The 57406-nt window shown below is 65.3% G+C and carries 53 protein-coding genes and 1 tRNA gene (1 of these 54 cut by a window edge); 34 read left to right on the plus strand and 20 right to left on the minus strand.

Features of this window, described 5'->3' with window-relative positions:
* Positions 1-38: 38 nt before the first annotated feature.
* Positions 39-1517, minus strand: coding sequence for a leucyl aminopeptidase (locus AX672_RS09785; protein WP_066650963.1), 1479 nt, complete (start codon positions 1515-1517; stop codon positions 39-41).
* A 165-nt stretch (positions 1518-1682) separates the two neighbouring features.
* Here AX672_RS09785 and AX672_RS09790 point away from each other — a divergent pair, with 165 nt between their 5' ends.
* The 4 genes from AX672_RS09790 to rsmA all read left to right on the plus strand — a co-directional run bounded on the left by AX672_RS09790 (position 1683) and on the right by rsmA (position 7207).
* A complete protein-coding gene (locus AX672_RS09790; protein WP_066650964.1) occupies positions 1683-3932 on the plus strand; it encodes an LPS-assembly protein LptD in 2250 nt (749 codons plus the stop codon).
* A 72-nt stretch (positions 3933-4004) separates the two neighbouring features.
* The gene (locus AX672_RS09795; RefSeq protein WP_066650965.1) at positions 4005-5360 is read left to right on the plus strand and encodes a peptidylprolyl isomerase; all 1356 of its coding nucleotides are present in this window, start codon (positions 4005-4007) and stop codon (positions 5358-5360) included.
* 39 nt (positions 5361-5399) lie between these two features.
* Positions 5400-6395 carry a 4-hydroxythreonine-4-phosphate dehydrogenase PdxA gene (gene pdxA / locus AX672_RS09800; RefSeq protein ID WP_082730484.1) on the plus strand — a complete coding sequence of 332 codons (996 nt, stop codon included), beginning with the start codon at positions 5400-5402 and terminating at the stop codon, positions 6393-6395.
* Entirely contained in the window at positions 6392-7207 is an 816-nt protein-coding gene (gene rsmA / locus AX672_RS09805) for a 16S rRNA (adenine(1518)-N(6)/adenine(1519)-N(6))-dimethyltransferase RsmA (protein ID WP_066650966.1), read from the plus strand. Before pdxA ends, rsmA begins: the two co-directional genes overlap by 4 nt.
* Here the strand turns inward: rsmA and AX672_RS09810 are convergent, their stop codons facing one another.
* The 4 genes from AX672_RS09810 to guaB form a co-directional block, all read right to left on the minus strand.
* Positions 7208-7705, minus strand: a complete 498-nt coding sequence (locus tag AX672_RS09810) for a tetratricopeptide repeat protein (RefSeq protein ID WP_066651106.1) — start codon at positions 7703-7705, stop codon at positions 7208-7210.
* Positions 7706-7734: 29 nt separating this feature from the next.
* Positions 7735-8910 (minus strand): RsmB/NOP family class I SAM-dependent RNA methyltransferase, encoded by a 1176-nt coding sequence (locus AX672_RS09815; RefSeq protein ID WP_066650967.1) that lies wholly within the window; start codon positions 8908-8910, stop codon positions 7735-7737.
* 64 nt (positions 8911-8974) lie between these two features.
* Complete coding sequence (locus AX672_RS09820) at positions 8975-9391, minus strand: hypothetical protein (protein WP_066650968.1); 417 nt, start codon at positions 9389-9391, stop codon at positions 8975-8977.
* 56 nt (positions 9392-9447) lie between these two features.
* The gene (gene guaB / locus AX672_RS09825) at positions 9448-10905 is read right to left on the minus strand and encodes an IMP dehydrogenase (RefSeq protein ID WP_066650969.1); all 1458 of its coding nucleotides are present in this window, start codon (positions 10903-10905) and stop codon (positions 9448-9450) included.
* 164 nt (positions 10906-11069) lie between these two features.
* On the opposite strand from guaB, the gene AX672_RS09830 reads away from it, so the two are divergent.
* The 3 genes from AX672_RS09830 to AX672_RS09840 all read left to right on the plus strand — a co-directional run bounded on the left by AX672_RS09830 (position 11070) and on the right by AX672_RS09840 (position 13040).
* Positions 11070-12059 (plus strand): SPFH domain-containing protein, encoded by a 990-nt coding sequence (locus AX672_RS09830; RefSeq protein ID WP_066651112.1) that lies wholly within the window; start codon positions 11070-11072, stop codon positions 12057-12059.
* A 25-nt stretch (positions 12060-12084) separates the two neighbouring features.
* Positions 12085-12537, plus strand: a complete 453-nt coding sequence (locus AX672_RS09835; protein WP_231731264.1) for an NfeD family protein — start codon at positions 12085-12087, stop codon at positions 12535-12537.
* A gap of 104 nt (positions 12538-12641) precedes the next feature.
* Positions 12642-13040 (plus strand): DUF3597 domain-containing protein, encoded by a 399-nt coding sequence (locus AX672_RS09840; protein WP_066650971.1) that lies wholly within the window; start codon positions 12642-12644, stop codon positions 13038-13040.
* 61 nt (positions 13041-13101) lie between these two features.
* Here AX672_RS09840 and AX672_RS09845 read toward each other — a convergent pair whose 3' ends face one another.
* The gene (locus AX672_RS09845) at positions 13102-13506 is read right to left on the minus strand and encodes a hypothetical protein (RefSeq protein WP_082730496.1); all 405 of its coding nucleotides are present in this window, start codon (positions 13504-13506) and stop codon (positions 13102-13104) included.
* 138 nt (positions 13507-13644) lie between these two features.
* Between AX672_RS09845 and AX672_RS09850 the strand changes: the two genes are divergently transcribed.
* Complete coding sequence (locus AX672_RS09850) at positions 13645-14073, plus strand: hypothetical protein (RefSeq protein ID WP_066650972.1); 429 nt, start codon at positions 13645-13647, stop codon at positions 14071-14073.
* Here the strand turns inward: AX672_RS09850 and AX672_RS09855 are convergent.
* On the minus strand, positions 14011-14526 hold the full coding sequence (locus AX672_RS09855) for a hypothetical protein (RefSeq protein WP_231731265.1): 516 nt from the start codon (positions 14524-14526) through the stop codon (positions 14011-14013). The two genes, AX672_RS09850 and AX672_RS09855, sit on opposite strands and share 63 nt — an antisense overlap.
* 42 nt (positions 14527-14568) lie before the next feature.
* Complete coding sequence (locus AX672_RS09860) at positions 14569-16176, minus strand: phosphoenolpyruvate carboxykinase (protein WP_066650973.1); 1608 nt, start codon at positions 16174-16176, stop codon at positions 14569-14571.
* Positions 16177-16352: 176 nt separating this feature from the next.
* Here AX672_RS09860 and AX672_RS09865 point away from each other — a divergent pair, with 176 nt between their 5' ends.
* From AX672_RS09865 to AX672_RS09895, 7 genes are read left to right on the plus strand one after another with little or no spacing between them, the layout of a single operon-like run.
* The gene (locus AX672_RS09865) at positions 16353-17063 is read left to right on the plus strand and encodes a response regulator transcription factor (protein ID WP_066651117.1); all 711 of its coding nucleotides are present in this window, start codon (positions 16353-16355) and stop codon (positions 17061-17063) included.
* Positions 17050-18603 carry a sensor histidine kinase gene (locus AX672_RS09870; protein ID WP_269454047.1) on the plus strand — a complete coding sequence of 518 codons (1554 nt, stop codon included), beginning with the start codon at positions 17050-17052 and terminating at the stop codon, positions 18601-18603. The genes AX672_RS09865 and AX672_RS09870 overlap by 14 nt, the downstream gene beginning before the upstream one ends.
* A 16-nt stretch (positions 18604-18619) precedes the next feature.
* Positions 18620-19063, plus strand: coding sequence for an HPr kinase/phosphorylase (locus AX672_RS09875; RefSeq protein ID WP_066650974.1), 444 nt, complete (start codon positions 18620-18622; stop codon positions 19061-19063).
* Positions 19060-20019, plus strand: coding sequence for an RNase adapter RapZ (gene rapZ / locus AX672_RS09880; protein ID WP_066650975.1), 960 nt, complete (start codon positions 19060-19062; stop codon positions 20017-20019). Before AX672_RS09875 ends, rapZ begins: the two co-directional genes overlap by 4 nt.
* A gap of 10 nt (positions 20020-20029) precedes the next feature.
* On the plus strand, positions 20030-20437 hold the full coding sequence (locus tag AX672_RS09885) for a PTS sugar transporter subunit IIA (RefSeq protein WP_066650976.1): 408 nt from the start codon (positions 20030-20032) through the stop codon (positions 20435-20437).
* The gene (locus tag AX672_RS09890) at positions 20434-20706 is read left to right on the plus strand and encodes an HPr family phosphocarrier protein (RefSeq protein ID WP_066650977.1); all 273 of its coding nucleotides are present in this window, start codon (positions 20434-20436) and stop codon (positions 20704-20706) included. The genes AX672_RS09885 and AX672_RS09890 overlap by 4 nt, the downstream gene beginning before the upstream one ends.
* Before the next feature lie 20 nt (positions 20707-20726).
* Complete coding sequence (locus AX672_RS09895) at positions 20727-21524, plus strand: TrmH family RNA methyltransferase (protein ID WP_066650978.1); 798 nt, start codon at positions 20727-20729, stop codon at positions 21522-21524.
* A 12-nt stretch (positions 21525-21536) separates the two neighbouring features.
* Here AX672_RS09895 and AX672_RS09900 read toward each other — a convergent pair whose 3' ends face one another.
* The 4 genes from AX672_RS09900 to AX672_RS09915 all read right to left on the minus strand — a co-directional run bounded on the left by AX672_RS09900 (position 21537) and on the right by AX672_RS09915 (position 26110).
* Positions 21537-22484, minus strand: a complete 948-nt coding sequence (locus AX672_RS09900; RefSeq protein WP_066650979.1) for a hypothetical protein — start codon at positions 22482-22484, stop codon at positions 21537-21539.
* Between the two features lie 57 nt (positions 22485-22541).
* The gene (locus AX672_RS09905) at positions 22542-23792 is read right to left on the minus strand and encodes a tetratricopeptide repeat protein (RefSeq protein WP_066650980.1); all 1251 of its coding nucleotides are present in this window, start codon (positions 23790-23792) and stop codon (positions 22542-22544) included.
* A 52-nt stretch (positions 23793-23844) separates the two neighbouring features.
* Entirely contained in the window at positions 23845-25227 is a 1383-nt protein-coding gene (gene rmuC, locus AX672_RS09910; RefSeq protein WP_066650981.1) for a DNA recombination protein RmuC, read from the minus strand.
* 94 nt (positions 25228-25321) lie between these two features.
* Positions 25322-26110, minus strand: coding sequence for a hypothetical protein (locus AX672_RS09915; RefSeq protein ID WP_168727421.1), 789 nt, complete (start codon positions 26108-26110; stop codon positions 25322-25324).
* 158 nt (positions 26111-26268) lie between these two features.
* Here AX672_RS09915 and AX672_RS09920 point away from each other — a divergent pair, with 158 nt between their 5' ends.
* The 8 genes from AX672_RS09920 to AX672_RS09955 all read left to right on the plus strand — a co-directional run bounded on the left by AX672_RS09920 (position 26269) and on the right by AX672_RS09955 (position 35880).
* Positions 26269-26940 (plus strand): hypothetical protein, encoded by a 672-nt coding sequence (locus AX672_RS09920; protein WP_066650983.1) that lies wholly within the window; start codon positions 26269-26271, stop codon positions 26938-26940.
* A complete protein-coding gene (locus AX672_RS09925) occupies positions 26937-28121 on the plus strand; it encodes a hypothetical protein (RefSeq protein WP_066650984.1) in 1185 nt (394 codons plus the stop codon). The genes AX672_RS09920 and AX672_RS09925 overlap by 4 nt, the downstream gene beginning before the upstream one ends.
* Positions 28111-29064 (plus strand): AAA family ATPase, encoded by a 954-nt coding sequence (locus tag AX672_RS09930; protein WP_066650985.1) that lies wholly within the window; start codon positions 28111-28113, stop codon positions 29062-29064. Before AX672_RS09925 ends, AX672_RS09930 begins: the two co-directional genes overlap by 11 nt.
* A complete protein-coding gene (locus AX672_RS09935; RefSeq protein ID WP_066650986.1) occupies positions 29061-30368 on the plus strand; it encodes a DUF58 domain-containing protein in 1308 nt (435 codons plus the stop codon). Before AX672_RS09930 ends, AX672_RS09935 begins: the two co-directional genes overlap by 4 nt.
* Before the next feature lie 2 nt (positions 30369-30370).
* The gene (locus tag AX672_RS09940) at positions 30371-31378 is read left to right on the plus strand and encodes a stage II sporulation protein M (protein ID WP_066650987.1); all 1008 of its coding nucleotides are present in this window, start codon (positions 30371-30373) and stop codon (positions 31376-31378) included.
* A complete protein-coding gene (locus AX672_RS09945) occupies positions 31365-32231 on the plus strand; it encodes an RDD family protein (RefSeq protein WP_066650988.1) in 867 nt (288 codons plus the stop codon). Before AX672_RS09940 ends, AX672_RS09945 begins: the two co-directional genes overlap by 14 nt.
* 214 nt (positions 32232-32445) lie before the next feature.
* Entirely contained in the window at positions 32446-33018 is a 573-nt protein-coding gene (locus AX672_RS09950) for a GNAT family N-acetyltransferase (protein WP_066650989.1), read from the plus strand.
* Positions 33019-33108: 90 nt separating this feature from the next.
* Positions 33109-35880 (plus strand): TonB-dependent receptor plug domain-containing protein, encoded by a 2772-nt coding sequence (locus tag AX672_RS09955; RefSeq protein ID WP_066650990.1) that lies wholly within the window; start codon positions 33109-33111, stop codon positions 35878-35880.
* A gap of 97 nt (positions 35881-35977) precedes the next feature.
* Here AX672_RS09955 and AX672_RS09960 read toward each other — a convergent pair whose 3' ends face one another.
* The 4 genes from AX672_RS09960 to AX672_RS09975 form a co-directional block, all read right to left on the minus strand.
* On the minus strand, positions 35978-37168 hold the full coding sequence (locus AX672_RS09960; protein ID WP_066650991.1) for a pyridoxal phosphate-dependent aminotransferase: 1191 nt from the start codon (positions 37166-37168) through the stop codon (positions 35978-35980).
* A 53-nt stretch (positions 37169-37221) separates the two neighbouring features.
* Positions 37222-38052 (minus strand): sulfite exporter TauE/SafE family protein, encoded by an 831-nt coding sequence (locus AX672_RS09965; RefSeq protein ID WP_066650992.1) that lies wholly within the window; start codon positions 38050-38052, stop codon positions 37222-37224.
* A 272-nt stretch (positions 38053-38324) separates the two neighbouring features.
* Positions 38325-39008, minus strand: a complete 684-nt coding sequence (locus AX672_RS09970; protein WP_066650993.1) for a glutathione S-transferase family protein — start codon at positions 39006-39008, stop codon at positions 38325-38327.
* Positions 39005-40099 (minus strand): formylglycine-generating enzyme family protein, encoded by a 1095-nt coding sequence (locus AX672_RS09975; RefSeq protein WP_331711193.1) that lies wholly within the window; start codon positions 40097-40099, stop codon positions 39005-39007. The genes AX672_RS09970 and AX672_RS09975 overlap by 4 nt, the downstream gene beginning before the upstream one ends.
* A 468-nt stretch (positions 40100-40567) precedes the next feature.
* Between AX672_RS09975 and AX672_RS09980 the strand changes: the two genes are divergently transcribed.
* On the plus strand, positions 40568-42124 hold the full coding sequence (locus AX672_RS09980) for a caspase family protein (RefSeq protein ID WP_066650994.1): 1557 nt from the start codon (positions 40568-40570) through the stop codon (positions 42122-42124).
* An 8-nt stretch (positions 42125-42132) separates the two neighbouring features.
* Here the strand turns inward: AX672_RS09980 and AX672_RS09985 are convergent, their stop codons facing one another.
* Complete coding sequence (locus AX672_RS09985; protein ID WP_066650995.1) at positions 42133-44136, minus strand: caspase family protein; 2004 nt, start codon at positions 44134-44136, stop codon at positions 42133-42135.
* 209 nt (positions 44137-44345) lie between these two features.
* On the opposite strand from AX672_RS09985, the gene AX672_RS09995 reads away from it, so the two are divergent.
* From AX672_RS09995 to AX672_RS10015, 5 genes are all read left to right on the plus strand, one after another.
* A complete protein-coding gene (locus AX672_RS09995) occupies positions 44346-45206 on the plus strand; it encodes a helix-turn-helix domain-containing protein (protein ID WP_168727423.1) in 861 nt (286 codons plus the stop codon).
* A gap of 82 nt (positions 45207-45288) precedes the next feature.
* Positions 45289-46443, plus strand: coding sequence for a cytochrome P450 (locus tag AX672_RS10000; RefSeq protein WP_066650998.1), 1155 nt, complete (start codon positions 45289-45291; stop codon positions 46441-46443).
* The gene (locus AX672_RS10005) at positions 46440-48005 is read left to right on the plus strand and encodes an alpha-amylase family glycosyl hydrolase (protein ID WP_066650999.1); all 1566 of its coding nucleotides are present in this window, start codon (positions 46440-46442) and stop codon (positions 48003-48005) included. The genes AX672_RS10000 and AX672_RS10005 overlap by 4 nt, the downstream gene beginning before the upstream one ends.
* Positions 48002-50143 (plus strand): GH92 family glycosyl hydrolase, encoded by a 2142-nt coding sequence (locus AX672_RS10010; protein WP_066651000.1) that lies wholly within the window; start codon positions 48002-48004, stop codon positions 50141-50143. Before AX672_RS10005 ends, AX672_RS10010 begins: the two co-directional genes overlap by 4 nt.
* 12 nt (positions 50144-50155) lie before the next feature.
* Positions 50156-50935: a carbon-nitrogen hydrolase family protein gene (locus AX672_RS10015; protein WP_066651001.1), complete on the plus strand. Its 780-nt coding sequence runs from the start codon at positions 50156-50158 to the stop codon at positions 50933-50935.
* A 45-nt stretch (positions 50936-50980) separates the two neighbouring features.
* Here the strand turns inward: AX672_RS10015 and AX672_RS10020 are convergent.
* A tRNA-Ser gene (locus AX672_RS10020) sits at positions 50981-51070 on the minus strand.
* A 157-nt stretch (positions 51071-51227) separates the two neighbouring features.
* Here AX672_RS10020 and hspQ point away from each other — a divergent pair.
* On the plus strand, positions 51228-51605 hold the full coding sequence (hspQ, locus tag AX672_RS10025; protein WP_066651002.1) for a heat shock protein HspQ: 378 nt from the start codon (positions 51228-51230) through the stop codon (positions 51603-51605).
* Positions 51606-51681: 76 nt separating this feature from the next.
* Here the strand turns inward: hspQ and AX672_RS10030 are convergent, their stop codons facing one another.
* Positions 51682-54330 (minus strand): TonB-dependent receptor plug domain-containing protein, encoded by a 2649-nt coding sequence (locus AX672_RS10030; protein ID WP_066651003.1) that lies wholly within the window; start codon positions 54328-54330, stop codon positions 51682-51684.
* Between the two features lie 270 nt (positions 54331-54600).
* Here AX672_RS10030 and rplU point away from each other — a divergent pair, with 270 nt between their 5' ends.
* From rplU to AX672_RS10045, 3 genes are all read left to right on the plus strand, one after another.
* Positions 54601-54984, plus strand: coding sequence for a 50S ribosomal protein L21 (gene rplU / locus AX672_RS10035; protein ID WP_066651143.1), 384 nt, complete (start codon positions 54601-54603; stop codon positions 54982-54984).
* A 25-nt stretch (positions 54985-55009) separates the two neighbouring features.
* The gene (gene rpmA / locus AX672_RS10040; protein ID WP_066651004.1) at positions 55010-55285 is read left to right on the plus strand and encodes a 50S ribosomal protein L27; all 276 of its coding nucleotides are present in this window, start codon (positions 55010-55012) and stop codon (positions 55283-55285) included.
* 176 nt (positions 55286-55461) lie between these two features.
* The gene (locus tag AX672_RS10045) at positions 55462-56010 is read left to right on the plus strand and encodes a GNAT family N-acetyltransferase (protein ID WP_202189299.1); all 549 of its coding nucleotides are present in this window, start codon (positions 55462-55464) and stop codon (positions 56008-56010) included.
* 27 nt (positions 56011-56037) lie between these two features.
* Here the strand turns inward: AX672_RS10045 and AX672_RS10050 are convergent, their stop codons facing one another.
* Positions 56038-56907, minus strand: coding sequence for a metal-dependent hydrolase (locus tag AX672_RS10050; RefSeq protein WP_066651005.1), 870 nt, complete (start codon positions 56905-56907; stop codon positions 56038-56040).
* A 56-nt stretch (positions 56908-56963) separates the two neighbouring features.
* On the opposite strand from AX672_RS10050, the gene AX672_RS10055 reads away from it, so the two are divergent.
* A protein-coding gene (locus AX672_RS10055) for a TetR/AcrR family transcriptional regulator (RefSeq protein WP_066651006.1) crosses the window boundary here: on the plus strand, positions 56964-57406 show its 5' portion. Its footprint extends 151 nt past the window's final position; the window shows 443 of its 594 coding nt (coding positions 1-443); it begins with the start codon at positions 56964-56966; the stop codon falls past the right edge of the window.

Raw genomic sequence — 57406 nt, forward strand, 5'->3', positions numbered from 1 at the left:
CCCGCCCCTAACCCCTCCCGCAAGCGGGAGGGGGACGTTCAGCCCTCGAAATTGTCCGCAACGAACCGGTCGAGCAAACGCACGCCATAGCCCGTCGCGCCCTTGTCGAACGTCGCGCCGGGCTTGTCGGCCCAGACCATGCCGGCAATGTCGAGGTGCGCCCAGCGCACACCCTTGTCGACGAAGCGCTGGATGAACTGCGCCGCCGTGATCGACCCGGCGCCGCGCGGGCCGACATTCTTCATGTCGGCGATCGGGCTGTCGATCAGCTTGTTGTAATTGTCCGACAGCGGGAAGCGCCACAGCAGGTCGCCGGTCGCGCGCCCGGCCGCCAGCAGCTGATCGGCGAGACTGTCGTCATTGGCGAACAGCCCGCCGTGCTCGTTACCGAGCGATATGATCATCGCGCCGGTCAGCGTCGCGAGGTCGACAATCGTTTTCGGCCGGTGATGGCGCTGGACCCAGGTGATTGCATCGCACAGCACCAGCCGACCTTCGGCGTCGGTGTTGAGGATCTCGATGGTCTGCCCAGACATTGACGTCACGACGTCACCCGGCCGCTGGGCATTGCCGTCGGGCATGTTCTCGACCAGCCCGCACACGCCGACGACATTGGCCTTTGCCTTGCGCAGCGCCAGCGCCTTCATTGCACCCGCAACGGCCGCAGCGCCGCCCATGTCCCACTTCATGTCTTCCATGCCGGGACCGGGCTTGAGCGAAATGCCGCCAGTGTCGAACGTCACGCCCTTGCCGACCAGCGCGAGATCGGGATCGCCCGCCCCCTTGCCGCTCCACTTCATCACCAGCAATTGCGCCTCGCGCACCGACCCCTGGCTGACGCCGAGCAGCGCACCCATGCCGAGCGCCGCCATCTCCGCCTCGCCAAGCACCGTAATCTCGATCCCGAGGCCATCGAGGTCGGCCTTCACGCGCTCAACAAAAGTCTCCGGATAGAGCAGGTTCGGCGGCTCGGTCACAAGAGTACGGGCGAGCGCACGCCCGTCGTTGACGGCCGCCTGCGTGGCCCAAGCAGCGTCGCTGCCCGCCGGTGCTCCCGCAATCGTCAGCTGTGCAAGCGTGGCTTTCTGCTTTTCGGGCAACCGCGTGCGATAGGTGTCGAGCCGCCAGCCGCGCGCTACGGCAGCCGCCGCAAAGCGCGCGACCGCCTGCGGCAACGGCGCTGCCCCAAGCGCCGTGAAATCGGTCGTCACGGCCGTCGTGCCCGACGTCAGCAGCTTGGCAGTCAGCGCGCCGCCCGCGCGCTCATAATCCTGATCGTCACCCGCTCCCACGCCCAGCAGCAGCAGCCGAAGCGCGCCATCCCCCGATGGCACGAAAGTCTCGACGATCGCCCCCGCCTCGCCGTCGAAGCGCGCCGCGCGCGCCGCTGCCAGCGCGAGCGTCTGCGCGGCCGCATCCAGATCGCCGAACGCCACGCGGTCAAGCCCTTCCTTTTCAACGGGAAGCGCGACCACGGCGGCATCGGCGGCGCGCGTGGCAGAGAATTCAATCTTCATCTTCTACCTCAAGACAGGTTCAAAATCAGAGTCGGGGGTGGTGTGTCATTTCCTTGGGCCAGCCCGCTTGCCGTGTCAAAGCGCGCGGCGTTGCGGCCACGCCGATCCGGTGCAATAGGGCGGGCAGGCGGCTGCAAAAGCAGCCCGAAAGGGATTCGTGCCGACGTGAGGCAGGGCATTTTACTGACGTCAGCGGCACTTGCGATCGCCTTTGGCGTCGCCGACCCGGTGCAGGCGCAGGATCTGCAGGACCGCGCGACGCCGCTGCCGCCGCCGCTGACGCCCGCCGAACAACCCGCGCCAACCAAGGCCGAGGATCAGATCCAGTTCAGCGCCAATGAACTCGCCTATGACACCGAAGCCGATGTCGTGACCGCGACCGGCGACGTGCGCATGTACCGCGAAGGCGATCGGCTGCGCGCCGACAAGGTTACCTGGAACCGCAAGACCGGCCGGGTGATCGCGACCGGCAACATCGTCGTCACCAATCCGGGCGGCGACCAGGCATATGGCGACTCGATCGAACTCACCGATTCGCTGAAGGACGGCGTCGTCGAAAACATGCTGGTCGTGCTCGATCGCGGCGGGCGGCTGGCGGCGCAGCATGGCGAGCGCGACGTCAACGGCGTGGTCACGCTGACCAACGCTGCCTACACGCCCTGTGCCGTCACCAATGCCGAGAACTGCCCGAAGGAACCGTCGTGGAAGATCACGGCGGTCAGCGTGGTCTACAACCCCGCCAAGCAGCGCATCTATTACAAGGGCGCTCGGATCAGCATTTTCGGTATTGCGACCCTGCCCCTGCCCGCGCTGTCGAACCCGGTCGGCGACAATACGCAAAGCGGCCTGCTCAATCCCGACATTCGCTACACCCGCACCAACGGCTTCGAATATGCCCAGCCCTTCTATATTTCGATCGCGCCCAATCGCGGGATCAAGGTCACGCCGCGGATCTTTTCGCAAGTGCTGCCGCTGCTGTCGGTCGATTACAATGCGCTGACCACCAATGGGGCTTACCGGGTCGCGCTATACGGCACCGTCAGCGACCGCACCGACACCGGCATCGTCAACCCGACCACATCACAGAATGTGTTCCGTGGCTATGCCGAGGGTGCCGGCCGGTTCCAGCTCACGCCCAACTGGAGCGTCAGCGGCGCGTTCCGCGTCGCGACCGACCGCACGTTCCTGCGCCGCTATGATATTTCGCGCGACGACATCCTGCGCAGTACCATCCGCGTCGAACGGATCGATCAGGACAGCTATTTCGCGATCTCAGGCTGGGCAGTGCAGACGTTGCGCGTCGGTGACCGGCAAGGGCTGCAGCCGGTGGCGCTGCCCGAGATCGACTACCGCCGCCGGTTCCGCAACCTGCTCGGCGGCGAACTCGACCTCCAGGTCAACACGCTCGCCATCGGTCGCACCGCGGGGCAGGACACCCAGCGCGCCTTCACCAGCGCGACGTGGAAGCTGCGCCGCATCACCGGCTGGGGCCAGGAAGTGACGCTGACCGGCTATCTGCGCGGCGACCTCTATAACTCGGCGGATCAGATCGCGACCACCGTTGCGAGTTACCGCGGCAACCCCGGCATTCAGACGCGCGGCATTGCCGCCGTCGCGCTCGACGTCAAATGGCCGTTCGTCGGCGCAATTCTGGGCGGCACGCAGCGCCTTACCCCGCGCGTGCAGATCGTCGCATCGCCCAAGATCGCCAATCTGATCGTCCCCAACGAAGATTCGCGCGCAGTCGATCTTGAGGATTCGAACCTGTTCGCGCTCAATCGCTTTCCCGGCTATGACCGTTTCGGCGGCACGACGCGCATCACCTATGGCGTCGAATGGGCGCTCGACCTGCCCGACCTCAGCATCACCGCCAACGTCGGGCAGAGCTATCGCTTCAGCAGCAACCCCGGATTCATTCCGCAAGGCACCGGCTTTGCCGACAGCCTTTCCGACATCGTCGGCCGCACCGAAGTCCGATACCGCGATCTGGTGTCGCTGACGCACCGGTACCGGCTCGACAAGGACGGCCTCGCCATCCGCCGCAACGAACTCGACGCCACCATCGGTACGCGCGGCACCTATCTGCTGCTCGGCTATCTCCGGCTCAACCGCCAGATCGATCCCACGCTCGAGGATCTGCGCGACCGCGAAGAAGTGCGGCTCGGTGGTCGGCTCCAGTTTGCGCGCTTCTGGTCAATGTTCGGCTCGACCGTAATCGATCTGACGACCCAGCGCGCCAATCCGCTGTCGACGACCGACGGCTTTGCCCCGGTCCGCCACCGCATCGGCGTGGGTTATGAGGATGATTGCCTGCGGCTCGGGCTGACGTGGCGGCGCGATTATCAGGACACCGGCGATGCGCGGCGCGGCGACAGTTTCCTGTTGACTCTGGCCTTCAAGAACCTCGGACGTTAAGCAAGCAGTCAACCGAAGTCCGCCAGAGCACTGAGCGGCATCGTTCGAGTCGATGAAAGTTGGAACAATTTGATGAATTCACTTTGTAAATCGCGCCCCTTGCGCACAGCGATCGCGCTGGCGGCGGGTGTCGGGCTTGCGACCGCGACCATCGCGCAGACCGTTGCCGATCAATCGATCCCCGACACCGGGCTCAATATCCCCAAGAATCTCCAGATTTTCGGCAAGCGCGACCCCAATGTCCGCAAGGCGACCGCGATCGTCAACGAAACCGTCATCACCGGGACCGATGTCGATCACCGCGTGAACCTGATCCTTGCTGCCAATACACTCAAGCTCAACGAGCAGGAGCTGGCGACGCTGCGGTTGCAGGTGCTCGGCTCGCTGATCGACGAAACGCTCGAGCTGCAGGAAGCCAAGACTGCCGAAATCAAGGTCGGCGCCGAGGAGATCGACCAGCGAATCGCGCTGATCGCCAAGAATTTCAACAAGACCGTTCCCGAATTCCGGGCGTTCCTGCGCGCCGCCGGGTCGTCGGAGCGCAGCCTGCGTCGCCAGGTCGAAGCCGAACTGGCATGGAACCGCTATCTGCGCCGCAGGATCGGCGCGCTGATCAACGTCGGCGACGCAGAGGTAAAGTCGATCCTCGCGCGGCTTGAGGCGCAGAAGGGCCAGACCGAATTCCACGTCAAGGAAATCTATCTGCGTGCCAGCCCTGAGCAACAGTCGCAGATTTTTGCCGAAACGCGCGCGCTGATGGAGGAAATCCAGAAGGGCAAGCGCAGCTTTGAGGAAGTCGCACGCGATCGTTCTGAGGCGACCACTCGCGTAGTCGGCGGCGATCTCGGCTGGGTAAAGGCCGATCAGCTACCTGAAACGCTCGCTCAGGCGTCGGTGGAAATGAGCGTCAACCAGCTTGCCGGCCCGATCGAAACGCCCGGCGGCTTTTCGATCCTGTATCTGGTCGACAAGCGCAAGGTGCTGACCGCGGACGCGCGTGACGCCGTTCTCAGCCTGCGCCAGGTCAGCATCGCATTCCCCAAGGGCATCACCGAAGCCGAGGCATCGCAGCGGGTCTCGACCTTTGCCAGCGCGATCAAGACGATCCGCGGCTGCGGCGAAGTGCAGAAGGTTGCCGCCAGCTTGCAGGCCGAAGTCGTCGACAATGACGCCGTCAAGATCCGCGATCTGCCGGTGCCGTTGCAGGAAATGATTTCGCGCTTGAGCGTCGGCGAAGCAACGCCGCCATTCGGTTCGCCAACCGATGGCGTGCGGACGCTGGTCGTGTGCGGGCGCACCGATCCGCAGGCGGGCGACTTGCCGGGGATGGAGGCAATGCGCAGCCAGATGGAGCAGCACGCGATCAACCTGCGCGCCGACCACAAGCTGCGCGACCTCCGCCGCGACGCCATCATCGAATATCGCTGAGCAGCTGCTGTCGGTCGACAGCACATCGGGAGAGCCGGGATGATCGCACCAATCGCCGTGTCGATGGGCGATCCCGCCGGGATCGGGCCCGAAGTGATTGCCAAGGCTTGGCAAGCGCGGCACGACCGGCGGCTGCCCGCCTTTTTCGCTGTTGGCGATCCGCGCGCGATCGAGCGGGTTTGGCCCGGCCCGGTCGAGCGGATCGGCGATCCGGGTGAAGCCGCCGGGGTGTTCGACCGGGCGTTGCCAGTCGTCTATATCCAGGACGCAGGCGAAATTACGCCCGGCGTGCCCGACACCGATGGCGCACGCTGTTCGCTCAGCGCGCTCGAACTCGCGGTCGGCCTTGCGCGGTCGGGGGCGGCGGGCGCGCTGGTCACCGGGCCGGTATCGAAGTCGCAGCTTTACGGCATCGGCTTCACCGATCCGGGCCAGACCGAATTCGTCGCCGAACGCTGCGGCATCGCGCGCGAAAACGCAGTGATGATGCTGGCCGGACCAACGCTGCGGGTCGTGCCGATGACCACGCATATCGCACTGTCGGCCGTGCCCGCGGCGCTGACGGTCGATCTCGTCACGGCGCGGGGGCGCGCGACCGCTCGCGGCCTGACCCGCAATTTCGGGATTGAGGCACCGCGCCTCGCTTTCGCAGGGCTCAACCCGCATGCCGGCGAAGGCGGGGCGATCGGTCGCGAGGAAGTCGATGTGCTAATCCCGGCAATCGCCATGCTGCGCGACGAAGGGATCGACTGCATCGGCCCCTTGCCCGCCGACGCGATGTTTCATGAACGTGCGCGCCGTCGTTATGACGCGGCGCTGTGCTGCTATCATGATCAGGCGCTGATTCCCTTGAAGCTGCTGCATTTCGACGATGGCGTGAACATGACGCTGGGGCTGCCGATCGTCCGCACTTCGCCCGACCATGGCACTGCCTTCGACATTGCCGGCAAGGGGCTGGCACAACCCGGCGCGATGATCGCCGCGATCCTGCTCGCGGCCGAAGCGGCCGGGCGGCGACTGGCGGCCCCGGTGTGACGACCCTGCCGCCGCTGCGCGAGGTGATCGCGCGGCACCAGCTGACCGCGAGCAAGGCGCTCGGCCAGAATTTCCTCCTTGATGGGCAATTGCTCGCCCGCATTGCCCGCGTACCCGGCGATCTAAGTGGTGCCGAGGTGTTCGAGGTCGGCCCCGGCCCCGGTGGCCTGACCCGCGCCTTGCTCGAAGCCGGCGCGCGGGTGACCGCCGTCGAACGCGACCGCCGCTGCCTGCCCGCGCTGGCCGAACTGGCCGGGCATTTCCCGGGCAGGCTGACCGTGATCGAAGACGATGCTTTGGCGCTCGATGCGCCTGCCCTGTTCGAAGGCCGACCGCATATCGTCGCCAACCTGCCTTATAACATCGGCACGCCGCTGCTGGTCGGCTGGCTGTCGGCGCCGTGGCGGCCGTGGTGGCAGAGCCTGACGCTGATGTTCCAGCGCGAAGTCGCCGACCGCATCGTCGCCGGCGTGGACAGCGAGCATTACGGGCGCCTGTCAGTGCTCGCGCAGTGGCGGACGACGGCCAGAATCGCGCTGCCCGTCCACCGCTCCGCCTTCACCCCGCCGCCGAAGGTGATGTCAGCAGTCGTCCATCTGACGCCGCTCGACAGCCCCGAGGGTGTCCGGCTCGAAACGCTCGAGCGGCTGACCGGCGCGGCGTTCGGACAACGCCGCAAGATGTTGCGGCAGAGTCTGAAAGGGATCGCAGGCGCCGCCGAGGCAATGGAAACGCTCGGCATCGAACCCACGCGGCGCGCGGAGACCGTCAGCGTTGCCGAATTCGTTGCCCTCGCACGGGCGCTCGGCTGATTATTCCTTGGTCGACTTGGCGTTCTGCGACGCCACCACCGGCACCGGCGCGCCGCGGGCGATGACGGCAGCGAGCTGCGTCGCCTCGGCGCAACCCTTCACGCACAGCCGCTTGATCTTCGCCAGATTCTGGCGAGCGCGTTCGATCGCGCCCTTGCTGACCAGTGCTTCGCCCTGCCCTTTCAGCGCCGTGATGTCATTGGGGTCGAGCTCGAGCGCTTCACGGTAATAGCGGATCGCCTTGCCCGACAGCCCCCGCGCCTGCGACACTTGGCCGAGCGCGACAAAAGCCGCGCGGTTGCGCGGATCGACCGCCAGCGCGGTCTCCAGCGTGTCGGTCGCGCCATCGAGATCGCCTGCGGCCGCTGCCGCCTTGGCGCTCGCAACCAGCTGCATCGATCGCGGATCGATCTGGTCGTCGGGGCGCTGGCCGTGCAGCGACGTCGACACACTGACCAGAACGAGCGCGGCCGCCACGGCCAGCGACGAATAACGCATGAACATCTCCAACATTCGGGGCGCTGACGCTAGCATGGCGCCACCAGTCTCGCGACAAAAAAGCCATCCGTCGAGTCATGGTATGGGGTCAGCCGCACGCCGTCGCCGTGCGCTCGACCCGCGGGCAACGCCAGCGACTCGGTGCGCCAGCCGGGATGCGCGCTCAGGAACGCGGAAATCTGTGACGCGCCTTCCTCGTCGAGCAGCGAGCAGACGATATAGACCAGCGCGCCACCCCGCTTCACCAGTGCTGCGCCGACCGACAGCACATGGCGCTGGGTATCGACCAGCCGCGCGATGCGATCGGGCGTCAGCCGCCATCGCGCTTCGGGATTGCGCCGCCACGTGCCTGTGCCCGAGCAAGGTGCGTCGATCAGCACCGTGTCTGCCACGCCTGCCCAATCGCTCAGCATCGCGCTTTCGCGCCCCGGATTGAGCAGCCGTGTTTCGATGATTGCTGCGCCCGCCCGTGCAGCGCGGGGCGTTAGGCGCGACAAGCGCGCGCGATCGGTATCGGTCGCGAGCACCACGCCCAGCCCCACCATCGCTGCGGCAAGTGCGAGCGACTTGCCCCCCGCTCCGGCGCAGAGATCGACGATCCGCTGGCCGGGCTCGGCCCGCGCGGCCAGCGTGACGATCTGGCTGCCCGCATCCTGAATTTCGAGCCCGCCGTCCAGATAGGCCGGATGCCGCTCGATATTCGTCCCCGACGGAAGGCGCAGCGCATCGGGCAGGCCGGGGATGGGTTCGGCGCCTTCGATCTCCACGACCGCAGCCGAGGCGCGATTGATCCGCACGTCGAGCGGTGCGCGATCGACCAGCGCGGGCAGTTCGTCAGCGCCGATGCCCGAGGCGGCCAGCCGATCGACCAGCCAGTCGGGCGCAACACCCGCCGCTGCCAAGGCCTCGCCCGCACCGATCGGCGCCGGGCCGTGTGGCGACCCGTCGAACGCCGCCGCTACGTCGGCATCGTCGGCGGCAACACCGAGCATCGCCGCGCGACCGTTTGCCGGGCGTTCGCCCGCGCGGCGAATTGCTGCGTAGACCAGCTCGCGCACCGCCCGCCGGTCCTTGGCCCCGGCATAGCGGCGCGTGGCGAAATAGCGCGCGATCAAAGTGTCAGCGGCCGCTCCGCCTTCGCGCGCAGCCTCGATTGCGGCGTCAAGCAATTCGATCGCGGCCTGGACGCGGGCGGCTGGAGTCATGCGCGCTGCTTAGGCGCAATCGCGCGCCGCTGGCAAAATCATTCGCGTCTGCGGCAGCGCCCGATCAGGCGCGCTTGCGGCCAAAGGCCGGGCGTGCGGCCGGAGCTGCGGGAGGGGTATCGTACACCTGCGCCGCGCCCGGATCGCGGTTTGCCAGATAACGCGCCATGATCGCATCGGCATCGAACGGCTGGTCGTCAGGCCCCGCTTCGACCGGGTCGATCACGCGTTCATAGGTCTCGGCTGCAGGTGGCGACGGCGCGTCGGTCCCGCGCCAGATGAAATGATAGAGCGCATAGCCGAAGCAGACGACCGCCGCGATCACCACCAGCAGCGCCGCCACATGGCCGCTAAGCGCCCCGGCAGTATCGCCCATCGCCGAGGCGATGTCGCCGCGCCGCTCGAAGCTGCGCGACACCGACATCAGCCCCCCGCCGATCACGATCGGCAGAATCGTCTTGTGCAGCTTGATCCGCGCCATGTCCCGGCTTTAGCCGCCAAGGCTGAAGCTTGCGTAAATGGCTTGCGATACCGCGATCAGCGCGTCGGATAATTCGGCGCCTCGCGCGTGATCGTCACGTCGTGGACATGGCTTTCCTTCAGCCCCGCGCCCGTGATCCGCACGAACTGCGCGCGCGCCTGAAGCTCCTCAATTGTCCGCGCGCCCGTATAGCCCATTGCCGCGCGCACGCCGCCGACGAGCTGGTGGATGACGTCCTTGGCCGGCCCCTTGAACGGCACCTGGCCCTCAATGCCCTCGGGGACCAGCTTCATCTGGTCCTTGATGTCCTGCTGAAAATAGCGGTCGGCGGAACCCTTCGCCATCGCGCCGACCGATCCCATGCCGCGATAGGATTTATAGGCGCGCCCTTGATAGAGGAAGGTTTCGCCCGGCGCTTCTTCGGTCCCCGCCAGCAGCGAGCCGATCATCACGGCGGAGGCGCCCGCCGCCAGTGCCTTGGCGACGTCGCCCGAGGTGCGGATGCCGCCATCGGCGATCACCGGCACGCCCGATTTGGCGGCTTCCTCGGCGCAGTCCATTACCGCCGTGAGCTGCGGCACGCCGACACCCGCGACCACGCGCGTGGTGCAGATCGACCCCGGCCCGATGCCGACCTTCACGCCGTCGGCGCCCGCATCGACCAGCGACCGCGTTGCAGCGGCGGTGGCGACATTGCCCGCAACGACCTGCACCGAATTGGACAGCGCCTTCACGCGCTCGACCGCGCGCGCGACGTCGCGGTTGTGACCATGCGCGGTGTCGATCACGACCAGATCGACTTCGGCGGCGACCAGCGCCTCGGTGCGCGCAAAGCCGGCATCGCCGACCGTGGTCGCTGCCGCGACGCGCAGCCGCCCCGCCGCGTCCTTGGTGGCATCGGGATAAGTAACGGCCTTCTCGATGTCCTTCACCGTGATCAGCCCGATGCAGTGATAGGCGTCGTCGACCACCAGCAGTTTTTCGATCCGCCGCGCATGGAGCAATCGCCGCGCTTCCTCCTGACTGACGCCAGGACGCACTGTTGCCAGATTTTCGTGCGTCATCAGTTCGGCGACCGGTTGCTGCGGGTTCTCGGCAAAGCGCACGTCGCGGTTGGTAAGGATGCCGACGAGCTTACCGCCCGCCTCCACCACCGGGATGCCGCTGATCCGGTGGCGCGCCATCAGCCCTTGCGCTTCGGCGAGCGTCGCGTCGGGGCCGATCGTGATCGGGTTGACCACCATCCCGCTTTCGAAGCGCTTGACCTGGCGCACCGCTGCGACCTGTTCCTCGATCGTCAGATTGCGGTGCAGCACGCCAATGCCGCCCATCTGCGCCATCACGATCGCCATATCGGCTTCGGTCACCGTATCCATCGCCGCCGACAGCATCGGGATGTTGAGCGCAATCCCCTTGGTCAGCCGCGTGCGCGGATCGGCCATCGACGGCACGATGTCGCTCTCGGCCGGATAAAGCAGCACATCGTCGAAAGTGAGGCCGAGGCGAATGTCCATGGAAATGCCAGTCCCGAGCGCGGTGGAGGAGTCGTGGCGGCCCATGTAACCAAGCGGCCGCAAGAGCGCTAGGCCCGCCGCATTTCGCTATTGGCCCTGCGCAAATATGCTAGAGATGCGCGGAACGGGTACAGGCGACGCAGCAGGAGTTGGCGCAGATGAGCATGATTTTGGCGGTGCTGGTGGCATTGCTGGTGCTGGTGATCATGTTCCTGGTCGCCAGCCTGAAGATGGTCCGCCAAGGCTTTGAATATACAATCGAACATTTCGGGCGTTTCACCACGGTTGCGCGGCCGGGGCTGAATTTCTACCCCGCCTTTTTCTATCAGGTCGGCCGGCGCATCAACATGATGGAGCAAGTGCTCGATGTGCCGCAGCAGGAAATCATCACCAAGGACAATGCGATGGTCGCCGTCGACGGGGTGGTGTTCTTCCAGGTGCTCGACGCTGCCAAGGCCGCTTATGAAGTGTCCGACCTGTTCGTCGCGATCATGCAGCTCGCCACCACCAATCTGCGCACGGTGATGGGGTCGATGGACCTCGACGAGCTACTGTCGAAGCGCGACGACATTAACGCGCGGCTGCTGAGCGTCGTTGATCACGCCACCAATCCCTGGGGCGTCAAGATCACCCGCGTCGAGATCAAGGACATCCGCCCGCCGGTCGACATCGTCAACGCAATGGCGCGGCAGATGAAAGCCGAGCGCGAGAAACGCGCCAACATCCTCGAAGCGGAAGGCGCGCGCGCGTCGGAAATTCTCCGCGCCGAAGGCCAGAAGCAGGCCCGCATTCTCGAAGCCGAAGGCCGCAAGGAATCGGCCTATCGCGATGCCGAAGCGCGCGAGCGTGCCGCCGAGGCCGAAGCCAAGGCGACGCAGCTCGTCTCGGACGCGATCGAACAGGGCAGCGCGCAGGCGATCAACTATTTCATCGCGCAGAAATATGTCGAGGCGGTCGGCAAATTCGCGACGAGCAGCAATGCCAAGACGATCCTGTTCCCGGTCGAGGCGACCAATTTGATCGGCACGCTCGGCGGCATCGGTGCGCTGGCGAAAGAAGCGTTCGGCGAACAGCCGCCCGCGCCGCCGCGCCCCCCGGCACCGCCCAAACAGCCCTGGGCCAAGACTCTGCCCGACGACGCCACCGGCCAGTGACGCGGTAATGGACGCAGGCGCGATCATGGGCAGTGCGGGCCTGATCTGGATCCTGATTGCGGTGGCGCTGGTCGCCGGCGAACTGCTCAGCCCCGGCGTCTTCCTCATTTTTCTCGCGGTCGGAGCGCTCGCGACGGGGCTGACGACACTCGCAATTCCGGTGCCCTTTCTGCTCCAGCTGCTGTCGTTCACCGCGTGGAGCGCGGTTGCAGTTGCGATCGGACGGCGCTGGTACACCCAGTTTCCGGTGCCTTCGGCCGATCCGCTGCTCAACGACCGCGCGGCGCGGATGGTCGGCGAAACGGTGGTGGTAGTCGAAGCGATCAGCGACGGTCGTGGCCGCGTGCGCATCGGCGACAGCGAATGGCTGGCGGCAGGCGCCGATGCCCCCGCCGGTGCGCGCGTCCGGGTGGTCGCGGTGCGCGACAGCACGGTGATCACCGAGCCGCTGCCACCGCTCGCCCCGCCGGTCGGCTGACGCGCTTCATCCTGTCACAGTCGCTTGCTAGCCTGCCCTTTGACCGGGCGGGCGGAACTGCCGATCCGCCTGAAGTCGAACGATAGTTGCAAGGAGCGAATCGTATGAGCATTTTCGGCGCGATCAAGGACGCCATCTGGGGCAAGAAGGCCGAGGCCGCCCCTGCCCCCGCCCCCACGCCTGCCGTTGAAGCGGCACCTGTCGAAGCCGCACCGGCGCCTGCCCCGGCCGAAACGCCGATGACGCGCGCCGAAATCGAATCGCTGCTCGGCCAGATTGCGTCGACCACCGGTTCGGACCTCAACTGGCAGACCTCGATCGTCGATCTGATGAAGCTGATCGGCCTCGACCCCAGCCTCGCCAACCGCAAGGAACTGGCCGAAGAACTCGGCTACACCGGCGAGAAGGATGGCAGCGCGGAAATGAACATCTGGCTGCACGAGCAGGTGATGTCGCGCCTCGCCGCGCACGGCGGCACCACGCCCGAAGAACTGACCCGCTGATACGCAAAGGGCGGGGCCGGCGCGCAGCCGACCCCGCCCCTGTTCGCGCGACGCTCAGCGCTTAGTTCTTGCCGCCGAGCAGCCCGCCCGCCATGCCGGCGATGTCGTCGAGCGGATTGCCGTCGCCGTCGCGGTCGAGCATCCCGGCCACCGTGCCCATGATGCCCCCGGCGCCGCCCTGCGCGCCTGCCGCACCCGCGCCTCCGGTTGCCGCCGCAATGATCGACGCATAATTGGCAAGCGAGCCTTCGCCGCCGATATGGCCGACGATCTGCTGCAGAATGTCGGCTGAAATGCCGGTGCTGCTCGCCGCCGTCGCGACGGTATCACCCGGCTCGGGATGCGCCTTGGCGAGTGCGCTGACCGCCATTTCGGCCATTTCGGGGCTCAGCCCGACCTTGGTCGCCATGTTGGTGAGGTCGAAATTGGGGCCGAGTTGCGCAAGCAGTCCGTCGAGCATTCCCATGGTTGATCCCTCCGCTTCGTTGATCACGCAGAGCTTACCACAATGGCCGCGCCCACGCGACCGCGATGACCGGCGACGCAACGAATTCGCAAGCGACAGCCGCTATGCCGATGGTGCCACTCGCAAGGGATTGCTGCGATGTTCGATTTCGGCCGGATGATCGAATTGGCGAGCGATCGCTTTCCGCCGCACCCGCGCGACGGGGAACTCGTCAACGGCGGCCATGGCTTTGCACTCGCTGAATTTCTCGCCTCGGCGCTCGCGCAGCATGGCCTGACGGTCCGCGCGCTCATCGCCGAGGACTGGGGCTGGTACGCCGAGGTCGACAACCCCGATTTTCCGCTCGCCTTCGGCTGCACCAGCTTCGGCGCGCGCGATTTCCTGATCCAGTTCATGCCCGACAAGCCGGTGATCCGCCGCCTGTTCCGCAAGATCGACACCCGCGCGGTGACGCAGCGCCTTGCAGATGCAGTATTCGACATATTGAGCGCCGACGGCGTCGCCCTACGCGGCCCCGCCTGGGTCGATAAGGTCAGCGCGACGCTCGGTGACGACCCCGTCGATTGACTCGCCCGTCGACGGCAGCGGCGCCAGATCGGGCGGCACAAAGCCCCGCCGCGCCGCCACCGAAAACAACCGCGCGCGACTGTAAAAGCGCAGCGGCCAGTCCCGCCTGCCGATCGGCGACATCAGCAAGGCATTGGCGGACGCGGCCAAATTGCCCGACGCCTCTCCGGCCAGGTGCAGCCGAACACCCTGCACGAACACCCGCGTGATGGTGTCGTGATAGCCCTGACTGTCGTCGTTCACCCCGCCAACCGCGACATTATAGCCCGAGATGATCGCCGCGATCTGCGCATCGACGTCGATGTCGAGCCGCTCGCGCAGCAGATAGAGGCAGGCGGCGAGATGCGCCTCGTGCGTCCACTCGGGGCGCGGCAGGCTGTGGTCGAGCAGGCCTTCGCCGATGCGGATCACATCGGCGTCGGTTGCGAACAGGCGGGGCAGCGGATCGGTCATGTCGGGCTTTCCTCGAAAGGGTGGCCCGGCTTGAACGGGCGTTCAGGCGGGCTGGCTTACCTTGGGCGCTGATTGTCGCACGCCCTCGTCGACATGATCCGCGAATTGCGCGAAATTCTCGACAAACTGGTCGACGAGCTTCGCCGCAGTCGCGTCATAGTCGGCCTTGTCGGCCCAGGTTTCGCGCGGATCGAGAATCGCTGCGTCGACGCCCGGCACCGCCACCGGTACCTTGAAGCCGAAATTGGGATCGGTGCGGAATTCGACATCGTTCAGGCGCCCGTCGAGCGCCGCGTTGAGCAGCGCACGCGTCGCCTTGATCGGCATGCGGTGGCCGACGCCATATTTGCCGCCGGTCCAGCCGGTGTTGACCAGCCAGCAATCGACGCCGCCCTTGGCGATCCGCTCCTTGAGCAGATTACCATAGACGCTTGGATGGCGCGGCATGAACGGCGCGCCGAAACAGGTCGAGAAGGTCGCTTCGGGCTCGGTCACGCCGATCTCGGTGCCCGCGACTCGCGCGGTATAGCCCGACAGGAAGTGATACATCGCCTGTTCGGGCGTCAGCTTGGCGATCGGCGGCAGCACGCCATAAGCGTCGGCGGTCAGCATCACGATGTTGCGCGGCACCGGTCCCATATTGGCGGCGCTCGCATTGGGGATGAAGTCGATCGGATAGGCACCGCGCGTATTTTCCGCGAGCCGCGCATCGTCGAGGTCGAGCAGGCGCGTCTCGGGGTCGATCACGACATTTTCGAGCACAGTGCCGAACCGCTTGGTGGTCGCGTAGATTTCGGGCTCTGCCTCGGCCGACAGGCGGATCATCTTGGCATAGCAGCCGCCTTCGAAATTGAAGACGGCGGTGTCCGACCAGCCATGCTCGTCATCGCCGATCAGCGTGCGGCTGGCATCGGCGCTCAGCGTCGTCTTGCCGGTACCCGACAGGCCAAAGAACACAGCGGTATCGCCATTGGGGCCGATATTGGCCGAACAATGCATCGGCATGATGCCCTGCACCGGCAGCAGATAATTGAGCAGGCCGAATACCGACTTCTTCATTTCACCGGCATATTGCGTGCCACCGATCAGGATCAGCTTTTCGGTGAAATTGACCGCAATCACCGTCTCGCTGCGGCAGCCGTGGCGCGCGGGATCGGCAACGAAGCTCGGCAGGTCGATGATCGTATAGTCGGGCTCGAACCCTGCCAGTTCCTCGGCGCGCGGGCGCACCAGCATCGTGCGGATGAACAGATTGTGCCACGCCAGTTCATTGATCACGCGCACGCGCACGCGGTGTTCGGGCTGCGATCCACCGTAAAGATCCTGCACGAACAGCGTGTCCTTCGCTTCCAGCGCGGCCAGAAAATCGGCCTTCAGCGCGGCGAAATGCTCCGGCGCCATCGGCTTGTTCGATTTGCCCCACCAGATGGTGCTGTCGGTCTCGGCGTCACGAACGGTGAACTTGTCCTGCGCCGACCGACCCGTGCAGCGACCGGTTTCGACCACCAGCGGGCCATCCGCCGCCAACATCCCTTCACCCCGGCGAATCGCCTGTTCGACCAGCGGCGCGGTGATCAGGTTCCAGTGCACCGTCGCCTGCGTGCGAATGCCCTGCGACTCGAGTCCCTTGATGGGGCTTCGTTCGGTCACGTCATCTTCTCCTAAAAACTCCCACGCGCTGCCCCGACCAGGCCAGCGCATACGTATGCTGGGGGGCGCATATCGCCGCGCCGCGTTCGGGTCAAATGGCAGCGACCGCCGCCCGCGCGGCGCTGATCGCCAGCCGGTTGAGCAGGCGCGCGCTTTGTCCTAGGCGTTACAGCGTGATGACCGCTTCGATCGCTCTCGTCGATGACGACCGCAATATCCTGACCTCGGTATCGATCGCGCTGCAGGCCGAAGGCTTTGTGACGCGCGTCTATTCCGAAGGCGAAACCGCACTCAAGGCGCTGATCGACAATCCACCCGATCTCGCGATTTTCGACATCAAGATGCCGCGGATGGACGGGCTCGAACTGCTGCGGCGGCTGCGCGAAAAATCGGCGCTGCCGGTTATCTTCCTGACCAGCAAGGACGACGAGCTCGACGAAGCGCTCGGCCTTGCAATGGGTGCCGACGATTACATCGCCAAGCCCTTTTCGCAGCGGCTGTTGATCGCCCGCATCCGCGCGATCCTGCGCCGCGCCGAACTGGCGCAGCCGCCCGCCCCCGGTGCCGAAGCCGCGCCGCCGACCGAAATCCTCGAACGCGGACGCCTCGCGATGGACCCGGCGCGCCACCGCGTCACTTGGGACGGCAAGCCGGTGACGCTGACCGTAACCGAATTCCTGATTCTGGAAACGCTCGCGCAGCGCCCCGGGATCGTCAAGAATCGCAATCAGCTGATGGATGCCGCCTATCAGGACGACATCTATGTCGACGATCGCACGATCGACAGCCACATCAAGCGCGTGCGCCGCAAATTCCGCCAGGTCGACCCCGATTTCGACGCGATCGAAACGCTCTACGGCGCGGGATATCGTTATTCCGAGGAATGACTTCGAACCCGAGCTGACGCTGCGATGGTCGGGCCGCGTTTCGCTGACGCGGCGGATTCTGGCGGTCAACATCTTTGCGCTCGCGATGCTGGCGGGCGGCTTTTTCTACCTCGATTCGTACCGAAGCCGCATCGTCGACAGCCGCGTGGCGCAAGCCCGACGCGAAGCGATGCTGATTGCCGCCGCCCTCAACGCAGTACCGGAGCGAGAGCGTCGGGCGCTTGCTCTTGAACTCGCGCGCGACTCTGATGTCCGGCTGCGCCTGTTCGCGCGGAGTGGGGTCGAAACTGCCGACACGCGCGCGATGGGTTTGCGCAATTTCGTGCTGATCGATCCCGACAAACAGGGCTTCGGCCCGGTGGCGGGACGGTTTCTCGACGCGATGATCGACACCGTGGTCGGCGCCGAACGTGCGCCGCTTTATCGCGAGCGCGTCTCGGGCAGCGTCTGGCCCGATGTCGCCGCCGCGCTATCGAGCGGCGCGCCCGCCGCCAGCGTTTGGCGCGCGCCCGACCGCACGCCGATCATCACCGCAGCCGCGCCGCTTTCGGGCGGCGGGGTGGTGATGACCGCCAACAATGCACGCGACATCACCGCGACGGTGCGGATCGAACGGTTCCGGCTGTCGATCGTGCTCGCGGTAGTGACGATCGTGTCGATCTACCTGTCGCTGTTCCTTGCCCGCACCATTGTCGGGCCGCTGCGACGGCTGGCGCGGGCAGCAGTGCGGGTCCGGCTGGGGCGCGCGCGCGAAGTCGTGGTGCCGCGCCTGCCCGATCGCCGCGACGAGATCGGCAGCCTCGCCCGCGCCATTTCCGACATGAGCCAGGCCCTGCGCGCGCGCATCGACGCGACCGAGGCGTTCGCGGCCGACGTGACGCACGAGCTCAAGAACCCGCTGGCCTCGCTGCGTTCGGCGGTCGACAGCCTGGCCAATGTCCGCCAGCCGGCGCTGCAGGAGCAATTGCTGGCGGTGATCCGCGACGACATCCACCGCCTAGACCGGCTGATTTCCGACATTTCGGAAGCATCGCGGCTCGACGCGCAGCTCAGTCGAGCGAAATTCGAGCCAATCGATATTGCCGCGATGATCGACGCGCTCGCCGCCTCGCGCGCGGCGCGCGGGATCGAGCGCGGCGTCCGGCTCAAGATCGACCGCGGCGATGGCAACCCGATCTGTGTTGCTGGCGAAGGTGCCCGGCTCGAACGCGTGTTCGAAAATCTGATCGACAATGCGCTGTCCTTTTCGCCCGACGACGGCATGATCACGGTCGCGCTGGCGCGCACTGCCGAAGACGCCGTGATCCGCGTCGAGGACGAAGGGCCCGGCGTGCCGCCTGAATCGCGCGAAGCCATCTTTCGGCGCTTCCACTCGATCCGCCCCGAAAGCGAAGCCTTTGGCAAACATTCGGGGCTCGGGCTGGCAATTGCGCGTACGATCGTCGATGGGCATCAAGGCACGATCACCGTCGAATCGCGCGATGATCGCCTGAGCGGCGCGCGGTTCGTAGTGACCTTGCCGTTGGCCGACCCTCTCTGACGCTGGAGCCGCTTGCGTGACTGTCGTTTCATCCGAAACCCTGCACGTTTCCTGCGTCGCGATCGGCGACCACGCCGTGCTGATCGAGGGGCGTTCGGGCGCGGGCAAATCCGACCTCGCGCTCCGCCTGATCGATCGCGGCGCGCGGCTGGTGAGCGACGACTATACGCTGGTGATCCGCGACCGCGACCGGTTGCTCGCCACCGCGCCCGCCACGATTGCCGGCAAGATCGAAGTGCGCGGCATCGGCATCATCGCCATGCCTGCGGTCGAGCGCGTGCCGGTCGCGCTGCTGGTCGAGTTGAGCGACGATGTCGAGCGGATGCCGCCCGATATGGTTATCCGCACGATTGCCGGGATCAAGGTGCCCGTCATCGCGGTCGAGGGCCATTATGCCTCGGCGCCGATCAAGGTCGAACTCGCGCTCAAAACGCGAACCGCGCCCCGGACATCGGCATGAGTCGCGACCGTCCGCGCGATATCCTGCTCGTTACCGGCATGTCGGGCGCGGGCAAGTCGACCGTGCTCAACGCGCTTGAGGACATGGGCTGGGAAGTGCTCGACAATCTGCCCGTGCGGCTGATCGATCGCTTGCTGGCGCCGATGCCCGGCGCGCGCCCCGACGAGCGCGACCGGCCGCTCGCCATCGGCATCGGCGCGCAGACCCGCGATTTCGATCCCGAACGCATCGTCAAGCTGATCAACCGGCTGCGCAGCGAGGACGGCCACGACATCGGCACGCTCTTCCTCGATTGCGCGGGGTCCGAGCTCGAGCGCCGCTATTCCGAAACGCGGCGGCGCCATCCGCTCGCGCTGGACCGGCCGGCGGCCGATGGCATCGCGCAGGAACGCGGATTGCTCGCCCCCTTGCGCAGCTGGGCGAACCGGCTGATCGACACCACCAATATGAGCGCCAATGCGCTGGCGACCCAGATCCGCACCACGTTCGCGCGGCAGGGGCTCGGCGAGCCGACGCTGTCGGTGATGTCGTTCGGCTTTGCCCGCGGGCTGCCGCGCGATGCCGATCTCGTGCTCGACATGCGGTTCCTGCGCAATCCGCACTGGGACGAGGCGCTGCGTCCCGGCACCGGGCTAGACCCTGCGGTCGCTGCCTATGTCGCGCGCGATCCTGCTTATGACGGGGCGATGGAGGCGATCGACCGGCTGTTGCTGCTGCTGTTGCCGCGCTACCGCGCCGAGGGCAAAAGCTATGTGACGATTGCGTTCGGCTGCACTGGCGGGCGGCATCGGTCGGTGCATGTCGCCGAACGTACCGCTGCACGGTTGCGCGACGCGGGATTTTCGCCCACGGTCGCGCACCGCGATCTTGGCGCGGCGCCTCAGGACTCGCTCGAGGGCTTGCCGACCGCTACCGAACGCGAAGAGGCTCGCGAGCCGGGGACGATTTTGAAGTGATTCGACCATTATGATCGGGCTGGTACTGGTAACCCACGGCCGCCTCGCCGCCGAATTCGTGACGGCGATGGAACATGTCGTCGGTGCGCAGGAGCGAATCGAGTCCATCGCGATCGGCCCGGACGATGACATGGAACTCCGGCGTGCCGACATCGCCGCCGCCATTGCGCGAGTCGACGACGGCAGCGGCGTGATCGTGCTGACCGACCTGTTCGGCGGCACCCCGTCCAACTTGGCGATATCGCTGATGGTGCCGGGCCGGGTCGAAGTGATCGCGGGCATCAACCTGCCGATGCTGATCCGGCTGGAAGGCGCGCGCAAGGCCCTGAAAGTGACCGAGGCAGTCGCCGCCGCGCGCGACGCCGGCCGCAAATACATCTCGGTCGCCTCGCAAGTATTGGGTGAAGCCGCCGCGTGACCGACGTTCGCCGCACCGTCCTGATCGCCAATATCCGCGGGCTCCACGCACGGGCGAGCGCGAAGTTCGTCACGCTCGCCTCTGGCCTGCCGTGCGAAGTGACGGTCGAAAAGGACGGCGCGGCGGTGACCGGCACGTCGATCATGGGGCTGATGATGCTTGGCGCGGCCAAGGGCGATTCGATCACGATCAGCGCGACCGGCGACGGCGCCGAGGAAGCGGTCGCGGCACTGGCGGCGCTGGTCGAGGCCAAGTTTGACGAGGAATAGCGCGGGAAGGCTGCGCTGACATGCCCCGCGAGATAACCGCCTACTCCAACCCGCTGATCAAGCGCGTCCGGTCGTTGCGCGAAAAGCGCCATCGCCGGGCCGAGGGGTTGTTCCTGGCGGAGGGCCTGCGCATCCTGACCGAGGCGCGCGAGACCGGGCGGCTACCGCAATATCTGTTCTTCGCCCGCGACAGCGCCGCGCATCCGCTCGTCCGCGCCCTTGTTGCCGATGTCGAAAAGGCAGGCGGCGAAGCGATCGAGACGACGCCCGATATCCTGTCGAAGCTGTCGGGCAAGGATAATCCGCAGGCCGTGGTCGGCGTGTTCGCCGAATTTGCAGCGACACTTGCCGACATCGACCGCGCCACCGCACCGATCTGGCTGGTTGCCGAGCGGCTGCGCGACCCCGGCAATCTCGGTACGATCTTGCGGACCGGCGACGCCGTCGGTGCGGGCGGGCTGATCCTAATCGGCGACTGTGTCGATCCGTTCAGCGTTGAAGCGGTGCGCGCGAGCATGGGGGCGCTGTTCACCGTGCCTGTCGTGCAGGCCGAATGGGGCGACTTCCTCGGCTGGCTGCGTGCCGGGCCGGGCCAGCTGATCGGCCTCAGCCTCGACACCGACCGCGATTATCGCGCGGCCGGCTATCGCTCGCCCTGTTTCCTGCTCACGGGGAACGAAGCGCAGGGCATGCCCGATGATTATGCCGCCGCCTGCGATCTGCTCGTAAAAATCCCGATGCGCGGCAAGGCCGACAGCCTCAACGCTGCCGTCGCGACGGCGGTGATGGCCTATGAGGTGCTCGCCCAGCTCGGTTGAGCTACGCAGTGCTCAAAAGGCAGGGCGACCGCTTTCCTCAGTAACGAAGGCAAGCAGCGCCTTTTCCAGCTCGTCGAGCGTGCCATCGGCCTCGACCTGCGCCTTCAGCCACGCCGCTTCTTCGGGCGCGATGGCGCGATCGGCGGCGACCGCCGCGTCATGGTCGGGCTTGGGCGCCTTGCTGCCGAACAGTTCGAGGAAGGCGCCGTTCGCGAAAGATTGTCCCACCCGGGCCAGAAATCCGCCGACGCGCACGTGGTTGTCGCTCATGAAAGCATCGAGTTCGGCAGCGCGCTCTCGGCTCAGCGCACGATAATCGTTGTGCGCCATCAGGTGATTGCCCACTGCCTGCACGAACAGCGTCTTCCACTCGGGCGCATTGGGCGCATCCATCGTCGCTGCCTTCAGCCGGAACAGCAATTCCGCCTCGGCGCGGCTGATGCTCGCGGGGCCGTCACCGGCCGCTGCGAACAACATCCGGCGCAGCAGCGCGACTTCCGCCGCGTTGATCGATCCCGGATCGAGCGCACCCGCGCCCCGCGTCGGTCCGCTGCCGGTCGCCACCGCCGCCTCGATCTGCGCAAGTGCATAGGCCTTCAGCGAGTCGGGGACATTGACCGCCGTTTCCAGCACCTTGACCAGCAGTTCGAGCTCGGCGCGCGATTCGACCCGGCCGTCGGCGTCGATCCGCGCGATCAGCCAGCCGGCCTTGGCGGCATCAACATAGCCGGTCGGCTGCTGCTGGCGCACGACATAGGCCGTCATTGCCTCGACGAAGAAATCGACCCATTCGGTCGGCGGCGCGGCAATCGCGTCGTTGAGCGCGAAGATCGCATCGGCCTCGACCGCATCGATGCTGCCGTCGGGCCAGGCGACACGGCGGATCGCCAGCACGTCATCGGCGGTCATCACCGCGCGTGCTTTCAGCGCATCGGCAAGCTCGATCATCGGCACGATCATGGTGCGGGCATCCCGGTTGTTTGGACCCGGGCGTAGCGCCGACTGGTTGATTTGGTGCTAATGCGCAGGCGGCGGCGTCACCGGCGTCGGGTACCAGCGGTTGAGCGCCGGCGTGAACTCGACCGGCAGCGCGCGGAACCGGTCGCGCAACAACTCGGCCAGCGCGGGCTCGTCGCGCACCGCGGCAAAGAAGCGGGCTTCGCGGGCCCGGCGGAACCGCGCCGGCTGCAACAGTTCGAACGCCAGCCCGCCAGCCGGTCGGCTTGCTGCTTCGCTTGCCAGCACACGCGCCGCAAGCCGACGATCATCGACGCACAGCGCATAGCGAACCGCGATCGTCAGCGTCGACTTGATCACGAACTGGTAGTCGGTCGGATTGGTATCAGCGAGCATCTCCGCTGCTTCGGCACTGGCTTCGGCAATGCGCCCCAGCCCGTGCAGCGCGCAGGCGCGGACCCAACTGAATTCGCGTCCCGCTCCCGGCACACGGTCACCGCTGCTGCCTGGGGCCGCGCTCTGTCCGAACGCCGCCCGCGCGGCGTCGATGGCCGTCAATGCTTCGCCATAGCGGCCCGATTCAGCGAGCAGAGCGGCGCGATTGATCATCAGGTTGACCGAATAAAAGCGTTCATTCCCCATCGCCGCCGTCGCCTCGTCGAGCGCGGCGATCGCCCGGCCATAATCGTCGGCTTCCCGATAAATGCCCGACAGCCGAATGGCGAACGCGACCCATTCGAACAGCTCCGAGTCGGTGGTGCCGGGCTTCGCCGGGCGATTGGCCTTCAACAGCGCAATGGCCTCATCGCGTCGGCCCGCCGCCTCCAGCCGGGTTGCCAGCCTGAGCAGCGCCCGGCCCTTTGGCCGCGCCGAGGATTCGGCGGTGCTGAGTGGACTGAGCGAATTGAGCGGCCCCGCGTCGGCAAAGGCACGGCGCGCCACGCCGATCTGGTCGTCGCGCAGCGTTTCGACCCCGGCGCCTGCCCATTTGATCAGCGCCGGCCACAGCGGCATCATGCGGCGATCGGCGAGCATCGCCAGCACCGGCTCGACGGCATCGATCGCGACATAATGATCACCGCGCAAATCATGAAACCGGATGGCCGCGCGGTCGGGCACGACGACCAGTTCGGCAATCGTGCCAGGCATGTCGGGCAACGGCACGCTCGCGAGCACGCGCAAGGGCGGCGGCGCCGCGCTCACTACCGGCAGCGCAGGCGACGTGACAATGTTGGGCGCATTCCGCGTCTGTTTCTTGTCCGCCTGCGCCGACGCGGCCCCGGGCAGGGCCAGCGCCAATCCGGCCAGCATCCACCCGACCCTTATCGTCAATTGCATGTCGACCCCCGCGCCCTTCTGTCGATCACTCGCCGGTGCTTGGCTCGCTCAATAGCGGCACATCATCAACGCGCGCCAGTGCCTCGACATGCGCAACATCCTCGATTTCGCGACTGCCGGTCTCGATGTCGAGATCACGGAATTTCTTGCCGGTTACGACCAGCCGGCCATTGAACGAATTGGCAAAGGCATTGAAATTGCCGACCGCGCTGTTCAGCCCGCGACCGACCTTGTTCATGTCCTCGGCAACCTTGGCGAGCCGCTCGTAAAGCTCCTTGCCCAACCGGCCGATTTCGGCCGCCTGCCGCGCCAGATTTTCCTGCCGCCACACCGCCGCGATCGTCCGCGCGATCGCGACCAGATTGGTCGGCGTCGCGATCAGCACCTTCTTGGCAAAGGCGTCGTCCCACAGCTTAGGGTCGTGTTCGAGCGCCGCCGAGACGAAATGCTCGCCCGGCACGAACATCACGACGAAATCGACGGCTTCCTTGAACTGCGCTTCATAGGATTTGCTGCCCAGCGCCATCGCATGGGCGCGCATCGACGCGGCGTGCGCACCGAGACCCTTGATCCGCTCGCCCTCATCCTCGGCCTCGAACGCGTCCTGATAGGCATTGAGCGAGACCTTGGCATCGACAACCAGCAGCCGCCCGCCGGGAATGCGGATGATGACATCGGGCCGCAGCCGCCCGTCTTCGCCGCTCACGCTCACCTCGGTCTGGAAATCGGCATGTTCGGACAGGCCGCACGTCTCGAGCACATTGCGCAATTGCTGTTCGCCCCAGCGCCCGCGCGCCTTGGGCGCGTTGCGCAGCGCATTGACCAGCCGCGCGGCTTCGCTGCTCACCCGCTCCTGCCCGATCCGCAGCCCGTGGAGCTCACCCTTCAACTGGTCGAACGCGCTCGCCCGCTCGGTCTCGACCTTGCGCACCGTCTCTTCATAGCGCGACAGCCGCTCGCTCACCGGCGCGAGTAGCGAGCGCAGATTCTGGCCGGCGACTTCCTCGGATTGGCGGAACCGCTCATCGGCGCGCTTCAGGAATAGCGCCTGCGCGTCGTTGAGCAGCTTGTTCGACACTTCGGCGAACTGCGCGCTCATGGCATCCTTGGCGTCGCGCAGCTCGGCGATCCGCGCCTCGAAAGCCGCGCTTTCGGCCTTCAGCGTTGCGACTTCGGTCAGTACCGCCTCACGCTCGCCGCGCACCCGGTCGAGCGTCGTCGTCAGCGCGTCCACCGCCTTGGCGCGTTCGCTCGCCGCCGCGAGATCGGTGATCGCGCGGCGGAAATCATCGACTGCCTTGTCGCGCTCGGCGCGGGCCGATCCCGCTTCCCCGCGCCCGACCAGCCAGCCGACCGCAAGCCCTCCAAGCAAAGCGGCAACAATCAGGACAATAGCAAGCAAATCCAAGCGTTTCAGGCTCCAACTTCGGCGGAACGAAGCGCGAACCTACCTGCACTTTTCCAACATTACAACCCGCTCGGCCTGGCCGGCGCGCGACGCGTCAGGCAAAAATCTGCGCGAGGTCTTCGATGCCCGTTCCTTCGCGAACGCGGCGCAACTCGATGTAACTGACCGCAACGATCGTCGTCGAGAACACCGACGACAGCGTGGCGCTGATCGCGGTCGAGATCGCCGGCGCCACGAACGGCGCGCCAAGCGCTCCACCCAGTGCCATGAACATGCCGAGCGGGATCGACAGCACCCAGAGCATCACCAGCATCACCAGAAACATCGCGAACAGCCGCCAGCGGCTGCCCCGCGTCAGTGCGCGGCTGCGCGACAGGCTGCCGAACACGCCTTCGCGTTCCTGCACCAGCACCGGCACTGCCACGACCCAGCCGAGCGCGAGGTAAATGCCGGGCACGATCAGGAACAGCAGCCCGATGCCGATGGCAACGCCCGACACGAGCCCGATCGCGATCAGCGGCAGCAGCACCGCAATCGCGGTGGCGAAGCAATCACCGATTTGCGGCCGCCCGCCATTCAAGTCCTCGATCGTCGCGCGGCACAACATTGCATTGAGCAGCCCACCAAAGATGATCGCGAACAACAGGTAGAGCCCGCTAAAGCCAAAATATGTCGTCATCGCGCTCGCGGTCGGGACAACGCCCGGCTGACCAATCCCCAGGGTCGAGAGCTGGAGATATTGCAGCCCCATCTGCGGGATGCCGTTCACCACGAACGACAGCCCGAAAAACAGCGGTGCGTTGCGGCCGATCACCGAAAAGGTCAGGCTCAGCACCCGACCGATCTCGAAATTTTCCTGAAACGATGGTGCTACGGTCGCCATGTCGCTGTTCCCCCGAACGCGGACGCGAAAGAGAATCCGCTTGGCGAGCGTGCCCGGGCGGCCCGGGCAAGTCCAGTTCATTATCTGCCGAATCGTCCCCGATATGTCCTTGCCAAGCCGTCATCTATTCGACACTGTTCGCATCTGCGGGAGGGTGTGTGACGGCGTCGCAAGCAGCGGTTGATCCGGGAACCGGCCAGGCCGCGATCGCCCCCGAAATCGCCTCGGCGCACGCGCGCCTGCTGACCGATTCGTCGATCCAGTTCAATTTGGCGCCCTATCAGCAACCGCCGCCGCCGCCGTGGCTGCGGCCGCTGATCGCGGCACTCGATGCGATCGGGCCGTATATTGCTTATGTGTTCTGGACGGTCGTCGGATTGGGGGCGCTGTTCATCCTGTTCCTGATCATTCGCGAGGCGACCGGGATGGCTTGGCGATGGCCGTGGCAGCGCACCGCAATCGAGGACAGCGCCGAAGCCGCGCTCGCACCCGATGAAGCGGTCGCGCGGATCCTGCTCGCCGAGGCCGAAGCGCTGGCGGCAAGCGGCGACTATGACGGCGCGGTGCACCTGATCCTGCGCCGCAGCGTCGAGGACATCGGGGATCGGCTGCCCGACTTCGTCCGCCCCTCGCTCACGGCGCGCGACATCGCCGCCTCGCCGACCCTGCCCGATCGCGCGCGAACGGCGTTTGCAACGATCGCGGTCGTCGTCGAATCGGCGCTGTTCGCGCGTGTCCCGGTCGGGATCGAGGGCTGGCGGCGCGCGCGCGATGCCTATGCCGATTTCGCCCTGCGCGGCACCTGGTCGGCGGAACAGGCCCGGGCGTGAGCAACAGCGATGCCTTCAATCCCCGCACGATGTTGTGGGCAGCGCTGGCGAGCGTTATGGCGGCGGCGGCGTTCTTCCTGCTGTCAACCTATGCGCCGGACTTCCGCCTCGCCGGCGACGGCGGGGCAACGCCGCTGTCGAAAAGCGGCGTGGGCTATGCCGGCCTTGCCAAGCTGCTGTCGCTGACCGGCAAGCCGCCGCTGATGGCGCGCAGCAACGATGACCTTGACGACGACCGCCTGCTGATCGTGCCGCTGCGCCCGGAAACGCCGCCCGAGGCGCTTGCCGCGCTGATCGAGCGGCGCGACACGAAAGCCACCTTGTTCGTACTGCCCAAATGGCTGGTAGTGCCGCGCCCCGATCATCCCGGCTGGGATCAGCGGCTTGCGCATTTGAACGAGCGCGCGATCGACAAGGTGCTCCGCCAAGTGGCCGACAGCCATATCCAATGGGGAACCGGCAAGGTCGGCCCGGTCGAGATCGAGGATCTGCGGGTCCGCGCACCCGAAGAGTTGCAATGGATTGCCGATCCCGATCCCGCCGAGGTGCGCGATGCGGCAGGCCATGCGATTGTCGCCAAGATGCGCGGCCAGCCGCACTGGATTCTGACCGATCCCGATTTCCTGAACAATCTCGGCCTCGCCGACCGTGCGCGCGCAGCCGCGGCGCTCCGCCTGATCCAGCGGCTGCAGCGCAATGATGATGCGGTGATGTTCGACCTCACGCTGCTGCGCGCAGGCAATGGCCTCAGCCTGCAGAAGCTGCTGGTCGAGCCGCCGTTTCTGGCACTCACACTGGCGTTGATCGCGGCCGGCGGGCTGGCGCTTGCGCACGGGCTGGCGCGCTTCGGCCCGCCGCGCACCGAAGCGCGCGCGATCGCGTTCGGCAAATATGCGCTCGCCGACACCACTGCGCGGCTGTTCCGGCGCGCGGGTCGGCTCGGCACGCTCGGCGGTCGCTATGCTGCACTGATGCGCACCCGCGCGGCCAAGCTGCTGGGGGCACCGGCGGGGCTTGCGGGCGACGCGCTCGATGCGTGGCTCGACGCGCGCGGTCCGTCGGCGGCGCCGCAATTCAGCGAGCTTGCGACAGCGACCGCCGCAACCACCGACGAAGCGCAAATGCACGCGCGCACCCGCGCGCTCAACGCATGGATACAGGGGATGAAGCGTGACAGTTGATGACGTTAAGGCGCTGGGCGCTGCCATTCGTGGCGAGATCGCCAAGGCGATTACCGGGCAGGACGACACGATCGACCTGATGCTGACCGCGCTGTTCGCGGGTGGCCACATCCTGCTCGAAGGGCCGCCGGGGACCGCAAAAACGCTGACCGCGCGCTGTTTCGCCGCCGCGCTGGGTGTCGATTACGGGCGCATCCAGTTCACGCCCGATCTGATGCCCGGCGATGTCGTCGGCGGCACGATCTTCAATTTCCGCACCGGCGAATTCACGCTCACCAAGGGGCCAGTGTTCTGCGACCTGCTGCTCGCTGACGAAATCAATCGCACCCCGCCCAAGACCCAGGCCGCGCTGCTGGAAGCGATGCAGGAACGCGCGGTCACTTTCGACGGCACCACCCACCCGCTCAGCGCCAATTTCATGGTGGTCGCGACGCAGAATCCGATCGAGCATCAGGGCGTCTATCCCCTCCCCGAAGCACAGCTCGATCGCTTCCTGTTCAAGCACCGCGTCGGCTATCCCGACGAGGCGCAAGAACGCGCGATCATCGCGCGGCACGGCGCCGCCGGGGGCGATGCCTTCGCCCATTTCCCGATCGCCGCGCAGACCGATGCCACCACGCTTGCCGCGGCCAAGGCAGTGATCGACATGGTCCGGCTGGTCGACGAAGTCGTTGATTATGTCGCAGCGCTGATCCGCGCGACCCGCGTCAATACCCAGCTTGAAGTCGGTGCCTCGCCGCGCGCCGGGGCGATGCTCGCGCGTGCCGCCCGGGCGCGCGCGGCGCTCGACGGGCGCGATTATGTCGTTCCCGACGATGTGAAGCTGCTCGCCGTCCCGGCGCTGCGCCACCGCGTGCTGCTGTCGCCGGCCGCGCAGATTGACGGGCGGCAGGTCGAGCAGATCGTCGCCGAGATGGTCGACACGACGGAGGCGCCGCGTTGACCTATCCCAGCGGACGCGCGGTCTGGCTGGCGGCGGCAGGTATCCTGCCGGCGTTCCTGATCGCGCTGACGCTGCCGCCGCTCTGGTATCTGGGCCTTGCCTGGCCCTGCGCCGTCCTGGGCTTCACGCTGATCGATATCGCTGCCGCCGCTCCGCGCCGTGCGATCAGCGCGCAGCTGCACTCATCGGGCCGGGTCGCGATCGGCAGCTCGGTCGATATCCGCATCGCCGTGACGCAGCAGCAGCCCGCGGCGCGCACCATCGAGCTGCGGCTCGGCCATGACGACCGCCTCGAGGCGGTGACGCGCGACACCGCGACGATCGCCCTGCCCGATACCAGCGCAACGCTTTCCTTCCGTGCGCGACGCCGCGGAATTGCGGCGGTCGACCGGCTATGGCTGCGCTGGCACGGGCCTTTCGGCCTTGCTTGGAAGCAGATGGTCGTGCCGGTCGGCCACGGCATTGCCGTGATGCCCGATGTCGACAGCGTCCGCGACCAAGCTATCGCGCTGCTCCAGAGCGACGCGCTGACAGGCGATCTGGCGCGCAAGCGCGGCGGGCGCGGGCGCGAGTTCGATTCGCTCAAGGATTATCAGCCGGGCATGGAGCGCCGCTTCATCGACTGGAAACGCAGCGCCCGCCACGGCCAGCTGCTCGCCAAGGATTTCGAGGTCGAGCAGAACAACAATATCGTCCTCGCGATCGACAGCGGGCGGCTGATGTGCGAGCCGCTGGACGGGATGCCGCGCATCGACCGCGCGGTGACGGCGGCGTTGCTGATGAGCTTCGTCGCATTGCGCGGGGGCGATCTCGTCAGCCTGTTCAGCTTTGATTCGCGTCCCCGGATCAGCAGTGGCGCAACGCGCGGCACCGATCGCTTCCTCCATTTGCAGCGGCTGGCCGCCGAAATCGACTATTCGACCGAGGAAACCAATTTCACGCTCGCGCTGACCACGCTGGCGGGGAAGCTCAACCGCCGGTCGCTGATCGTCATCTTCACCGATTTCGTCGATCCCGTCAGCGCCGAACTGATGCTGCGCATGACGGGCCGCCTGACCGAGCGTCATGTGGTGCTGTTCATGCTGATGCGCGATGCCGAACTCGAAAATCTGGCCGATGCCGTGCCCGAGACGCTGGATGACGTCGCCCGCGCCGTGACGGCAGGCGCGATGCTGCGCGACCGCGATCTCGTGATCGGCCGGCTGAAGCTGCTCGGTGCCGATGTGATCGAAACCGATCATCAGGCGATCGGCGCGGCTCTGATCGCGCGCTATCTGGCGATCAAGCGGATGGACAGGCTCTGACCATGGCAAGCGCGCCCGAATATCAAAGCGTATCGAGCTTCCGCGCCGAGCGCGAGGCCGGCTGGCTGGAGTTTCAGGCGCTGCTCGATCGCGCCGAGCGCCGGTCGCCGCGCGCGCTGAGCGAAGAGGAATTGCTGCTGCTGCCAACGCTTTACCGGTCGACGCTGTCGTCGCTGTCGGTCGCCCGCGCGATTTCGCTCGACGCCGGACTGATCGCCTATCTCGAAGCGCTCACGCTGCGCGGCTATCTGTTCATTTACGGCGTCAAGGAAGGCATCGGCAAGCGCACCGTCCGCTTCTTCGTGGCCGACTGGCCCCGCGCGGTGCTCGATCTGTGGCGCGAGACCTGGGTGTCGTTTGCGCTGATGATCATCGGCGCGGTCGCGGGCTATCGCCTTGTCGCTGCCAATCCGGCCTGGTTCGAGGCAATGGTGCCGGGGCAGCTCGCCGGTGGACGCGGTCCGGGCGCCAGCGCGGAGGCGCTGCGGGCCGTGCTTTATGGCGGCGGCGAGGGCGGCTATCTGTCGGGCTTTGCGGTGATGCTGTTCGTGCATAACACGCAAGTCTCGCTGATGGCCTTTGCGCTCGGGTTCGCGCTCGCGATCCCGACCTCGCTGCTGGTCCTGCTCAACGGCTGCCTGCTCGGTGCCTTCCTGCAAATCTATGTCGCCAAGGGGCTCGGGTTCGAACTGGTCGGCTGGCTGTCGATCCACGGCACGACCGAGCTGTTCGCGATCACGATCGCAGGCGCGGCGGGCATGCGCATCGGCACGCGCGTGGCCTTTCCCGGCGCACAGACGCGGCTCGCCGCCGCCGCCCGCGCCGGACGTGTTTCGGCAACGGCGATGCTGGGTGTCATGGTGATGCTGTTCATTGCCGGGCTGCTCGAAGGAATCGGCCGCCAGCGCATCACCCTCGATGCCGCGCGTTATTCGATCGGGGGCGCGATGCTGCTGCTGTGGCTCGGCTATTTCTATGTCTTGCCCAGGATGACGCATGGCCCGCGCTGACCGCCGCCTGCGCGACATGCGCCGATCGCTGGTAACGCCCGAAGGCGTCGATCTCGGCATTGTCCTCGCCGAAGCCTCCGCGCGCGCCGCCGCTTTCGTCGTCGACGCGATGATCATGCTGGTGACGATGATCATCGTGACGATCGCGCTTGCGTTTGGCGCATTGGCCTATGCCACCAGCGGCGGGGAGCCGATCCTGATCGGCTGGCTGCTGTTCTTCTTCCTGATGCGCAACTTCTACTTCATTCTGTTCGAAGGCGGTCGTCGCGCCGCCACACCCGGCAAAAGGCTCAACAATCTGCGTGTCATCAGCCGCGACGGCAGCGGCTTGTCGATCGACCAGATCATCGCCCGCAATCTGATGCGCGAGATCGAGGTGTTCCTGCCGCTCACCTTGCTTGCGAGCCGCGCCGCGAGTGGCACTGCCGACGCGTTGACCAGCCTGTTCGGGCTCGGCTGGGCGCTGCTGTTCACTTTCTTCCCGCTGTTCAATCGCGACCGGCTACGGATCGGCGATCTGCTCGCGGGCACCGCAGTCATCTACGCCCCGCGCCGCCGCCTGCTCGACGATCTGGTCGCGGCCGCCCCGCCCGAGACGGCGCGCTTCCGCTTCACCGACACGCAGTTCGACGCTTATGGCATTGCCGAGTTGCAGCGGCTCGAACAGGTGCTGCGCGACGGCAATGAGCAGGCGTGGTGGACCGTCGCGCGCGCGATCGAGGGACGGATCGGCTGGACCGGCCGCCTCGACGATCCCCGCGCGTTCCTGACCGCTTATTACGAAGGCCTTCGCGCGCACCTTGAGCGCGAAGTGCTGTTCGGGGTGCGCCGGGCCGACAAGAACGCGCGCTGAACGGGCGCGCGGCGCCTAAGCGCCATTGTTGCGTTTTCGATACAATTTCTGTCGCAGCGCAACAAAGCTGTTGCGGCGCAGCGCGAATCATGGCTGAATGTTACGATTGGTCCTGCAAGGGGCATAGATTAATATTTTCGGTCTTCGGGGGCGATGACTTTGAAAAATTGCAAGGGGCCTGCAATTCAATGATCGCAGCGAGCCTGCCCGCGTGATGTCCTTGGTCGCGCCACATCCTGACGATCTCGCTGGCGCGACTGCCAATGCCCCTGCCCTACGCTTCGCAACGACGGACGACATTCCCGCGATCGCAAACCTGATCGCACGCTCGGCGGAAATCCTCAGCCGGAGTTTCTACACAGCAGACCAGCGCAAGGCGGCGATCGACCACGTATTTGGCGTCGATCGCCAGTTGATTGCCGATCAGAGCTATTTCGTCATGGCAAGCGATCGCGCGATCGTCGGTTGTGGCGGGTGGAGCAAGCGCGAAACCCTGTTCGGCGGCGACCAGGTGGCAATGCGCAGCCCGCGCCTGCTCGATCCCGCAACCGAAGCCGCCCGAATTCGCGCCTTCTTTGTCGATCCCGAGGCCGCGCGAGGCGGCATCGCCTCGGCATTGCTTGCCGCAAGCGAACTCGCCGCGCGAATGCAAGGCTTTCACACATTCGAACTGCTGGCGACGTTGCCGGGCGTCCCGTTCTACGCGGCGCGCGGCTTCACCGTCACTGACAAAATCACAATCGATTTAGGAGGGGTGAGCGTACCGTTTGTCGCGATGCGCAAATAACAACGCAGGTGGCAACGGTATCTCTGTTCTGATCGGCCCACAAAGTGGGGAGGATGACTGACGGCGCTCTTTATCAACAAGGGGGTCATCATGAAGTCCACTATGGTATCGCTCATTGCGCTCGCGGCGGGCAGCCTGTTCGCCACGCCCGCTTTTGCAACGGAAAATCCGGCCGAGCCCGTCGCCGCACCAGCCCAGGTCAAGCCTGAAGACGACGCGCAGGCAAAGGACAGCGAAGTCATCGTCACCGGCACCCGGCGGACAGACCGTACTGTGCTCGAAAGCCCGGTCCCGGTCGATGTGTTTACGCCCAGTGATTTCAAGGCGCAGCCGTCGCCACAGCTTCAGACGATTCTCAAGACGCTCGTCCCGTCATTCAACCAGCAGCGCAACTTGCTCGGCGATGCATCGGCGTTCGTGCGCCCACCGACCCTGCGCGGGCTTGCCGCGGACCAGATCCTCGTCCTCCTCAACGGCAAGCGCGTGCATCGCACCGCGCTGGTCGGCGTTGCCGCCGGTGGCCTGAACGCAGGATCGCAAGGGGCCGATCTGTCGCAAATCTCTGCGCCCGCCGTTGGCCGGATCGAAGTGCTGCGCGACGGTGCAGCGGCTCAATATGGCTCGGACGCCATTGCCGGCGTGATCAACATCGGGCTGCGCAAGGACTCAGAAGGGCTCGAATTCACGGCGCGCTATGGCCAGTCCTATCGCGGCGACGGCGGAGACACGCAGTTGACCGCCTTTTGGGCGACCAAGCTCGGCAATGATGGCGGCTTCTTCAACATCACAGGCGAGTTCATCGACCAGCAAGTTTGGGATCGATCGGTCGAACGTCCCGAAATCGCGCCGCTGCGCGCAGCCGGTATTACGCCCCCCTACCCGACCGGCAACCGCCTCGGCGGGCCAGAAAACCGCGCCTATCGCGCCGTGTACAACGCGGAAATTCCGCTGGGCGACACCAACTTCTATCTGTTCGGCAATTACGGCTGGCAAAAGCAGGGCAATGATTTCAACTATCGTCGCCCGATCACCGTCACGACCACGCAGCCGATCGATGGTCGACCGGGCACGGCAACGCTCGGGCGTTCAGTCAATCCGGTGTTCCTCGATCGCATCGGCTTTCTGCCGAATGGGACGCCGCTATGGGATTCGAATGGCCGCCAGTACAACGTCAACACCCAGTTGCCGGGCTTCAGCAATGGCTTCATCCCCTTCTTCATGGCCACCAACGAGGATTTCAGCCTCGTCGCCGGATTGAAAGGCGCCAAATGGGGTGTGAATTACGACATCTCGGGCGCGATCGGTACCAACCAGATTCGCTATACGATGACCAACACGATCAACGCATCGCTTGGGCCGACGACACCGACCAGCTTTTACATGGGCAAGCTCGTCCAGCGCGAAGTCAACTTCAACGCCGATTTCAACACCGAAGGCGACATCGGGCTGGCCAAGCCGGTGTTCATTGCCTGGGGCTTCGAGTTCCGCCGCGAAGCCTATGAAGTCGGCCTCGGTGACCGGCCTTCGTATGAGGTCGGCCCCTATGCCTCGCAATTCCTGGCCGAATATCGCCTGAACGGCGTGGTGGTACCAGCCGGCACGCCGGGCGCCGTCGTGGTCCAGCGTTTCAACGCCAATGGGACGCCCGTCGTTGCCACCTCGCTGCCGGGTTCGAACGGTTTTCAGGGTTTCGGCCCTGATTCGGTCGTCGAAGGGGGGCGCAACAGCGTGTCGGTCTATCTTGACGTCGATACCCAGATCACCAAGAATCTCGATATCGGCGTTGCTGCTCGCTACGATTACTTCAACGACTTCGGCAGCACCTTCAACGGCAAGATCAGCGCTCGCTGGGAGATCAACGACATCATTGCGCTGCGCGGTGCCACTTCCACCGGGTTCCGCGCGCCCACGCCGGGGCAGCAATTTACGCAGAACCTGACGACGGGCTTCCCCTTCGGCTCGGTGGTTCCGCTCGGCATCCAGACGGTGCGCCCCGATAGTGTGCTCGGGCGTTATTATCTCGCGCAGCCGCTGACACCCGAAAAGTCGTTCAGCTTCTCCGCCGGGGCAGTGTTGACTCCGGGCGGCGGCTTTACCGCGACCATCGACTTCTATCAGATCTCGGTGCGCGACCGCATTGGCATCACCGGCAATATCGATCCGTCAGCCGACCGCGCCGATTTGATTGCACGCGGCGTCCCGGGAGCAGGCGAGCTCGGCGCAATCCGATACTTCACCAATGCTTTCGACACCCGCACGACAGGTGTCGATCTGGTGCTGACGCATCGCGCCAGCACCGGCATCGGCAGCTTCAACACGAGCCTTGCCGTCAACTATAACGAGACGGTCGTGACCAATCGCCGGACAATCACCGGCGCGGTGGGGTCGGGCCGAGTGATCACGCTGTCGCCGGTCGATGATGTCCGCAAGGGCACGATCGAGCAGTCGGTGCCGAAATGGCGCGCGGTGCTGTCTGAGAATTTCACCAGCGGCATCTTCGACGCAACCGCCCGCCTGAACTATTTCGGCGAGTATACGACCTTCTTCGATCCGATCACCTCGGGCTTCGGGGTTACGCCCAATGTGCCGACCGTGGCGGCGGCGCAGGCGCTTTATCCCAACCCCTGGCCCAAGACGTTCGGCGCGCAGGTGAGCGTTGATCTGGAAGTTGGGGTCACTTTCCAGAAGCGGTTCCGGCTGGCGGTGGGTGCCGAGAATCTGTTCGGCACATTCCCCGAACGTGAAACGCGCAACGTGTTTCCGGGAACCGGCGGTCAGGCCAATGGCTCGGTCTATTCGGACTTTGCACCGATCGGCCAGCTTGGCGGCTTCTGGTACGTGCGGGGTTCGGCCAAGTTCTGAACATAAGCAAAAACGAAGGGGCGCCGCCACTATGCTGGCGGCGCCCCCTTTTTTCGTTCGACGCGCCCCACGCAAGCGGGGCATCGTCAGGGCGTGATCAGGCCGTCCAGACCTTGTCGAGCGCGGTGCAGAATGCCTTCATGTCGGCAGTCGATCCGACCGTGACGCGCGACACCGTCGGCCAGATCGGCCACGACCGCCCGATCTCAACGCTTTGCGTGCGAAACGCGGCCTGCATTTCCTTGGCGGGCTTGGCCTTCCAGTCGATCATGATCATGTTCGCTGCCGTCGGTACGACCTTCAGCCCGCGCGCCTTGAGGTGATCAAGCGTCATCCCGCGCGCGCTTTCCATCTCCGCCTTGCGCGCGGCGATCAGGGACTTGGCGGTCAGGCTCGCGGTCGCGCAGGCCAGCGACGGCAGCGGCAGCGCACCCGATTGCATGCCGCCGTCATAGCGCATCATCTTGGCGATGTTGGCGGGGTTGGTCATCACGAAGCCCATGCGCATGCCCGCCATCCCGAATATCTTCGAGAAAGTGCGCAGCACCACGACATCCTTGTGCTTGACCGCGAGCGACGACGCGACGGGCGCCCCGGCAAAGTGAATATAGGCTTCGTCGACCAGCACCATCGACCCTTCGGGCTTGTTCGCGATCAGCCATTCGATGTCGGCGAGTGGCGTGATCGTCCCCGTCGGATTGTTGGGCGTGCAGATGTAATAGAGCCCGGCGTTGGGATTGGCCGCCAGCATCGCCTTCACGTCGTGCCGGAAATCAGGGGTCAGCGGCACGCGCTTCACCGGGGCGCCGAGCCATTCGGCAGTGCGCCCGGCAAGCTCGAAGGTCGGATCGGCCGTCACCAGCCCCTTGGTCGGCGAGCAAAAGCTGATCACCGCGCGCGACAGCGGATCGCTCGATCCCGGCCAGGGCGCGACATGGTCGAACGGCACGCCTTCGACCGCCATCACCGCCTTGATGAAATCGCTGCGCTCATCGTGCGGCGAATAGCGGTTGCTGTGCGCGATCATCTTCGACGCGGCGAGCTGGCCCGGCATCAGCGGTCCGGTCCAGCATTCATTGGCGCCAATCCGGGTCTTGGCGCTCGGCGCCGGATCGGGCACGCCGCCCGATGCCCAGGCCGGCGCGCCGCGCATGGCCGCCAGGCTGCCGATGCCGAACACCGCCGCCAATCGGGCAAGATCGCGGCGCTGATAGCCGCGCGTCAGCAGATCGTCCTTCGCTTCTTCCGGCAAGGCCGTGGTCGTCGCTTCCAATACTCGTTCGGTCATCGCAGTTGCTCCATCATCTGGGCCTGGACTGGTGGTCCGGCGCCGGCTTGCCGTCACATCTTGAGGGAATTTCTGAACATCACGACTGAAATGAAAATCAGGTACAGGCCGAAAATGCGCCGCAGCGGCGCGGCTGGCATGCTGTGCGCGACCGCGACGCCCAGCGGCGCGGTCAGGATCGACATCGACGTGATCACCGCCGCCGCGGGCAAATTGACATAGCCGAGCGACCCCCAAGGCAGCCCCGGCTCACCGAAGCCGATCAGCACGAAGCCAATCGCGCTCGGGATCGCGATCAACACGCCGATGCCCGACGCGGTCGCAATCGCGCGGTGGATCGACCGACCGCACAAGGTCATCACCATAATCGCGATCGTGCCGCCACCGATGCCGAGCAGCGACGAAAATGTCCCCAGTCCGCCTGCAATCGCCATGCGGGGTGCCATGCCGGGCATGTCATCGCTCAGCTTGTGGTCGGCGAGGCGCGGCAACAGGAACAACAGCGACATCAGCCCGACGCCGACCGCAAAGATCATCGTGAGCAAATGGCCATCGACGCGCCCCGCCAGCAATACGCCGATCGCGTCGCCCAGCACCAGCCATGGCGCCCAGCTCCACAGGATCGGAAATTCGACCGCGTCGCGCTTGGCATGCGATCGCAGCGATCGCAGCGAGGTAATGATGATCGTTGCGGCCGATGTCCCGATCGCGACATGCGCCAGCTGCGACGGATCGCCGCCGAACAGCGGCAGCACGATCAGCAACGCCGGCACGACAATGAAGCCGCCACCGATACCGAATATCCCCGCGGCAAAGCCGGCCACGAGGCCCGCCACGATCAGCGCCACGAACGGCACCCCCCACGTCCATAACAGCTCAGTCAACCGAGACCCCCTTTTCGGTACTGGGCCTCTCCTGCCGTCTCGCAGTGTCGTGCAACTTTAGATCGCAATGCACCCCTGCATCGACAAAGAGTGCCAAGCGAAAGCCCGTTTAGCAACCGTTAATGTCAACACCGGCAGAATGGCAAAGGCAGAGCGTGGTGCGCAGAACCATGCCGCGACGACTGCCCCGCGTCAGCCCTGCAAGCGCGGTCGCGTGCTGGCCCCGCCATTGCTGCTTTGCACGCCGGTTGACGGTCGGCGGCTTTCCACGCTCAGCGTGTGACGATTTCTTGAGCCTTTTTGGCGAAGTCGGCGGCGCCCTTTTCGTCGTTGACGAGGCTTGCCCCGGTGGCGGGAATGGTCACGCCGGTGCGGAGCGCGGGTCGCGCCTTCATCGCTTCGAGCCAGCGGTCGAGGTTTTCAAGCCCATCGCGCGAAACGCCTGACCATTTGTAAGTGCGCACCCAGCACCAATTGGCAATGTCGGCGATCGAATAGTCATCGCCCAGCCATTCGCTGTCGGCTAACCGCCGATCGAGGACCTCGAACAGGCGGCGGCATTCGTTCTGATAACGCTCAATCGCGGCGGGGATCTTTTCGGGGAAATAGCGGAAGAACACATTTGCCTGCCCCATCATCGGGCCGACACAGCTCATCTGGAACATCAGCCAGGCCATCACTCGTGCGCGCGCCTTGGGTTCGGTCGGCAGCAGGCGGCCGGTTTTCTCGGTCAGATAGATCATGATCGCGCCGGATTCGAACACCGCGAGATCGCCATTGTCGCGGTCTACAATCACCGGGATCCGGCCATTGGGATTGAGCGCGAGGAAGGTGTCGGTCTTCTGCTCGCCGGCCGCAAGATTGATCGGGTGGACGGTATAGGGCAGGCCCAGTTCTTCCAGCGTGCATGAAGCCTTGTGCCCGTTGGGCGTGGGCGCGGTGTAGAGGTCGATCATGGCTGGGTTGCTCCGGTTGCTTTGGGCGCCGGGCGGCGATTGTCGACCACCCGAAAGCCGATATGGTCCGTCCCCAGATCGCGTTCCTGAAACTGGCGAGCGGCGGGGCGGTAGCGCGCGCAGTAATTGGCGGCGCAGAGGAAGGAGCCGCCCTTGATCACATTGACTGGCCGGTCAGGACGCGGCGTGGCAGTCGTCCATTCCCAGACGTTGCCGATCATGTCGTACAAGCCGAAGGCGTTCGCTGCGAAGCAGCCCACCGGCGCGCGCGTGGTGAAGCCGTCGACGCCGGTATCGCGCATGGGGAAGGCACCCTGATAATAGTTGGCGACAGGCGCGCCCGCCGCATCCTTGGGCTCGGGCAGCGCCGCCGCGCCGGCGCGGGCGGCATATTCCCACTGTTCCTCGCTCGGCAGGCTCAGCCCGGCCCAGCGCGCATAGGCGGCGGCATCGTTATAGGTGATCTGCACCACTGGATCGGTGGCGCGCCCGTCGATGGCGCTGTCCGGCCCCGATGGGTGACGCCAGTTCGCCCCCGGCACCCACCGCCACCAGTTACGATTGTCCGGCGTCGGGACCCGGAACACGGCCGATCCCGGCAGGCGCATCTCCGGCGGCGCGTCGGGCAGCAAGGGGGGCGCGCGCTCGGCCTCGGTGCGATAGCCGGTCGCGGCAACGAAATGCGCGAACTGGGCGTTGGTGACTTCGGTACGGCTGATCCAGAAGCCCTTCACGGCGACCTCGCGCGCGGGCCCCTCTTCGGGATATTTCGGATCGGCGCCCATGGTGAAGCGCCCGCCCGGCACCCAAATCATTGCGGCCTCGACCAGCCCCTTGCATGCGGCGCGCGCCGATGGCGCAGCGTCCGGCGGCACCTCCCCACAGGCTGCCAACACAGCAAGCGCAGCGAACAGCAGGCCGATCTTCACTGCAACCCGGCCTGCAGCAGGCGAGCGACGTAGCTGACCGAAATCGCTGCGATGGCTTGGATCGACCAGAAGGGTCTCAATCAGCCCGGTGCCCATAAGCAGGGCGGCTGATGAAATCCCGTCATCGCGCAGCGCCCGAAACGCGAAGCCCGGGTAATTCATGGGCAACGCCGTATCCATGGGTGTCAACACAGCAGGAACCATCACATACCGAGCCGCTTCGAGGGAGCGATATCGACGAACCGGGATCGCGCAGGTTATGTCATTTCATGACGGGAGAATACGGCACCATCCGCCAATCTGTCCACTGGCCGCCCGCCAAGCGCCGCTATCCCACGACGCTCCTTCGGATAACCTTCGTCTCCGCGCCGTTGCCTCCCCGGTGATGTCAGGCCAACACGTTGCGGACAATGTGCAGGACGCACGAAAGGGCCGAATTCAGGAGGGATTTACGCGGCTCCGAGATACATTGTCGTGACCCATGAGACGCACCGTAGCCAATATGAAGTGCGGGCGTCGAACATACCAATGCCGCCTTCACCGGCTTCACCAGCGCGCTGTTCTGAACCGGTTGACGCGGCGCGAATAAATATCAATTCGTACGCGATCACTTCCGCTAGATGGGGGCTGATGAATCAGTTTGGGGGCTATTGCATGCTCTGGCGGATCATTGTGGCGTTGGTGTCGGGCCTGGTGTTGGCGATGACGCTTTCGACATCCGCACGCGCGCAAACGGGTGTCGAGCCGCGCGTTGCGCTCGTGGTTGGCAATGCAGCCTATAGCGATAGCTTCGGTAAGCTCGCCAATCCGGTCAACGACGCCACCAAGGTTGCTGCAGCACTGCGAGCGGCCGGGTTCGACGTCGACCTCGTCGTCAATGTCGATCAGCGCTCGCTCAAACAGGCGATCTCGCGCTTTGGCATGCGATTGGGGCGTGCGGGCTCGCAGGCGACCGGGCTGTTCTATTATGCCGGGCACGGCGTGCAGTCGCGCGGCAACAACTATCTGATCCCGGTCAACGCCGCCTTCAGCAACGAGGCCGATCTCGATCTCGATGCGGTCGATGCGGGCGCGGTGCTCAGCCAGATGCAGAGTGCCGGCGTGTCGACGAGCATCGTCATTCTGGACGCCTGCCGCAACATGCCGCTGGCGCGCAGCTTCCGCAGCGGCACACGCGGCCTGGCGCGGATGGACGCGCCCAATGGCAGCTACATCGCCTATTCGACGGCGCCCGGCCAGACGGCGGTCGATGGCACCAGCGACAACAGCCCGTTTGCAGCCGCGTTCGTGCGCGAAATCCAGCAGCCTGGCCAGTCGATCGACGCGGTGTTCACCAATATCCGCCGATCGGTTGCGCAGGCGACAGGCGGCACGCAAGTGCCCTGGTCGAGCAGTTCGCTGCTCGACAGCTTCGTCTTTCGCGCAAGCGGCGGCACGTCCGTCGGCGCGGCGCAGCCTCCGGCGATGACCGGTGTCGGCGCCAATGTGCCACCGGTCACAACGGTTCCGCGCGGCTATATCGGCGTGGCCATTCAGCCGGTGACTGCAGAAATCGCGGCTGCCTTGGGCCTCGGCAAGGATCAGGGTGAGATCATTGCAAGCGTCGCCCCGGGCCAGCCCGCCGCCAAGGCAGGCGTCAATCCAGGCGATGTCGTCCTTAAGGTGGATGGCGAAAGTGTGACGTTCGAACGAACGCTCGCCAGTATGATCGCGAGCAAAGTGCCAGGATCACAGGCGCGGCTAGAGCTTCTCCGCGACGGGCGGCCACTGTCCCTTATGGTGACGACGACAACGCGTCCTACCGAAGATGCGATTGCGGCGGCGGCAACCACGACGGCCACCCCGCCCGCCGGGACCGGCGCGAGCCCGACTGCACCGGGCAGCTATTCCGGCAAGGTTGACGCCCTTGGCGTGACATGGGTGCAGCTTACGCCTGCGATCGCCAGTTCGCTTGGCCTCGGGACCGCGAAGGGTATTGTCATTTCGCAGGTCGATCCGGCGAGCGATACCGCGCAAAAGGGGCTGCAGCGCGGCGATCTGATCGTTTCGATCAACAATGTGCCCGTGACGACCGAGGCCGACGTCAATCAGGCGATCGCCACCGCCAAGAACAGCGGACGCGGCAGCGTGCTGTTATCGGTGCAACGTCGGGGCGATCGCCGCTATGTCGGGGTGAAGCTCAAATAGGCCCACGATCAATTTGCACCGAGCTTGGCGAGGTTCGATTTCGCCATTTCCAGACCAAGATTGGCAGCCTTTGTATACCATTCCCTCGCCTTTGCACGGTCCTTCGGCACGCCATAACCAAGCTGGTAGATCAGTCCGAGATTGTTCATCGCCGACGCAACGCCCCCTGCTGCCGCGCGTTCGAACAATTGGCGCGCCCGTACATAATCCTTGGGAACACCCCAGCCATTGTAGTAAAGCCATCCAAGATTGGCGGTGCCGGCCAGGACGCCCTTGGCATCCGCACGCTCGAAATATTCTTTTGCCTTTGCAACGTCCTTGGGTACGCCAAAGCCATTCAGATACAGCCAGCCCAGCTGCGATATCGCCGATGGATCACCCTTTGCGATCGCCTGCTCATAGAGAAGCCGAGCGCGGGCATAATCCTGTGGAACATCAAGTCCGTTTTCATACATCGTGCCGAGCAAATAAATGGCGGTCGGCTGATTCTTGGCAGCTGCCTTTTCCAGCCACGAACGCGCCAAGGTGTAATTTTTGGCTACACCGAATCCGGAATAGTAAAGCGCACCTGCGCCCGCCATGCCTCGGGGATCGCCCAATGCTGCGGCCTGTTCGTAAAGGGCCCGGGCCTTGTCCGGGTCTCTGGGCGCGCCTTTTCCATCAAAATGGAGATCGCCAAGAAGGCTCAGCGCGGTCGGGCTGCCTTTGGCAGCGCCCTGTTCAGCCCAGAGCCGCGCCTGCGCATAATCCTGCGCAACACCCAGCCCGCTGCTATAGATGAGGCTCAGGATTGCCATCGCGTCGCCGTTGCCGTGCGTTGCGGCCTGTTCGAACAACGTGCGCGCCCGTCCATAATCCTGCGCCACGCCCCACCCTTCAAAATAAAGGTAGCCAAGATAACTCTCCCCAGACGAATAGCCGGTTGCTGCGGCTTGTTCGAACAGCCGCTTGGCCTCGGCATAGTCAGCAGCCGAAGTCAGGGCCCGGCCCAGGTTGAAACTGCTGCGGATGGAGCCCGGTGCAGCGGCCACCGCAGCCTTGCAGGCCGGAACCGCCAGCGCTGGCAGGATTTCAGAATCGAGCCGGATGCCCTTCGCTCCTACTGGGAGTCCCGGATCGCCGGGATCCCCGGCAAGGCGATCGCATTCGGCGACCAGCCGGTCTGCCTCGCTGCCCCCGGTTGTTGCGGTCCCGATCGTCGATGCGGTCATCGGCGCTGGTGCAACCGCAGCCGCGCCACCGGCCTTGAACACGAACCCCCTCAGCAGCGTCGAGTCCGACGCCGGAATCTGCTGCCCCTGCGTCACTTCGGACACGGTCAAGCGGACATTGTCGAACACTTCGTTGATCGACTGGCCCGGGCGCTGCACTTGATCGACGAACGCTTTGGCGAATGGGCTGTTGACGCCGTTACCGTCGGCGGCCGTCTGCCCCGGTCGGGTCGAATAGGCGATGTAGCTGCCATTCGGCGCTTCCATTCGCGCCAGCCCGCGTGTGCCGCTGCGGAAGCTGCGCACCAGCGGCATGTTGCGGCAGGCGTCGAGCACGACAATGCTGGTGGCGATGCCGGCTTCCTGCATCTGTGACAGCACGGCGTTGGCATCGACGCCGTCGATGTCGAGATCGGCCTCTTTGGCGATCGCGGCGCCGACCGGGATCAGATAGTTGTTGCCGCGCGATTGCACGCCGTGCCCGGCGTAATAGAACAACCCGGTCGCCTGCGATCCTGCCCGCCCCAACCGCTGGCCGAACCGCACGATGGCCTGCTTCAACGTGCGCTGGTCGGTGTCAGTGACGACTTCGACATCGAAGCCCAGCGACCGGAGCGTATCGCCGATCAGCTTCGCGTCGTTGACCGGGTTGGTCAGCGCCCCGAACGACGCGCCATAGTTTGCGTTGCCGACAACCAGAGCAATTCGCGGGCCGGTTGCGGACGATTGCGCGCGCGCCGGGAGCGACCCGATGACACCGATTCCGATCGCCAGCCAAAGGAAGAATGTGCGCAGTTTCATGGTTGCCCCCAACGATGGCCAAGGTCGGACTCTACGGCTCCGTTCATACGCAATTTCTATGGTGGGAAAACGAAGCTTTCAAACAGCAACCTGCTGTCACCCGGCGTTTGCTTCCCGCCGATTGATTTGAATTTGCGATTGCCGATGAGTGGTTTTGACAAATCCGGCTAAACGGTCACGATGGCCTTGTTGAATGTAGAGGCACCATCTTGTCTGTCGGGACGATCTGCGAGCCAGTGGAAGTCGATCCGGTCCGGCTGGTTCGCATCGATCGCGTGGTCAGGCCCCATCATAACCCGACACCCGCTCGCTTCCCGCATTTTCATGACGTCGCCGAACTCGTTTGGTTCGATGACGTCGAAGGGGAACTGCTTTCGGAGGATGGCATCTTCCCACTTGGTGCGGGGACATTGGTCTATGTGCCATCGATGCGCCAGCATGATTTCGCAATCAATCCCGGCCCGCATCGCTGGATCGTCACGCATATCGACCCATCGATGGTCGCAGCAACGACCGAGCAGAGCATCGTCCCCCCTGATCGCTGCGCGGCGGTGCGGTTCGATCAAGATTGGCGCCCGCGGATTGCTACGTTGTTTGCATGGTTGGCCGAACTGGCGACGGACGAAGGCGACCACCGCGCTGCGACCGGCATGATCGTCAACCTACTGCTGATCGAGGTCGCCGCCCGGGCAACGACCTCGCCCTTCATCGCCGCGTCCAAGGTCGCCCGGCTGGACCGGCTCAGGCCTGCGCTCGAATCCATCGCGCGCGATCCGGCCGCAGCATTCAGCTTGGGGCAAGCGGCATCGCTCTGCCATTTGTCCGAAAGCTATTTCTCGCGCCGGTTCAAGGTGGTGTTCGGCATCAATTTCGCGGATTATCTGCGCAGTTACCGGCTGCGCATCGCCGCGCGGCGGTTGCTGACCAGCGGCGCCCGGATTGCCGACATCGCCTATGAATCAGGCTTTGCGACGCCGGCCCATTTTACCGCTGCCTTCCGCGCGCGCTATGGCGTGGCGCCGCGTGCCTATCGCGCGCAAGGGCAAGGCCAGACACCGGGACGAAAATAGGACAAGGATACGATAGTTTTTCACCGTTCGGCGCACGATTGCGGTGCGATACAGCAAGCGCAGACTATGTCATCCTCGACCAATGCCGGAAAGCGCGCCGCCTGATCCCTTTGCCGATGCCCGTCGCAGCGACGGCGTGCTGGTCGCACCGATGGATGGCGAGGCGATCCCGATGATCCTGGGCCACCGGGCGGTGCGCGAAGCGGCGCGCGATTGGCAACGCTTCAGTTCCGACGCGCCGTTCCGTGTGCCCATCCCTTCCGAAGCAGGCGTCCGCTCGGTGCGCCAGTTGCCGATCGAGGCCGACCCGCCGGTTCACTCTGCCTTCCGCGCGCTGGTGAAGCCGTTCTTCATGCGGCCGGTCCATCCCGATTATGTCGCGCGGATCGACACGCTGATCGCCAGCGCGATCGGCGCGGCGGTTGGCGCGGGCGAGATCGACATTGTCCGCGATTTCGCGCTGCCGATCCAGTCACGCGCGCTGACCTATCTGCTTGGCATGCCCGAGGCGGCGGCGGAGGAATGGATCAGCTGGGGCACCCACGTCTTCCACGACGGGCAGGACGGGGCAAGCAAGGGCGCAGTGCTCGAAGATTACATCCGGCGCACGCTGGCGGCGGCGCGCGGCTCAGGCGGCGATGATTTTTTCACGGCCTTGACCCGGCTGGAAGTCGATGGCCGACCGCTTAGCGACGACGAGATGCTGGGCATCGCCAACCTCACCTTCGCCGGCGGGCGCGATACGATCATCAACAGCATCAGCCGGATCATCGGCTATTTCGCGACCGACCGCGATGCGCTCGACGCGATCGGCCCCAACCCCGGTCGGACCGCCTTTGCGGTCGAGGAATTCGTCCGTGTGATCAGCCCGCTCACACACATCGGGCGGGTCTGTCCGGCGCCGACAACGGTCGGTCCGGCAGAAGTGCCCGTCGGCGGACGCGTGTCGCTGTGCTGGGCATCGGCCAATTATGACGAGCGCGTGTTCGCCGACCCCGAAGAGGTCAAGCTCGACCGCACACCCAATCCGCATCTCGGCTTTGGCAGCGGTATCCACAATTGCTTGGGATCGGCACAGGCGCGCGCGATTCTGCGCAGCCTGATCGGCCAGCTTTTCCGCCATACCCGCGCGATCGCGATCGTGCGCGAGGTGCGTCAATATGAAAGCTACGCCGGGCTGCGCCGCTGGGTGGGCTATGACGAACTGCGCGTCCGGATGGAGGGTAACGCCGCATGAAATCGCTGATCCGCATGATCGCCGCGGCGTTGCTTGTCATGGTTCCCGCAAGCGCGCTGGCGCGGGAAGCGTCCAAGCCGCCCGAGCTCTTCTATCATATTTTCGTGCGCAGCTTTGCCGACAGTGACGGCGACCGCAACGGCGACCTGAACGGCATCCGCGCGCGGCTGGATTATCTGCAGAGCCTCGGCGTGACGACGCTCTTGCTCACGCCGCTTTACCCCTCGCCTTTCTATCACAATTATTTCGCCGATGATTTCGACGGCATCGACCGCGAATTCGGCACAATGGCAGACTTTCGCGCGCTGGTCGGCGATCTGCACAAGCGCGGCATGAAGATCTTCCTCGACGAGGAGATCCAATATGTGACCGGCCAGCACGACTGGTACCGGCTGTCGCACGACCAGCCCGGCAGCCGCTTCGACGGCTTCCTGCTCTACAAGGATGCGGCCAATCATCTGCCGGTGCCGACGCTGAGCGCGAGCACTGACTATCTGGTCTGGCCCAATCAGCGGCAGCAGATTTTCACGGTCAACCTCGCCGAACCCAAGGTGCGGGCGCATTTCACGCGTTATCTGAAGACGTGGGTCGATCCGGACGGGGATGGCGAACCGCGTGACGGTGTAGACGGCTTTCGCATCGACCATATGATGGACGACCTCGACAACCGCGGGGTGCTGACCAATTTGCTGCGCGAATTCTGGGCGCCGATGCTGGGTGAGTTGCGCGCGCTCAATCCGAAGCTGCGGGTGATCGCCGAACAAGCCGATTGGGGCGACGGCGAAAGCTTCTTCACTCAAGGCAAGGTCGACATGGTGTTCGCCTTCCCGATCTGGCGCGCAGCGCAAACGCTCGACGCGACCGCCTTTGCCGCCGCAATCGAGCGCGCCAACCGGATCATCACCGGCAAGCGCGAACAGCTCGTCTTCATCGAGAACCATGACACCGATCGCTTTGCGAGCGGCCCCGGCACTACCCCCGCGATCCAGCGCCTTGGGGCGGCGATCATGATGTTGAGCGGGTGGACGCCGAGCATCTACTACGGTCAGGAACTCGGCATGACCGGCCAGAAGCTCGAAAATCCGGGGTCGAACGCCGATGTGGCCGATATTCCCCGTCGCAAGGCCGTCCGCTGGGGCGATGGCGCAGGAGGTTCGGGCGATGCCAAATGGTATTGCGCGGTCCCCGATGCTTATGATGCGCCCGACTGCCATGCCGCTGGCGACGAAGTCTCGGTTGCGCAGCAAGACCGCGACCGTACTTCGCTCCTCAACAGCTACCGCGCGCTGGCGGCATTGCGGCTGCGCTCTCCGGCGCTTGCGAGCGGTGCATCGCGTGTGATTGCACAGTCGAAGGATCTGGTCATGATCGAGCGCGCGAAGGATAGCGACCGCGCGCTCATCCTGTTCAATTTTGCCGGGACGGCGCAATCGATGACGAACCCCGCGCTGCCCGGCGGGTTCACGCGACGCTATGGCACCGCCACTTTGAGCGCGAGTGCCGAGGGGATCAAACTGTCCGCGCCAGCCTATTCCGCAACCGTGTGGACACGCGCCAAATGATCGATCGCCGCCGGCTGCTCGCCCTGTCGGCCATCGCGGGCGGCACGCTCGCGACTCGCCCGACCGCCGCGCTATCGGCGGTCGGTGCCGAGAAGCTGACCGCCCATGTCGATCCCTTCATCGGCACCGACGGCACCGGCCATTGCTTCCCCGGGCCGAGCCGCCCGTTCGGAATGGTCCAGCCCGGCCCAGACAATGCCGACAGCGGCTGGGACTTCACCAGCGGCTATCAGTACCGTGCGCCCCGGATCATGGGATTTTCGCAGACGCGCGCGAGCGGCACCGGCATCCCCGAGCTCGGCGACATCCTGCTCCAGCCGGTGCTCGACCCGCGCGACGACCTGTCGAGCCGCTATGACAAGACCAGCGAAGTGGCCCGCCCCGGCTATTATGCGGCAACGCTGACCGACAATGGCGCGCGGGTCGAGCTTACCTGCGGCCTGCGCGTCGCACTTCACCGCTATCGATTCGCGCGCGGCGGGCGCGTGTGGGTGCTGGTCGATAGCCAGCACCGGCTGCGCTTCCTGACCAAAGAGCCGGTCGATGCCGCGTCGGTGCGCACGACGCCGACCGGCGCCGAGGGCAGCATCACCGCGACTAACTGGACCAAGCGGACGATCGCCTTTGCGCTCGACTTCGATCATCCGGTCGCCGAGGTCCGCACGCTACCCTCGACCAAGGCGCCGCGCTATTTGCTCGGCTTCGATCTGGGATCGGGGACGCAGCTCCACGCGAAGATTGGCGTCTCGACTACTGACGTCGCGGGCGCGCGCGCCAATATGGCCGAGCTGCCGGGCTGGGATTTCGATGCCGTTGCCCGTGCCGCCGACCGCGAGTGGGAGGCACTGCTCGGGCGCGTCACCATCGACGCCGATGCGCGCACCAAGCGGATTTTCTACACCGCACTCTATCACCTGTTCCTGCAGCCAAGCATCATTTCGGACGCGGACGGGCGCTATCGCGGGCCGACTGGCCAGATCGCCAAGGCGCGGGGGCGGCATTATTATTCGACGCTGTCGCTGTGGGACACGTTCCGCGCCGCGCACCCGCTCTACACGCTGCTGATCCCCGAGCGCGTCGATGATTTCGTGCTGACCTTGCTCGATCACGCAAAGGCCGCCGGCACCTTGCCGCTCTGGCCGATCTGGGGCGGCGAGACCAATACGATGATCGGCGATCCGGCGCTTCCCGTGATCACCGATGCCTGGGCGAAGGGTTTTCGCGGGTTCGACGGGCGCGAGGCGCTGGCCGCGATGGTTGCGACGTCGACTCGCGATCATGCCCAGTCGGACTGGAGCCTTTTCGACCGGTATGGCTATTATCCGACCGACAAGCTGTCGAACGAAGCCGTTTCCCGCACGCTCGAGGCCGGGATCGGTGATGCTGCAACCGCCAGCATGGCAGCAATGCTGGGCGATGCAAATGTCGCGAGACGCTTCGGCGGGCGCGCTGCAAGCTACCGGACGCTGATCGACCCCCAAACCAGACTCGCGCGCGGCAAGGATAGCGCCGGGGCGTGGCGCACGCCCTTCGATCCGCTCACCGCGACGTCGCCGCTCAACAACCCGGGCGACTATACCGAGGCCAATGCCTGGCAATATAGCTGGACCCCCGCGCTGCACGACGTCGACGGGCTGGTCGCGGCGATGGGTGGGCGGACTGCCTTCACCAAGATGCTCGACACTTTTTTCTCGCTGCCGGGCAAGGAATCGAAATTCCTCGGCCAAGAAGCGCTGATCGGTCAGTACGCCCATGGCAATGAGCCGAGCCACCACATCGCCTGGCTCTATGCCTGGTCCGACCGGCGCGAGCGCGGCCCCGAGCTGGTCCGCGAGATCGCCGAGCGCTTCTATAAGGACACGCCCGACGGCATCGTCGGCAACGACGATTGCGGCCAGATGAGTGCCTGGTACGTCTTTGCGACGCTTGGCTTCTATCCGGTCAATCCCGCCAGCGGCGAGTTCGTGCTCGGCAAACCACTGGTCAAGCGCGCCGCGATCAGCCTGCCAAAGGGGAAGACGCTTACGATCATGCCGGGCACAGGCGGCCGCGCGACGATGAATGGCAAGCCGCTGCCAAGGGCGATCGCTTTTCAGAACCTCGTGGCGGGCGGTGTGCTTCGGCTGTCAGGGGGGTGAGGGAATCGGCGCATGACCATTGGCAGCGTGCGGGTTGCGCTCGGCCAGATTCTTGTCGAGCCCGGCCGACCCGATGGCAACATCGCACGGGCGCTGACGGCGATCGATGCGGCCGCAGCCGCGGGCGCGCACGTTCTGGTTCTTCCCGAATGCCTCGATTTCGGCTGGGCCTGCGGTGATGCGCGCCGCGGCGCGGAGCCGATCCCTGGCCCCAGGGCGGCGATGCTTGCGGCGCGCGCCGCCAACGCTGGCATTGTGGTGGCGGCAGGACTCAGCGAACGAGCTGGCGAGGTGATCCACAACACCGCCCTACTGATCGAGCGCGACGGGTCGATCATCGGACACCACCGCAAGATCAACGAACTGGACTTTGCGCGATCGCTCTACGCAACGGGCCGCAAGCTCGAGGTTTTCGATACGTCAGTCGGCCGCGTTGGCGTTGCGATTTGCGCCGATCTGCTGATGCGCGAATTCGGGACGGCGCTGGCAGTGATGGGCGCCGACATCATTTTGTCGCCGTCGGCCTGGGCGGTTCCGAACGATCATGACGAAGCAGCCACGCCTTATGGCGGCGAATGGCGCAGCGCTTATGGCAACCTGGCGCGCCGGCACGGCGTTGCGGTGGCTGCGGCAAGCAGTGTCGGGCGGATTGAAGGCGGCGTATGGCACGGACGCCGGGTCATCGGCAGATCGCTTGCGGTTCACGGCGATGGCTCAATCGCCGGACTCGCGGCTTATGACCAAGCGGATCTGCCGATCGTCGAGCTGCGTCATCGTCGGCAGCACGATTGAGGCGTGGTTGGCGCTGGCGCCCAACCACGCGCCGTATTCAGACAATGGCGGAGAGGGTGGGATTCGAACCCACGGTACCCGTAAAGGCACAACGGTTTTCGAGACCGTCCCAATCGACCACTCTGGCACCTCTCCGCAGAGGGAATCGCCGCGCGCTTCGCAGCAATCGCTGCGAAAAACCGCGCCGCCCGTGTCGACCGAGCGGGCGCCACTAGCGCAATCATTTACAGGTGGCAAGCGCCTGTCGCATGCGCCGCCTTGTGCGACGCGCAAAGTCGATTAGATTAGTGCTATGGCCCGACCGACTCCTGCTCGCCCCGCCGCTGCCACCCCTGCCCTGCCGCCTGTCGCCCACGCGAGCTTCGCGATTGGCGATGTCGTGCGGCACCGGCTGTTCGATTTTCGCGGCGTGATTTTCGACGTCGATCCGATCTTCGCCAACAGCGAGGAATGGTATGCGGCAATCCCCGCCGACATCCGCCCGTCGAAGGATCAGCCATTCTATCACCTGCTCGCTGAAAATGCCGAGAGCAGCTATGTTGCTTATGTCAGCCAGCAGAATCTGGTGCTTGACGACAGCGACGAGCCGATCGACCATCCGGCGATCCCCGGCCTGTTCAGTGCGATGGAGCATGGCCGCTATCGGCTGCGGCGTGAACACCGTCACTGATCCGGCCGACATCGCGCGACAATGAAAAGGGGGCCGGTTGGCCCCCTTTCCGTTTTTTCGACAGTCGCTTGGCCGTTCAGAAGTTGACCGTACCGCGGACGTAGACGAAGCGCCCGTTGAAGCCGAACGGCGACAAGCTGGAATAAGGCAGGAAAAAGCTGTTCGGCGTAAACCCGGCGACGGTCGGCGTGCGGTCGGGATAGACATCGAAGACATTGTCGACGCCCGCCGAAAGCTCGTAATGCTTGAAGATCTTGGCGGTGATCTGCAGGTCGGTGATCCATTTCGGAGTCAGCGTCAGGTCGCCCGGCTGCGTTCCCAACGCCGGGATCGTGACATTGCCATTGGTGACAGTGACGCCACCCGATCCGGCGCTGCCGACACTGCCGAACCGGTTGGTTCGCACCGTGACGTTCAGATCGTCCAGTGTCCAGTCGAGCGCGAGGTTGATCTTGTCGCGCGGCTGGCCGTCGGTCAGGCGGAAGCTTTCGGTCCGGCCAAACAGCACCGAATTGGCCAGTGTCGGGATCGACAGGGCGGCGCGGCGAGTGATCCTTGTCTCGTTATAGTTGAAGCCTGCCGTGAGGCGGAACTTGCCGAGCCCGAAATCGGGGAAACGATAGGTGCCGACGATGTCGACGCCCTGCGTGCGCGTGTTGACGCCGTTGACGAAGAAGCGCGCCGACGTGACGTTGTTGATGCCGTTCGCCTGCAGCTGCGTGACGACGGCCGCGCCCGTCAGGTTTTCGGTAAGCACGATCCGATCGCGGATTTCGATGTTGTAATAGTCGGCGGTCAGGTTGAGCCCGGGAATGAAATCGAGCGCGACACCGCCCGCAAAGTTCGTCGCCTTCTCAGGCCGCAGCGGTTGCGAACCAAGCGCGCGTGCCACCGGATCGTTGACCGGGAAGGTGCCGACTTCGATCAGCTGGGCGACACCGTTGATGACGGTGTTGTTGGTCGACGTGGTCGCGAAAAACTGCTGGGCAAGGCTTGGCGCCCGGAAGCCGGTCGACACCGATCCACGGAAGGCAACGCCCCGGATCGGCTCAAACCGTGCGGCGGCCTTGCCGTTGATTGTGTCGCCGAAATCCGAATAGCTCTCATAACGACCGGCCAGCTGCAGCGTCAGATTGTCGGTGATATCGGTGTCGAGTTCGACATAGCCCGACCAGTTGGCGCGGCTGGCGTTGATGCGATTATTGGGGCGGAAACCGGGGAATACCTGCGCCCCGCCCGCCGCATTGAATGGCGCGGCCGAAAATGGCCCGTTGATGTAGCTTGCCACATCGCCTTGGCGGATCTTGAAATTCTCCGACCGATATTCGGCGCCGAAAGCCAGGCCGAGCGATTTGACGAAACCGACGTTGAACTTGCGGGTGAAATCGAGATTGACGACATGCTGGCTCGACGACAGACCGCCGGCATCAAACCGCCGCGGGCTGTTGATGCCGCCAAGCGACACGTTGAAGCTGTCCTCGACCGCATAGTCGAGCTGGTTCGAGCCATAGACAAGCGACAGATCGACGGTCCAGTCACCAACCGTCGCCTTCACGCCGCCCGCAGCCGAGATGTCCTCGACCTTGCTGGCAATCAGGGGCAGGAAGCCATTGGGATAAAAAGGCACGAACGTCGTTGTCGATGCAGCAAAGTCGCGGTTGCGGGCGTCGTTGGCGCGGCGGAAGAAGCCCGCGCCATCGGCATCGCGAATGCCGTAGCTGCCGAACACATAGGCATTGAGATCGGGCAGCAGTTCATATCCGGCATTGATGAAGGCATTATAGTCGACGGCCTTGCCGTCGCCGTAACGATGGTTGTAGCGATCGATCGTCAGTTCGCGCGGATCGCCGACGGTCGGGTATTGGCGGCGCGGATCGGCACCCGAGCGATTGGTCGGGTCGCGATCGCGGAACTGCAGCGACGTCACGAAAAAGCCTCGCTCGCCGATCGGCAGGCCGAGCCGGGTGGCAAGAGTCAGCGTGTCACCATCATGCACCGTGCGGTCGCGGCCGGTGGTGTTGAGCTGGAGAATGTCATTGCTGGTCCCGCCAGCAGTTGCGACGACCGGCAGGCCATTGGCGCCGACCGCAACGCCCGTGATCTGGTTCACGCCGCTCATCGACGTGTTATAAGCACCATAGGTAACCGAGGCGCTGACCCCTTCCTTGCGCGACAGGCCCAGGTTGATCACCCCGGCGATCGCGTCCGACCCATATTGCGAGGCCGCGCCATCCCGCAGGATTTCGATGCGTTCAATGGCGATCGGCGGAATCTGGTTGAGATCGACCGCCGATGATCCGCGCCCGACCGACCCGTTCAGATTGAGCAGCGCCGAGCTATGCCGCCGTTTGCCGTTGATCAGCACGAGGGTCTGGTCAGGCGACAGGCCGCGCAAGGTCGCCGGGCGTGTCGAATCGGTACCGTCGGTCAGCGAGGGCTGTGGAAAGTTGAACGAAGGGACGAGCTGATTCAGGATCTTGTTGGTTTCGGTTGCGCCCGACAGTTCGAGCTGTTCGCCGCCGATCACGTCGATCGGCACCGGGCTATCGGCGACGGTGCGCGTCGCAAAGCGACTGCCGGTAACGATGACAACCGGCTGTTCTTCGGCCGCGCTTGGGGGTGGCGGCGCGGGGTCGGGCGCTGTCTGCGCCGATGCCGGAGAGGCGATGAGCAGCGCCAAGCCTGACGTCGTAACCGACAGAAGCGCAGCAAAGGTCCGATTCATATCCTCTCCCCTAACAAAGGCGCGAATTCATCGCCGCCGGTAACGCGAAAGAACATAGGACGGGTAATCTGCGCAATAATAGTAGCAAGACGCGGTGTGACACGATTGTTGCAACGCTGTTGCGGCAGTGCAACACGCGTCCGCGGCGGCTGATGGGGGCTGGATCGGCTGCGGATAAGGTTGACAGCGCAGGATCGTTGGCATATCCGGCCAGCCTTTCCGCGCCGGTCCGCCGAGCGTGGGACTAGCTATTGGAAAGTGATCAAGGCCATGTTCGCAGTGGTGCGCACGGGCGGCAAGCAATATCGCGTTGCCGCAGGAGACAAGATTGTCGTCGAGAAGCTCGCCGGGGAAGCCGGGGAGACGATCACGCTGGGCGACGTTCTGCTCGCCGGCGAAGGCGCCGATCTGCAGTCGGTCGAAGGACTGACCGTTTCGGCCGAAATCATCGCGCAGGCGAAGGCCGAGAAGGTCATCGTTTTCAAAAAGCGCCGTCGGCACAACTACCGCCGCCGCAATGGCCATCGCCAGCAGCACACGATCCTGAAGATCACGGCGATCGGCGCGGCCGAAACCCCGAAGAAGGTCAAGGCCACGAAGGCCGAGCCCGCCCCCGCCGCGACCGAGGCTGACGCCCCGGCATCGCAGGCATAAGCGGCGAACGCAAGGAGCATAGAAAATGGCACATAAGAAAGCAGGCGGTTCGTCGCGCAACGGTCGTGATTCGGCCGGTCGTCGCCTTGGCGTGAAGAAGTTCGGCGGTCAGGAAGTGACCGCGGGCAACATCCTCGTGCGTCAGCGCGGGACGAAGTTCTACCCGGGCCGCAACGTCGGCATCGGCAAGGATCACACGCTGTTCGCGCTGGTCGATGGCCGAGTCGCGTTCCACGCGGGCAAACTCGGCCGAACCTTCTGCTCGGTAGATGCGCCGGAAATGGCGATTGCGGCCGAATAACATCGGGTAACCATCCGGGTTGCCCACCAGGGCGATCCGGGGTTCCTACACAGGAACCAAGCCAAACAAGGGAGCCGGGTCACCCAGGCTCCCTTTTTTCATGCTCCCTCAACAACGCTGTCGCTTCGCCGTCATGTGATCATGCGACGGCGCGGCGACCGACGAGGAGAGTATCGATGTTCGCTCGGACCCAAAGACTGACGTTGCGGCCCGGCTGGCCCGAGGACGCGCCCGCACTGACCGCCGCGATCGCGCATGAGGCGGTTGCCTTCCGGCTCGCGCGCCTGCCCTGGCCCTATACCGTCGATCACGCACGCGAATGGCTCGCGCAGGAGTCGCGGCCGGGCGAAGTCAGCCGGCTCATTCTGGCGCATGACGGCGGCGAGGCACGGCTGGTGGGCGGCATCGGCATCCACCCCGATGGCGACGCGCACGAGATCGGCTATTGGCTGACGCCCGATGCCTGGGGGCGCGGCTATGCGACCGAGGCCGCCCGCGCGATGCTGGGGATCGCCCGCTACGCCATGGGGCTGAAGCGGCTGACGTCGGGCCATTTCATCGACAATCCAGCTTCGGGGCGCGTGCTGGCGAAGCTCGGCTTCCAGCCGACCGGCATCGTCATGCGGCATTGCCTCGCGCAGGGGATCGACAAGCCGTGCGCGACGCTGGCGCTCGACCTGACGGAGGAAGCGCCGTGTGCCGACCCGGAGCGCATGGCGGCGTAATCACCGAGTGACGGCGTGCAGCGGCTTTCAGGCCGCCGCCAGCGCGCCGGTCGGTTCGGGCATCACCGCCGCAGCATAATCGCTTTCGAAGCGGGCGATCAGCTTGCGGTCGTCGTGGTTCCACGGGTGGAAGCCGGGGAGGAAGAAGCTTACCCAGGCGCCGAACACCTTGCGCGCCATGCCGGGATTGCCGAACGCATACCAGATGAGCCGGGCCCAGACGCCCGGGCCGGTCAGCCCGTCCTGCCGCAGCAGTTCGAGGATCCCGCGCCGCCGCCCGTCGAAGAAGCGCCACGTCGTGATCAGCATCACCAGCGACTTCACCCACCAGCGACGGAATCGCGGCCAGTCGCGCGTCGCGTGCAGCCAGGTGTCATAAGCGACGCCCTTATGCTCGATTTCCTCGGCGGCGTGCCAGCGCCACAGCGCGGCGGGCTCGGCCTCACCGCCCGCCAGATGCTTGGGGTTCGCGAGCAGTTCATGCGCGATGATCGCGGTGAAATGCTCGAGCGCCATCGTCGCTGCCAGATTGGCGATCGGCGGCTTGCCCTTGGTCAGCGCCAGCGCTTCGTCGACATGGCGTTCGAGCAGCGACACATCATAGCCCTGATCGACGACATGGCGATTGAACGCGACATGCTCGCGCGTGTGGATCACTTCCTGCTTGATGAAGGCGTTGATTTCGGCGGTCAGCTTGGGCGACGCGCCCTCGCGGTAACGGCGCACGCTGTCGATGAAGAAGCCCTCACCCTTGGGAAAGGTGACCGACAGTGCGTTATAGAAGGCCGTCGCAATCGGATCGTTGTTGAGCCACCAGCGCCCCATGCGCGTCTCGCGCCCGAAGCGGCGGTCGCGTGGCGTGATCGTCAGATCGGTCGGCGTGGTTGCTTTCGCCATGGAAAACTCCGAACATATGCCAATTACACCGATGTCAATAAGGCTTACTTACACTCGTGTCAATAGTGCGACGTCGTCTCTCCCCCGAAGAATCGCGTGACAACGCGCTCGAAGCTGCCCGTGCCCTGCTGATCGAAGCGGGGCCGCAGGCAGTGACGCTGAAGGCTGTCGCCTCGCGGATCGGGCGCACCCATGCCAATGTGCTCCATCATTTCGGCTCGGCCGAAGGGCTGCAGCGCGCGCTGATCGCGCATATGGCCGAGGAAATCGTCGCGACGATCGAGGCTGCGATCGAACGCGCGCGCTCGACCGATCACGATCCGCACGAAGTCGTCGAGCTGGCGTTCGACGCATTCGACACCGGCGGCGCGGGCGCACTGGCGAGCTGGATGATCCTGACCGGCAATCACGACGCGCTCGCCCCGATCATGGAAGCGATCCACGCGCTCGTCGACCGGCTGAGCGCGCGCAGCGACGTCGACCCCCAGTTACTGCGCGA

Source organism: Sphingomonas sp. CCH10-B3 (assembly GCF_001556185.1).
In the GTDB taxonomy this organism is placed as follows: Bacteria; Pseudomonadota; Alphaproteobacteria; order Sphingomonadales; family Sphingomonadaceae; genus Sphingomonas; species Sphingomonas aquatica.

Bases quoted from the DNA above. Each gene is read 5' to 3' on its own strand.
- AX672_RS09785 (WP_066650963.1), bottom strand. From the start codon at position 1,517: ATGAAGATTGAATTCTCTGCCACGCGCGCCGCCGATGCCGCCGTGGTC.
- AX672_RS09795 (WP_066650965.1), top strand. From the start codon at position 4,005: ATGAATTCACTTTGTAAATCGCGCCCCTTGCGCACAGCGATCGCGCTG.
- pdxA (WP_082730484.1), top strand. From the start codon at position 5,400: ATGATCGCACCAATCGCCGTGTCGATGGGCGATCCCGCCGGGATCGGG.
- AX672_RS09810 (WP_066651106.1), bottom strand. From the start codon at position 7,705: ATGCGTTATTCGTCGCTGGCCGTGGCGGCCGCGCTCGTTCTGGTCAGT.
- AX672_RS09815 (WP_066650967.1), bottom strand. From the start codon at position 8,910: ATGACTCCAGCCGCCCGCGTCCAGGCCGCGATCGAATTGCTTGACGCC.
- AX672_RS09820 (WP_066650968.1), bottom strand. From the start codon at position 9,391: ATGGCGCGGATCAAGCTGCACAAGACGATTCTGCCGATCGTGATCGGC.
- guaB (WP_066650969.1), bottom strand. From the start codon at position 10,905: ATGGACATTCGCCTCGGCCTCACTTTCGACGATGTGCTGCTTTATCCG.
- AX672_RS09830 (WP_066651112.1), top strand. From the start codon at position 11,070: ATGATTTTGGCGGTGCTGGTGGCATTGCTGGTGCTGGTGATCATGTTC.
- AX672_RS09835 (WP_231731264.1), top strand. From the start codon at position 12,085: ATGGGCAGTGCGGGCCTGATCTGGATCCTGATTGCGGTGGCGCTGGTC.
- AX672_RS09840 (WP_066650971.1), top strand. From the start codon at position 12,642: ATGAGCATTTTCGGCGCGATCAAGGACGCCATCTGGGGCAAGAAGGCC.
- AX672_RS09845 (WP_082730496.1), bottom strand. From the start codon at position 13,506: ATGGGAATGCTCGACGGACTGCTTGCGCAACTCGGCCCCAATTTCGAC.
- AX672_RS09850 (WP_066650972.1), top strand. From the start codon at position 13,645: ATGTTCGATTTCGGCCGGATGATCGAATTGGCGAGCGATCGCTTTCCG.
- AX672_RS09855 (WP_231731265.1), bottom strand. From the start codon at position 14,526: ATGACCGATCCGCTGCCCCGCCTGTTCGCAACCGACGCCGATGTGATC.
- AX672_RS09865 (WP_066651117.1), top strand. From the start codon at position 16,353: ATGACCGCTTCGATCGCTCTCGTCGATGACGACCGCAATATCCTGACC.
- rapZ (WP_066650975.1), top strand. From the start codon at position 19,060: ATGAGTCGCGACCGTCCGCGCGATATCCTGCTCGTTACCGGCATGTCG.
- AX672_RS09885 (WP_066650976.1), top strand. From the start codon at position 20,030: ATGATCGGGCTGGTACTGGTAACCCACGGCCGCCTCGCCGCCGAATTC.
- AX672_RS09895 (WP_066650978.1), top strand. From the start codon at position 20,727: ATGCCCCGCGAGATAACCGCCTACTCCAACCCGCTGATCAAGCGCGTC.
- AX672_RS09900 (WP_066650979.1), bottom strand. From the start codon at position 22,484: ATGATCGTGCCGATGATCGAGCTTGCCGATGCGCTGAAAGCACGCGCG.
- AX672_RS09905 (WP_066650980.1), bottom strand. From the start codon at position 23,792: ATGCTGGCCGGATTGGCGCTGGCCCTGCCCGGGGCCGCGTCGGCGCAG.
- AX672_RS09915 (WP_168727421.1), bottom strand. From the start codon at position 26,110: ATGGCGACCGTAGCACCATCGTTTCAGGAAAATTTCGAGATCGGTCGG.
- AX672_RS09940 (WP_066650987.1), top strand. From the start codon at position 30,371: ATGGCAAGCGCGCCCGAATATCAAAGCGTATCGAGCTTCCGCGCCGAG.
- AX672_RS09945 (WP_066650988.1), top strand. From the start codon at position 31,365: ATGGCCCGCGCTGACCGCCGCCTGCGCGACATGCGCCGATCGCTGGTA.
- AX672_RS09950 (WP_066650989.1), top strand. From the start codon at position 32,446: ATGTCCTTGGTCGCGCCACATCCTGACGATCTCGCTGGCGCGACTGCC.
- AX672_RS09955 (WP_066650990.1), top strand. From the start codon at position 33,109: ATGAAGTCCACTATGGTATCGCTCATTGCGCTCGCGGCGGGCAGCCTG.
- AX672_RS09960 (WP_066650991.1), bottom strand. From the start codon at position 37,168: ATGACCGAACGAGTATTGGAAGCGACGACCACGGCCTTGCCGGAAGAA.
- AX672_RS09970 (WP_066650993.1), bottom strand. From the start codon at position 39,008: ATGATCGACCTCTACACCGCGCCCACGCCCAACGGGCACAAGGCTTCA.
- AX672_RS09975 (WP_331711193.1), bottom strand. From the start codon at position 40,099: ATGAATTACCCGGGCTTCGCGTTTCGGGCGCTGCGCGATGACGGGATT.
- AX672_RS09980 (WP_066650994.1), top strand. From the start codon at position 40,568: ATGAATCAGTTTGGGGGCTATTGCATGCTCTGGCGGATCATTGTGGCG.
- AX672_RS09985 (WP_066650995.1), bottom strand. From the start codon at position 44,136: ATGAAACTGCGCACATTCTTCCTTTGGCTGGCGATCGGAATCGGTGTC.
- AX672_RS10000 (WP_066650998.1), top strand. From the start codon at position 45,289: ATGCCGGAAAGCGCGCCGCCTGATCCCTTTGCCGATGCCCGTCGCAGC.
- AX672_RS10005 (WP_066650999.1), top strand. From the start codon at position 46,440: ATGAAATCGCTGATCCGCATGATCGCCGCGGCGTTGCTTGTCATGGTT.
- AX672_RS10010 (WP_066651000.1), top strand. From the start codon at position 48,002: ATGATCGATCGCCGCCGGCTGCTCGCCCTGTCGGCCATCGCGGGCGGC.
- AX672_RS10015 (WP_066651001.1), top strand. From the start codon at position 50,156: ATGACCATTGGCAGCGTGCGGGTTGCGCTCGGCCAGATTCTTGTCGAG.
- hspQ (WP_066651002.1), top strand. From the start codon at position 51,228: ATGGCCCGACCGACTCCTGCTCGCCCCGCCGCTGCCACCCCTGCCCTG.
- AX672_RS10030 (WP_066651003.1), bottom strand. From the start codon at position 54,330: ATGAATCGGACCTTTGCTGCGCTTCTGTCGGTTACGACGTCAGGCTTG.
- rplU (WP_066651143.1), top strand. From the start codon at position 54,601: ATGTTCGCAGTGGTGCGCACGGGCGGCAAGCAATATCGCGTTGCCGCA.
- rpmA (WP_066651004.1), top strand. From the start codon at position 55,010: ATGGCACATAAGAAAGCAGGCGGTTCGTCGCGCAACGGTCGTGATTCG.
- AX672_RS10045 (WP_202189299.1), top strand. From the start codon at position 55,462: ATGTTCGCTCGGACCCAAAGACTGACGTTGCGGCCCGGCTGGCCCGAG.
- AX672_RS10050 (WP_066651005.1), bottom strand. From the start codon at position 56,907: ATGGCGAAAGCAACCACGCCGACCGATCTGACGATCACGCCACGCGAC.